At 71.3% G+C, this 53,146-nt stretch carries 64 protein-coding genes, 2 tRNA genes and 1 other RNA gene (2 of these 67 running past the window's edge); 32 read left to right on the top strand and 35 right to left on the bottom strand.

What is annotated here, in order from left to right; translation table 11 throughout:
• Together FHY05_RS05995 and FHY05_RS05990 are read left to right on the top strand one after the other, a co-directional pair.
• Positions 1–2,262, top strand: partial view of a glycoside hydrolase family 3 protein gene (locus tag FHY05_RS05995; RefSeq protein ID WP_183943452.1) — the 3' portion only. 138 nt of this gene lie to the left of the window's left edge; 2,262 of the gene's 2,400 nt are visible here — the last part of the coding sequence; its start codon lies off the left edge, out of view; the stop codon is at positions 2,260–2,262.
• Positions 2,259–3,251, top strand: a complete 993-nt coding sequence (locus tag FHY05_RS05990; protein WP_409321599.1) for an alpha/beta hydrolase — start codon at positions 2,259–2,261, stop codon at positions 3,249–3,251. Before FHY05_RS05995 ends, FHY05_RS05990 begins: the two co-directional genes overlap by 4 nt.
• A gap of 235 nt (positions 3,252–3,486) precedes the next feature.
• Here FHY05_RS05990 and mltG read toward each other — a convergent pair whose 3' ends face one another.
• The 6 genes from mltG to fabD form a co-directional block, all read right to left on the bottom strand.
• Positions 3,487–4,455, bottom strand: a complete 969-nt coding sequence (gene mltG, locus FHY05_RS05985; RefSeq protein ID WP_183943451.1) for an endolytic transglycosylase MltG — start codon at positions 4,453–4,455, stop codon at positions 3,487–3,489.
• A gap of 11 nt (positions 4,456–4,466) precedes the next feature.
• Positions 4,467–5,726, bottom strand: a complete 1,260-nt coding sequence (gene fabF, locus FHY05_RS05980) for a beta-ketoacyl-ACP synthase II (RefSeq protein ID WP_183943450.1) — start codon at positions 5,724–5,726, stop codon at positions 4,467–4,469.
• A gap of 137 nt (positions 5,727–5,863) precedes the next feature.
• Positions 5,864–6,100, bottom strand: coding sequence for an acyl carrier protein (locus tag FHY05_RS05975; protein WP_028056834.1), 237 nt, complete (start codon positions 6,098–6,100; stop codon positions 5,864–5,866).
• 131 nt (positions 6,101–6,231) lie between these two features.
• A complete protein-coding gene (fabG, locus tag FHY05_RS05970; RefSeq protein WP_183943449.1) occupies positions 6,232–6,969 on the bottom strand; it encodes a 3-oxoacyl-[acyl-carrier-protein] reductase in 738 nt (245 codons plus the stop codon).
• Between the two features lie 3 nt (positions 6,970–6,972).
• Entirely contained in the window at positions 6,973–7,398 is a 426-nt protein-coding gene (locus FHY05_RS05965) for a GxxExxY protein (RefSeq protein WP_183943448.1), read from the bottom strand.
• 33 nt (positions 7,399–7,431) lie between these two features.
• Positions 7,432–8,391: an ACP S-malonyltransferase gene (gene fabD, locus FHY05_RS05960; protein WP_183943447.1), complete on the bottom strand. Its 960-nt coding sequence runs from the start codon at positions 8,389–8,391 to the stop codon at positions 7,432–7,434.
• Positions 8,392–8,603: 212 nt separating this feature from the next.
• On the opposite strand from fabD, the gene rpsF reads away from it, so the two are divergent.
• The 4 genes from rpsF to FHY05_RS05940 all read left to right on the top strand — a co-directional run bounded on the left by rpsF (position 8,604) and on the right by FHY05_RS05940 (position 10,434).
• Positions 8,604–9,023, top strand: coding sequence for a 30S ribosomal protein S6 (gene rpsF / locus FHY05_RS05955; protein ID WP_183943446.1), 420 nt, complete (start codon positions 8,604–8,606; stop codon positions 9,021–9,023).
• The gene (gene rpsR, locus FHY05_RS05950; RefSeq protein WP_007403456.1) at positions 9,023–9,247 is read left to right on the top strand and encodes a 30S ribosomal protein S18; all 225 of its coding nucleotides are present in this window, start codon (positions 9,023–9,025) and stop codon (positions 9,245–9,247) included. Before rpsF ends, rpsR begins: the two co-directional genes overlap by 1 nt.
• A gap of 12 nt (positions 9,248–9,259) precedes the next feature.
• A complete protein-coding gene (gene rplI, locus FHY05_RS05945) occupies positions 9,260–9,853 on the top strand; it encodes a 50S ribosomal protein L9 (RefSeq protein WP_183943445.1) in 594 nt (197 codons plus the stop codon).
• Between the two features lie 389 nt (positions 9,854–10,242).
• Positions 10,243–10,434 (top strand): hypothetical protein, encoded by a 192-nt coding sequence (locus FHY05_RS05940; protein ID WP_183943584.1) that lies wholly within the window; start codon positions 10,243–10,245, stop codon positions 10,432–10,434.
• A gap of 37 nt (positions 10,435–10,471) precedes the next feature.
• On the opposite strand, the gene mutL is transcribed toward FHY05_RS05940, so the two are convergent.
• Positions 10,472–12,250 (bottom strand): DNA mismatch repair endonuclease MutL, encoded by a 1,779-nt coding sequence (gene mutL, locus FHY05_RS05935; protein WP_183943444.1) that lies wholly within the window; start codon positions 12,248–12,250, stop codon positions 10,472–10,474.
• A 147-nt stretch (positions 12,251–12,397) separates the two neighbouring features.
• Here mutL and FHY05_RS05930 point away from each other — a divergent pair, with 147 nt between their 5' ends.
• The 9 genes from FHY05_RS05930 (at position 12,398) to FHY05_RS05890 (ending at position 19,749) form a co-directional block, all read left to right on the top strand.
• The gene (locus FHY05_RS05930; RefSeq protein WP_260181235.1) at positions 12,398–13,438 is read left to right on the top strand and encodes a rod shape-determining protein; all 1,041 of its coding nucleotides are present in this window, start codon (positions 12,398–12,400) and stop codon (positions 13,436–13,438) included.
• A 24-nt stretch (positions 13,439–13,462) separates the two neighbouring features.
• Positions 13,463–14,365, top strand: a complete 903-nt coding sequence (mreC, locus tag FHY05_RS05925; RefSeq protein WP_183943443.1) for a rod shape-determining protein MreC — start codon at positions 13,463–13,465, stop codon at positions 14,363–14,365.
• Positions 14,362–14,871, top strand: coding sequence for a rod shape-determining protein MreD (gene mreD / locus FHY05_RS05920; protein ID WP_183920259.1), 510 nt, complete (start codon positions 14,362–14,364; stop codon positions 14,869–14,871). The genes mreC and mreD overlap by 4 nt, the downstream gene beginning before the upstream one ends.
• A complete protein-coding gene (gene mrdA / locus FHY05_RS05915) occupies positions 14,871–16,982 on the top strand; it encodes a penicillin-binding protein 2 (RefSeq protein WP_183943572.1) in 2,112 nt (703 codons plus the stop codon). Before mreD ends, mrdA begins: the two co-directional genes overlap by 1 nt.
• Positions 16,979–18,085 (top strand): rod shape-determining protein RodA, encoded by a 1,107-nt coding sequence (rodA, locus tag FHY05_RS05910; RefSeq protein WP_183943442.1) that lies wholly within the window; start codon positions 16,979–16,981, stop codon positions 18,083–18,085. The genes mrdA and rodA overlap by 4 nt, the downstream gene beginning before the upstream one ends.
• 113 nt (positions 18,086–18,198) lie before the next feature.
• Positions 18,199–18,274 (top strand) — tRNA-Lys (locus FHY05_RS05905).
• An 87-nt stretch (positions 18,275–18,361) separates the two neighbouring features.
• The gene (locus FHY05_RS05900; protein WP_183943441.1) at positions 18,362–18,730 is read left to right on the top strand and encodes a DUF6481 family protein; all 369 of its coding nucleotides are present in this window, start codon (positions 18,362–18,364) and stop codon (positions 18,728–18,730) included.
• Positions 18,727–19,392, top strand: coding sequence for a spermidine synthase (locus FHY05_RS05895; protein WP_183943440.1), 666 nt, complete (start codon positions 18,727–18,729; stop codon positions 19,390–19,392). Before FHY05_RS05900 ends, FHY05_RS05895 begins: the two co-directional genes overlap by 4 nt.
• A gap of 84 nt (positions 19,393–19,476) precedes the next feature.
• Positions 19,477–19,749 carry a DUF1488 family protein gene (locus FHY05_RS05890; protein WP_183943439.1) on the top strand — a complete coding sequence of 91 codons (273 nt, stop codon included), beginning with the start codon at positions 19,477–19,479 and terminating at the stop codon, positions 19,747–19,749.
• A gap of 538 nt (positions 19,750–20,287) precedes the next feature.
• Here FHY05_RS05890 and FHY05_RS05885 read toward each other — a convergent pair.
• Positions 20,288–20,902 (bottom strand): superoxide dismutase, encoded by a 615-nt coding sequence (locus FHY05_RS05885; RefSeq protein WP_183943438.1) that lies wholly within the window; start codon positions 20,900–20,902, stop codon positions 20,288–20,290.
• 63 nt (positions 20,903–20,965) lie between these two features.
• Positions 20,966–22,027 (bottom strand): phage shock protein operon transcriptional activator, encoded by a 1,062-nt coding sequence (gene pspF / locus FHY05_RS05880; protein WP_183943437.1) that lies wholly within the window; start codon positions 22,025–22,027, stop codon positions 20,966–20,968.
• 175 nt (positions 22,028–22,202) lie between these two features.
• Here pspF and FHY05_RS22420 point away from each other — a divergent pair, with 175 nt between their 5' ends.
• The 9 genes from FHY05_RS22420 (at position 22,203) to FHY05_RS05840 (ending at position 25,429) form a co-directional block, all read left to right on the top strand.
• Positions 22,203–22,334, top strand: coding sequence for a hypothetical protein (locus tag FHY05_RS22420; RefSeq protein WP_260181234.1), 132 nt, complete (start codon positions 22,203–22,205; stop codon positions 22,332–22,334).
• 80 nt (positions 22,335–22,414) lie between these two features.
• Positions 22,415–23,077: a phage shock protein PspA gene (gene pspA, locus FHY05_RS05875; protein ID WP_183943436.1), complete on the top strand. Its 663-nt coding sequence runs from the start codon at positions 22,415–22,417 to the stop codon at positions 23,075–23,077.
• Position 23,078: 1 nt separating this feature from the next.
• Positions 23,079–23,375, top strand: coding sequence for an envelope stress response membrane protein PspB (gene pspB, locus FHY05_RS05870; protein WP_183943435.1), 297 nt, complete (start codon positions 23,079–23,081; stop codon positions 23,373–23,375).
• Complete coding sequence (pspC, locus tag FHY05_RS05865) at positions 23,375–23,755, top strand: envelope stress response membrane protein PspC (protein ID WP_183943434.1); 381 nt, start codon at positions 23,375–23,377, stop codon at positions 23,753–23,755. Before pspB ends, pspC begins: the two co-directional genes overlap by 1 nt.
• A gap of 31 nt (positions 23,756–23,786) precedes the next feature.
• Positions 23,787–24,095 (top strand): hypothetical protein, encoded by a 309-nt coding sequence (locus FHY05_RS05860; protein ID WP_183943571.1) that lies wholly within the window; start codon positions 23,787–23,789, stop codon positions 24,093–24,095.
• A 114-nt stretch (positions 24,096–24,209) separates the two neighbouring features.
• Positions 24,210–24,407 (top strand): hypothetical protein, encoded by a 198-nt coding sequence (locus FHY05_RS05855; protein ID WP_409321614.1) that lies wholly within the window; start codon positions 24,210–24,212, stop codon positions 24,405–24,407.
• Positions 24,408–24,435: 28 nt separating this feature from the next.
• Positions 24,436–24,687 (top strand): hypothetical protein, encoded by a 252-nt coding sequence (locus FHY05_RS05850; protein ID WP_183943433.1) that lies wholly within the window; start codon positions 24,436–24,438, stop codon positions 24,685–24,687.
• 27 nt (positions 24,688–24,714) lie between these two features.
• Positions 24,715–24,954 carry a hypothetical protein gene (locus FHY05_RS05845; RefSeq protein WP_183943432.1) on the top strand — a complete coding sequence of 80 codons (240 nt, stop codon included), beginning with the start codon at positions 24,715–24,717 and terminating at the stop codon, positions 24,952–24,954.
• A 55-nt stretch (positions 24,955–25,009) separates the two neighbouring features.
• Complete coding sequence (locus FHY05_RS05840; protein ID WP_183943431.1) at positions 25,010–25,429, top strand: SufE family protein; 420 nt, start codon at positions 25,010–25,012, stop codon at positions 25,427–25,429.
• Positions 25,430–25,618: 189 nt separating this feature from the next.
• Here FHY05_RS05840 and FHY05_RS05835 read toward each other — a convergent pair whose 3' ends face one another.
• The 13 genes from FHY05_RS05835 to FHY05_RS05775 form a co-directional block, all read right to left on the bottom strand.
• On the bottom strand, positions 25,619–25,921 hold the full coding sequence (locus tag FHY05_RS05835; RefSeq protein WP_183943430.1) for a (2Fe-2S) ferredoxin domain-containing protein: 303 nt from the start codon (positions 25,919–25,921) through the stop codon (positions 25,619–25,621).
• On the bottom strand, positions 25,918–26,466 hold the full coding sequence (locus FHY05_RS05830; protein ID WP_183943429.1) for a J domain-containing protein: 549 nt from the start codon (positions 26,464–26,466) through the stop codon (positions 25,918–25,920). The genes FHY05_RS05835 and FHY05_RS05830 overlap by 4 nt, the downstream gene beginning before the upstream one ends.
• Positions 26,467–26,521: 55 nt before the next feature.
• Positions 26,522–26,914, bottom strand: an RNA gene (rnpB, locus tag FHY05_RS05825) — RNase P RNA component class A.
• A gap of 39 nt (positions 26,915–26,953) precedes the next feature.
• The gene (locus tag FHY05_RS05820; RefSeq protein WP_183943428.1) at positions 26,954–27,643 is read right to left on the bottom strand and encodes an N-acetylmuramoyl-L-alanine amidase; all 690 of its coding nucleotides are present in this window, start codon (positions 27,641–27,643) and stop codon (positions 26,954–26,956) included.
• Entirely contained in the window at positions 27,640–28,557 is a 918-nt protein-coding gene (locus FHY05_RS05815) for a DMT family transporter (protein WP_311732379.1), read from the bottom strand. The genes FHY05_RS05820 and FHY05_RS05815 overlap by 4 nt, the downstream gene beginning before the upstream one ends.
• Positions 28,558–28,576: 19 nt before the next feature.
• Positions 28,577–29,425, bottom strand: a complete 849-nt coding sequence (locus FHY05_RS05810; RefSeq protein ID WP_183943427.1) for a protein-glutamate O-methyltransferase CheR — start codon at positions 29,423–29,425, stop codon at positions 28,577–28,579.
• Positions 29,422–30,468 (bottom strand): chemotaxis protein CheB, encoded by a 1,047-nt coding sequence (locus FHY05_RS05805; RefSeq protein ID WP_311732378.1) that lies wholly within the window; start codon positions 30,466–30,468, stop codon positions 29,422–29,424. Before FHY05_RS05805 ends, FHY05_RS05810 begins: the two co-directional genes overlap by 4 nt.
• Positions 30,469–30,542: 74 nt before the next feature.
• Entirely contained in the window at positions 30,543–30,908 is a 366-nt protein-coding gene (locus tag FHY05_RS05800; protein WP_183943425.1) for a response regulator, read from the bottom strand.
• A gap of 264 nt (positions 30,909–31,172) precedes the next feature.
• The gene (locus tag FHY05_RS05795) at positions 31,173–31,613 is read right to left on the bottom strand and encodes a chemotaxis protein CheW (protein ID WP_183943424.1); all 441 of its coding nucleotides are present in this window, start codon (positions 31,611–31,613) and stop codon (positions 31,173–31,175) included.
• Positions 31,610–33,901, bottom strand: coding sequence for a chemotaxis protein CheA (locus FHY05_RS05790; RefSeq protein ID WP_183943423.1), 2,292 nt, complete (start codon positions 33,899–33,901; stop codon positions 31,610–31,612). Before FHY05_RS05790 ends, FHY05_RS05795 begins: the two co-directional genes overlap by 4 nt.
• A gap of 117 nt (positions 33,902–34,018) precedes the next feature.
• Complete coding sequence (locus FHY05_RS05785) at positions 34,019–34,420, bottom strand: hypothetical protein (RefSeq protein WP_183943422.1); 402 nt, start codon at positions 34,418–34,420, stop codon at positions 34,019–34,021.
• A gap of 223 nt (positions 34,421–34,643) precedes the next feature.
• Complete coding sequence (locus FHY05_RS05780) at positions 34,644–35,288, bottom strand: histidine phosphotransferase family protein (RefSeq protein ID WP_183943421.1); 645 nt, start codon at positions 35,286–35,288, stop codon at positions 34,644–34,646.
• 9 nt (positions 35,289–35,297) lie between these two features.
• Entirely contained in the window at positions 35,298–35,750 is a 453-nt protein-coding gene (locus FHY05_RS05775) for a M67 family metallopeptidase (RefSeq protein WP_183943420.1), read from the bottom strand.
• A gap of 22 nt (positions 35,751–35,772) precedes the next feature.
• Between FHY05_RS05775 and FHY05_RS05770 the strand changes: the two genes are divergently transcribed.
• The 4 genes from FHY05_RS05770 to mtgA all read left to right on the top strand — a co-directional run bounded on the left by FHY05_RS05770 (position 35,773) and on the right by mtgA (position 39,866).
• Entirely contained in the window at positions 35,773–36,720 is a 948-nt protein-coding gene (locus FHY05_RS05770) for an RluA family pseudouridine synthase (protein WP_183943419.1), read from the top strand.
• A 73-nt stretch (positions 36,721–36,793) separates the two neighbouring features.
• Positions 36,794–37,696 (top strand): RNA polymerase sigma factor RpoH, encoded by a 903-nt coding sequence (gene rpoH / locus FHY05_RS05765; RefSeq protein WP_183943418.1) that lies wholly within the window; start codon positions 36,794–36,796, stop codon positions 37,694–37,696.
• A 1-nt stretch (position 37,697) separates the two neighbouring features.
• Positions 37,698–38,918, top strand: a complete 1,221-nt coding sequence (locus FHY05_RS05760) for an NAD(P)/FAD-dependent oxidoreductase (RefSeq protein WP_183943417.1) — start codon at positions 37,698–37,700, stop codon at positions 38,916–38,918.
• A gap of 273 nt (positions 38,919–39,191) precedes the next feature.
• On the top strand, positions 39,192–39,866 hold the full coding sequence (gene mtgA / locus FHY05_RS05755) for a monofunctional biosynthetic peptidoglycan transglycosylase (RefSeq protein ID WP_183943416.1): 675 nt from the start codon (positions 39,192–39,194) through the stop codon (positions 39,864–39,866).
• A 132-nt stretch (positions 39,867–39,998) separates the two neighbouring features.
• Here mtgA and FHY05_RS05750 read toward each other — a convergent pair whose 3' ends face one another.
• The 4 genes from FHY05_RS05750 to ald all read right to left on the bottom strand — a co-directional run bounded on the left by FHY05_RS05750 (position 39,999) and on the right by ald (position 43,519).
• Positions 39,999–40,235 carry a hypothetical protein gene (locus FHY05_RS05750; RefSeq protein WP_132907834.1) on the bottom strand — a complete coding sequence of 79 codons (237 nt, stop codon included), beginning with the start codon at positions 40,233–40,235 and terminating at the stop codon, positions 39,999–40,001.
• A gap of 84 nt (positions 40,236–40,319) precedes the next feature.
• The gene (locus tag FHY05_RS05745; RefSeq protein ID WP_132907833.1) at positions 40,320–40,643 is read right to left on the bottom strand and encodes a YbaB/EbfC family nucleoid-associated protein; all 324 of its coding nucleotides are present in this window, start codon (positions 40,641–40,643) and stop codon (positions 40,320–40,322) included.
• A complete protein-coding gene (locus FHY05_RS05740; RefSeq protein ID WP_183943415.1) occupies positions 40,640–42,271 on the bottom strand; it encodes a DNA polymerase III subunit gamma/tau in 1,632 nt (543 codons plus the stop codon). The genes FHY05_RS05745 and FHY05_RS05740 overlap by 4 nt, the downstream gene beginning before the upstream one ends.
• A gap of 162 nt (positions 42,272–42,433) precedes the next feature.
• Positions 42,434–43,519: an alanine dehydrogenase gene (gene ald / locus FHY05_RS05735; protein ID WP_183943414.1), complete on the bottom strand. Its 1,086-nt coding sequence runs from the start codon at positions 43,517–43,519 to the stop codon at positions 42,434–42,436.
• 112 nt (positions 43,520–43,631) lie between these two features.
• Between ald and FHY05_RS05730 the strand changes: the two genes are divergently transcribed.
• Positions 43,632–44,114 carry an Lrp/AsnC family transcriptional regulator gene (locus FHY05_RS05730; protein ID WP_183943413.1) on the top strand — a complete coding sequence of 161 codons (483 nt, stop codon included), beginning with the start codon at positions 43,632–43,634 and terminating at the stop codon, positions 44,112–44,114.
• Positions 44,115–44,335: 221 nt separating this feature from the next.
• On the opposite strand, the gene FHY05_RS05725 is transcribed toward FHY05_RS05730, so the two are convergent.
• The 9 genes from FHY05_RS05725 to FHY05_RS05690 form a co-directional block, all read right to left on the bottom strand.
• A complete protein-coding gene (locus FHY05_RS05725) occupies positions 44,336–45,862 on the bottom strand; it encodes a tryptophan halogenase family protein (RefSeq protein WP_183943568.1) in 1,527 nt (508 codons plus the stop codon).
• Positions 45,863–46,022: 160 nt separating this feature from the next.
• The gene (locus tag FHY05_RS05720) at positions 46,023–46,166 is read right to left on the bottom strand and encodes an entericidin A/B family lipoprotein (RefSeq protein WP_183943412.1); all 144 of its coding nucleotides are present in this window, start codon (positions 46,164–46,166) and stop codon (positions 46,023–46,025) included.
• A gap of 60 nt (positions 46,167–46,226) precedes the next feature.
• On the bottom strand, positions 46,227–47,108 hold the full coding sequence (locus FHY05_RS05715) for a hypothetical protein (protein ID WP_183943411.1): 882 nt from the start codon (positions 47,106–47,108) through the stop codon (positions 46,227–46,229).
• A gap of 2 nt (positions 47,109–47,110) precedes the next feature.
• Complete coding sequence (locus tag FHY05_RS05710; RefSeq protein WP_183943410.1) at positions 47,111–47,287, bottom strand: hypothetical protein; 177 nt, start codon at positions 47,285–47,287, stop codon at positions 47,111–47,113.
• Positions 47,284–48,795 (bottom strand): PAS domain S-box protein, encoded by a 1,512-nt coding sequence (locus FHY05_RS05705; protein WP_311732377.1) that lies wholly within the window; start codon positions 48,793–48,795, stop codon positions 47,284–47,286. The genes FHY05_RS05710 and FHY05_RS05705 overlap by 4 nt, the downstream gene beginning before the upstream one ends.
• A gap of 13 nt (positions 48,796–48,808) precedes the next feature.
• On the bottom strand, positions 48,809–49,180 hold the full coding sequence (locus tag FHY05_RS22245) for a CsbD family protein (RefSeq protein ID WP_221191014.1): 372 nt from the start codon (positions 49,178–49,180) through the stop codon (positions 48,809–48,811).
• A gap of 375 nt (positions 49,181–49,555) precedes the next feature.
• Positions 49,556–49,738 (bottom strand): hypothetical protein, encoded by a 183-nt coding sequence (locus FHY05_RS05700; RefSeq protein ID WP_183943408.1) that lies wholly within the window; start codon positions 49,736–49,738, stop codon positions 49,556–49,558.
• A 175-nt stretch (positions 49,739–49,913) separates the two neighbouring features.
• Positions 49,914–49,989: transfer RNA gene (locus FHY05_RS05695), tRNA-Ala, on the bottom strand.
• An 84-nt stretch (positions 49,990–50,073) separates the two neighbouring features.
• The gene (locus FHY05_RS05690) at positions 50,074–50,394 is read right to left on the bottom strand and encodes a TIGR02300 family protein (protein ID WP_183943407.1); all 321 of its coding nucleotides are present in this window, start codon (positions 50,392–50,394) and stop codon (positions 50,074–50,076) included.
• 100 nt (positions 50,395–50,494) lie between these two features.
• On the opposite strand from FHY05_RS05690, the gene aroA reads away from it, so the two are divergent.
• The 3 genes from aroA to rpsA form a co-directional block, all read left to right on the top strand.
• A complete protein-coding gene (gene aroA, locus FHY05_RS05685) occupies positions 50,495–51,838 on the top strand; it encodes a 3-phosphoshikimate 1-carboxyvinyltransferase (RefSeq protein ID WP_183943406.1) in 1,344 nt (447 codons plus the stop codon).
• Positions 51,835–52,485, top strand: a complete 651-nt coding sequence (locus tag FHY05_RS05680) for a d(CMP) kinase (protein ID WP_183943405.1) — start codon at positions 51,835–51,837, stop codon at positions 52,483–52,485. Before aroA ends, FHY05_RS05680 begins: the two co-directional genes overlap by 4 nt.
• A gap of 422 nt (positions 52,486–52,907) precedes the next feature.
• Positions 52,908–53,146 carry the 5' portion of a 30S ribosomal protein S1 gene (rpsA, locus tag FHY05_RS05675; protein WP_183943404.1) on the top strand. 1,468 nt of this gene lie beyond the right edge of the window, so only the first 239 of its 1,707 coding nucleotides appear in the window; it begins with the start codon at positions 52,908–52,910; its stop codon lies beyond the right edge, outside the window.

Here is a 53,146-nt window from a genome sequence, read left to right as displayed (position 1 = left end):
GTCACCGCGCTGATGAAGCAGATGACGCTCGAGGAGAAGATCGGGCAGATGATCCAGGCCGACATCGGCTCGATCAAGCCCGAGGACCTGCGCCGCTACCCGCTCGGCTCGATCCTGGCGGGCGGCAGCTCGCCGCCGCTCGGTAGCCCCGACCGCTCGCCCGCTGCCGCCTGGGTCGCCACCTCGCGCGCGTTCAACGCGGTGGCGCTCGAGAAGCGCGCCGGCCACGTCGCCATCCCGCTGATGTTCGGCGTCGACGCGGTGCACGGCGACAACAACGTCGTCGGCGCGACGCTCTTCCCGCACAACAGCGCGCTCGGCGCGATGCGCGATCCCGCGCTGATCCGCCGCATCGGCGCGGTCACCGCGGAGGAGACCGCCGCGGCGGGGATCGACTGGGCGTTCGGGCCGACGCTGGCGGTGCCGCAGGACGATCGCTGGGGCCGCGCCTACGAGGGCTATTCGGAGGATCCGGCGGTGGTCGCCTCCTACGCCGGCGCGATGATCGAGGGCTTGCAGGGCGTGCCCGGCCAGCAGGGGATCCAGCGCGGCCACGTCGCCGCCAGCCCCAAGCACTTCCTCGGCGACGGCGGCACCAAGGACGGCGTCGACCAGGGCGACACCCAGGTCGACGAGGACACGTTGGTGAAGGTGCACGGCGCCGGCTACCCGCCCGCGATCAAGGCCGGCGCGATGACGGTCATGGCCAGCTTCTCGAGCTGGAACGGCCAGAAGATGCACGGCAACCACTCGCTGCTGACCGACGTGCTCAAGGGCCGCATGGGCTTCGAGGGCTTCGTCGTCGGCGACTGGAACGGCCATGGCCAGGTGCCGGGCTGCACCAACACCGACTGCCCCGCCACCTTCGCCGCCGGGCTCGACATGGCGATGGCGCCGGACAGCTGGAAGGGCATGTTCGACACCACGCTCGCGGCGGTGAAGGCGGGCAAGCTGCCGATGACGCGCGTCGACGATGCGGTGCGCCGCATCCTGCGCGTCAAGATGAAGCTCGGCCTGTTCGACCCTGCGCGGCCCTGGGAAGCGCGCGGCGCCACCGTCGGCTCGGCCGAGCATCGCGCTGTGGCCCGCGAGGCGGTCGCCAAGAGCCTCGTGCTGCTCAAGAACAACGGCGTGCTGCCGGTCAAGGCGAGCGCCAACATCCTGGTCGCGGGCGACGCGGCCGACGATATCGGCCGGCAGGCGGGCGGCTGGACGCTGTCGTGGCAGGGCGACGGCAACACCAACGCCGACTTCCCCGGCGCGACCTCAATCTACGCCGGCATCGCCGCTGCGGCCAGGGCGGGCGGCGGCACCGCGACGCTGTCGCGCGACGGCAGCTTCACCGCCAGGCCCGACGTCGCGATCGTCGTCTTCGGCGAGCAGCCCTATGCCGAGATGCGCGGCGACGTGCGCACGCTCGAGTTCGAGGCAGGTGACAAACAGTCGCTCGCGCTGCTCAAGAAGCTCAAGGCGGCGGGGGTGCCGACGGTCTCGGTGTTCCTCTCGGGCCGGCCGCTGTGGGTCAACCCCGAGCTCAACCAGTCGGACGCCTTCGTCGCGGCCTGGTTCCCGGGGTCCGAGGGCGCGGGCGTCGCCGACGTGCTGGTCGGCGGCAAGCGCGACTTCACCGGCAAGCTCTCCTTCAGCTGGCCCAAGAACGCCGGCCAGTTCACGCTCAACAAGGGCGCCCCGGGCTACGACCCCTTGTTCCCGTTCGGCTACGGGCTGAGCTATGCCAGCCGCGGCAGCGTGCCGGCGCTGAGCGAAGAGGCCCGGGTCGACGCCAGCCTGGCCAACACCAGCCTGTTCTTCGCGCGCGGGCGCGTGCCGGCGCCGTTCCAGCTCGCGCTCGACGCGACGGTCGCGCGCACGGCGGTGGACAGCGCCACCGCGCAGGAAGGGGCGGTGCAGCTGAGCTGGCGCGGTGCGGGGAGCGCGCGGATCAGCGGGCCGGCGCTGTCGCTGGTGCGCGAGACCAACGCCGACCTCAACCTCCAGATCAGCTACCGGGTCGACCGGGCCGCGACCGGGCCGGTCTCGCTCGCGCTGGGCGGCGGCAAGGTCGATGTCGCGCGCGCGCTCGATCCGGGCGCCGGCTGGCACGTGCTGCGCGTGCCGCTGAAATGCTTCCGCGCCGCCGGCGCGACGATGGAGTCGGTCGACACGCCGATGGCGCTGACCGCGACCGCACCGTTCACGGTCGCGATCTCGGATATCCGTCTCGCCACCGACCCCGCCGGTGCGGTATGTCCGGGCGCATGACGATGGACCTGCCCAGCCGCCGCGCCGTGGTCGCCGCGCTCGCCGCCGCGCCGCTCGGCGCGCCCCTCGCCGCCGCCGCCGCGCCGGCCGCCCCGGACGACATTCCCGGCGCGACGATCCTGCTCTGGCCCGACGCGGCGCCGGGCGCGCCCGCGACGTTGCCGACGCCCAAGATCGAGCAGCGCTCGAAGGACTCGGGGTTCAACGATCGCTGGGTCACCGGCGTCGCCCGGCCGGGGCTGACGGTGCGGCGCCCGGCGCGCGCCAACGGCGCCGCGGTGCTGCTGATCCCAGGCGGCGGCTATGGCTTCATCGCCTGGGATAACGAGGGCGAGGAGCAGGCGCGCTGGCTCAACAAGCTGGGCGTCACCTGCTTCATCCTCTCGTACCGGCTGCCCGCGGAGGGCTGGGGCAACCGCGCGCTGGTGCCGCTGCAGGACGCGCAGCGCGCGATGCGCGTGATCCGCGCGCGCGCGGGCGAGTTCGGTATCGATCCGAAGCGAGTGGCGGTACTCGGCTTCTCCGCCGGCGGGCATCTGGCCGGCAGTCTCGCCGCGCGCCACGCCGAGCCGGTCTACGCGCCGGTCGACGCTGCCGACGAACAGCCGGCGCGACCCGACCTCGCCGGCCTGATCTATCCGGTCGTGACGCTCGCCGAATCGTTCACGCACGAGGGTTCGCGCGACAACCTGCTGGGCGCGCCGTCGAGCGACGCGCAGCGCCGCGACGCCTCGGTCGAGCGCCGCGTCACCGCGGACACGCCGCCGGTCTTCCTCGTGCACGCCAGCGACGACAACACCGTGCCGATCGCCAACAGCCTGGTGCTGTACCAAGCGCTGCTGGCGGCCAAGCGCCCGGCCGAGCTCCACGCCTTCGATCTCGGTGGCCACGGCTTCGGCACGCGCCTGCCCGACAGCGCGCCCGCGTCGGCATGGCCCAAGCTGTTCGCGGCGTACGCGGCGCGCCAGCGCGTGTTTCCGGCGACGTAAGTCGCCGCTGGGCGAGAAATGGGCGGTCGAGAACGACCGCCACCTCGCCTCCCTGCGTCATCCCTGCGGAGGCGAGCAACGGGACACGCCGAGCTTGCGGATAGAAGCGAGAGGTTCGCGCGACCGGATCCTCGCCGCCGCGGGGACGACGAAGTTCGGCGGCCGGAGGTTGCGCCCGCGGCGTCACCCGGGGATCCGCCCATCCGCTACACTTGTCGCCGCGGCGACATCCCCCTCACATCTCCCCGCGCGCACGCCGGATGGCGTACCAGCGCTGCACGTTGGCGTTATGCTGCTCGAGCGTGTCGGCGAAGACGTGCCCGCCGGTGCCGTCCGCGACGAAATACAGCGCGCGCGAGGGCGCCGGGTCGAGCACCGCGTCGATCGAGCGCCGCCCCGGGTTGGCGATCGGCCCGACCGGCAGCCCCGTCGAGGCATAGGTGTTGTAGCCGTTCTTGGCGCGGAGTTCGCTCTGCCGGATGCGCCGGCCGAGCGGCCGCCCCTTGGTGATCGGGTAGATCACCGTCGGATCGGCCTGGAGCGGCATGCCGAGTCGTAGCCGGTTGGAATAGACCGCCGCCACCATGCGCCGCTCGGCGGGCTTGCCGGTCTCCTTCTCGACGATCGAGGCGAGCACCAGCGCCTGCTGCGGCGTCGTCACCGCCGCAGTCGGCTTGCGCCGCGCCCAGGCGGCGGCGAGATAGGTGCGCATCGCGCCCTGCATCCGCGCCAGCACCGCGGCGCGCGCCTCGCCGCGCTCGAAGGCGTAGCCGTCCGGCAGCACCGAGCCCTCCGCGGGCACGGTGACATCGCCGCTCAGCGCGTCGGCCCGCAGCAGCGCGTCACGCACCATCACCGCGGGGAGTCCCTCGGGGATCACCACCAGCCGCTGCACCACCTTCCCGCTCTGGAGCAGCGCGAGCACCTGCGACGCGCTGGCGCGCGCGGGGATGGCGTATTCGCCGGCGCGGATCGGCGTATCGCTGCCGAACAGCCGCGCTTGCAGGCGGAAGCGATGCGCCGAGGCGATCACCCCGGCGCGCTCGAGTGCCGCGGCGGCGCCCGCGAGCGAGCTGCCCGGCGCGACGGTGACGGTCGCGTCGCGCCGCAGCGGGCCCGCGCCCTTCCACCCCTGCGCCACCCACACGCCCGCGCCGAACAGCAGCAGCGCGACGATCAGTCCCAGGCAGCCGAGCCGGCGCATGGCAGCCTACCTCAGATCGACGTCATCACCAGCGAGGCGTTCGTCCCGCCGAAGCCGAAGCTGTTGTTGAGCACGGCGCGCACCTGGCGCTTCTTGGCGGTATGCGGGACCAGGTCGACCCCGGCGCAGCTCTCGCTCGGGTTATCGAGGTTGAGCGTCGGCGGCACGATCTGGTCGCGCAGCGCGAGGATGCAGAAGATGCTCTCCACCGCGCCGGCGCCGCCCAGCAGGTGGCCGATCGCGGACTTGGTCGAGCTCATCGACAGGCCGGCGATGTCGTCGCCGAACAGCCGCCGCACCGCGCCGAGCTCGAGCTCGTCGCCGAGCGGGGTCGAGGTGCCGTGCGCGTTGATATAGTCGATGTCGGCGAGGCTCAGTCCCGACTTGCGCAGCGCCATCTCCATCGAGCGGTAGGCGCCCGATCCCTCCGGGTGCGGCGCGGTGACGTGGTAGGCGTCGCCCGACAGGCCGTAGCCGATCACCTCGGCATAGATCTTGGCGCCCCGCGCCTTCGCCCGTTCGTACTCCTCGAGCACGACGACGCCGGCGCCCTCGCCCATGACGAAGCCGTCGCGGTCGCGGTCATAGGGGCGGCTCGCCTTCTCGGGCGTGTCGTTGAAATTGGTCGACAGAGCACGCGCCTGCGCGAAGCCGGCGATGCCGAGCGGGCAGATCGCACCCTCGGCGCCGCCCGCGAGCATGACGTCCGCGTCGTCGAGCGCGATCATCCGCGCCGCGTCGCCGATCGAGTGCGCTCCGGTCGAACAGGCGGTCACCACCGCGTGATTGGGGCCCATGAGGCCGTATTTGATCGTGACCTGCCCGGTGATCAGGTTGATCAGCCGGCCATGGACGAAGTGCGGCGAGACGCGGCTCGGTCCCTTGTCGCGACACACCAGCGACTCGCTCTCGATTCCCGGCAGGCCACCGATGCCAGCGCCGATCGAGGCACCGGCGCGGAAGCGCTCGGCCTCGCTCATCTCGGTCAGCCCGGCGTCCTCGAGCGCCTGGCCGGCGGCGTCGATGCCGTAGACGATGAAGGGATCGACCTGGCGCTGGATCTTGTGGTCGACGCGCTGGGACGCGTCGAAGCCATAGGCATGGCCGGCCGGCTTCACCTCGCACGCGATGCGGCACTTCTGGTCCGACGCGTCGAAGCGCGTGATCGGGCCGGCGCCCGACTTGCCCGCGATCAGATTGGCCCAGACGGTCTCCACGTCGGCCCCGAGCGGGGTGACGAGGCCGAGACCAGTGACGACGACACGGCGCATAGACGTTCCTTCTTGCCCGGCGCTGCGCCACGCATCGCGCCGCCGGTCCTTCCAAACGAAACGGCTCCCCACCCCCTGGCCGAGGACGGAGAGCCGCTCAGATCAGCTCGCTAGAGCGGGAGGACTCCCCCCGTTCCTCAGCCCTTGTGCTCGTCGATATAGGTGATCGCGTCCTTGACGGTCGAGATCTTCTCGGCCGCATCGTCGGGGATCTCGACGCCGAACTCTTCCTCGAACGCCATCACCAGCTCGACGATGTCGAGGCTGTCCGCGCCCAGATCGTCGATGAAGCTGGCGTCCTCGGTGACCTTGTCGGCCTCGACGCCGAGATGCTCGACGACGATCTTCTTCACGCGGTCGGCGGTCTCGCTCATAGCTTTCCCTCTTTCAATTGGGGGGTAGGTTTCGAATTGCTGAACGCAGGTAGAACGGGCTCGGGCCCGTGGCAAGGGTGCGAATGGCTCGCGCCACCCCCCTGCCCGTCGCGGTTCGCCGCCCCAGCGGCTCAGACCATCGCCATCCCGCCGTTGACGTGCAGCGTCTGGCCGGTGACGTAACCGGCCTCGCGCGATGCCAGGTAGACGACCGCGGCCGCGATATCCTCGCCGCTGCCCAGGTCACCCGCGGGGATGCGGCCGAGCAGCGCGCTCTTCTGCGCGTCGGGCAGCACCTCGGTCATCGCCGAGCGGATGAAGCCCGGCGCGACGCAGTTGACCGTGATGTTGCGGCTGGCGAGCTCCTGCGCCAGCGCCTTCGACATGCCGACCAGCCCGGCCTTGGACGCCGCGTAGTTGGCCTGGCCGGGATTGCCGGTCTGGCCGACCACCGAGGTGATCGACACGACGCGGCCGAACCGCGCCTTCATCATCGGCTTGGCGGCGGCGCGGATCAGGCGGAAGGCCGCCTCCAGGTTGACCCGGATGACCTGGTCCCACTCGTCGTCCTTCATGCGCATCGCGAGATTGTCGCGCGTCACGCCGGCGTTGTTGACCAGGATGTCGAGTTTGCCGAGCGACTCGATCGCGCGCGGCACCAGCGCGTCGACCGCGGCGGCGTCGGACAGGTCGCAGGCGAGCGCGACATGCTCGCCGCCGAGCTCGTCACGGAAGCGCGCGAGCTTGTCGGCGTTCGAGCCCGAGAGCGCGAGCCGCGCGCCCTGCGCCGCGAGCCCGCGCGCGATGGCGGAGCCGATCCCGCCGGAGGCGCCGGTGACCAGCGCGGTCATGCCTGTGAGGTCGAACATGCTTCACTCCGTGTTTTCGTTCGCGCGGGGGCGTGGAGACGCGGAGGGGCGGTGGCGGTTGACGATCCGTCTCGCCCCTTCCTTCATCGTCTCACCCCCGAAGTTGATGAGCAGCCCGACGGGCTGCTCGATGAGCCTCAGATATGTCAGTAGCTGATCGCCGTGCACCGGCACCAGCTTCTCGACCGATTCCACCTCGACCACCGATCGGTTGTCGACCAGCAGGTCGATCCGAAAGGCTGCCGGAAAGACCTGCCCTTCGAAGCCGATGTCGACCGGATGCTGGCGGGAGACAAGGTAGCCGAGCGCCGCCGGACGCGCCGCGAGCACCGTCTCATCAACGCTTTCGAGCAGGCCCGGTCCGAGCCCACGGCGCAGACGAAGCGCGAGGTCGAGAACGTCACCGCGGAACGCGTCGACATCCCTCACTTCTTCTCCGCGTCTCCGCGCCTCCGCGTGATCTCACATCCTTTTCAGCAGCGCCTCGACGTCGTCCATCGACACCACGCTGACCGCCTCGGCGTCGGGCGCGATGCGCTTGACCATCGGGGCGAGCACCTTGCCCCCGAACTCGACGAACTCGGTCACCCCTGCCTCCACCATCGCCAGCACCGACTCGCGCCAGCGCACGCGCCCGGTCACCTGCTCGACCAGCAGTCGCCGGATCGCGCCGGGATCGGCCACGGCGGCGGCGTCGACGTTGGCGTAGACCGGCACGAGCGGCGCACGCAGCTCGGCCTCGGCCAGCGCGGCCTCCATCGCGCGCGCAGCGTCCTCCATCAGCGAACAGTGGAACGGCGCCGATACCGGGAGCAGCACCGCGCGCTTGGCGCCGAGCTCCTTGGCCAGCGCGACCGCGCGCTCGACCGCGGCGCGGTGTCCCGAGATCACCACCTGGGCCGGGTCATTGTCGTTGGCGACGGTGCAGACCAGCGGCTCGCCGCCCTCGGCCAGGATCGAGTCGACCGCCGCACCCGCGATCGTCTCGGCCTTGGCGACGTCGGCGCCGAGCAGCGCCGCCATCGCCCCCTCGCCCACCGGCACCGCCGCCTGCATCGCGCGGCCGCGTCGCTTGAGCAGTCGCGCCGTGGTCGCGAGATCGAAGCTCTCGGCCGCGCAGAGCGCGGTGTATTCGCCCAGCGAGTGGCCAGCGACATAATCGGCCTTGTCGGCGAGCCCGACCCCGCCCTCGCGCGTCAGCACCCGGAGCGTCGCGATCGCGTTGGCCATGATGGCCGGCTGCGCGTTCTCGGTCAGCGTGAGCTCGTCGGCGGGGCCCTCCGCCATCAGCCGCCGCAGGTTCTGCCCGAGCGCCTCGTCGATCTCGCCGAACACCTCGCGCGCGGCCACGGAAGCGTCGGCCAGCGCGGCGCCCATGCCGACCGCCTGGCTGCCCTGACCGGGGAAGATGAACGCGCGCATCGTGCCTCTCCTTGGAAAGGCTGCGCTGCTAGGGCGGTGCCCGGGAGCGGTCAACCGGCCAGGGACTTGCGCGCGCGGCGGCTTTGCGCCATAGCACACTCACTCGGGGCGGGAAGCTTGTGGCTTCTTCCGCCCCTTGTTGTTGCACGACAGCCGGAGGGGCGTGGCGCATGGGGTGCCCGTCAGCGATCGGCCAACATAGAGGTACATGCATGGCTCTGTACGAGCACGTGTTCCTTGCGCGCCAGGATCTGGCACAGGCGCAAGTGGACGCGCTGGCGGAAGCCGCGACCAAGGTGGTCACCGACCACGGCGGCACGGTCGTCAAGACCGAGACCTGGGGGCTGCGCAGCCTCGCCTATCGCATCGCGAAGAACCGCAAGGCGCATTACGTGATGCTCGAGATCGACGCGCCGGGCGACACCGTCGCCGAGCTGGAGCGTCAGACCAGCATCAACGAGGACGTGATCCGTTACATGACCGTGCGCGTCGACGAGCACGAGCAGGGTCCGACCGTGATGATGCGCAAGCAGGAGCGCGATCGCGAGCGCCGCGGTGAGCGCGGCGATCGTGGGGACCGCGGTGATCGCGGCGACCGTCCGCGTCGTGATCGCGAAGAGGAGATGGCATAATGGCGCGCCCGTTTTTCCGCCGCCGCAAGTCGTGCCCGTTCAGCGCGAAGGACGCGCCGCGGATCGACTATAAGGACGTCCGCCTGCTGCAGGGCTTCGTGTCCGAGCGCGGCAAGATCGTCCCGTCGCGCATCACCTCGGTGAGCGCCAAGAAGCAGCGCGAGCTGGCGCAGGCGATCAAGCGCGCCCGCCACCTGGGCCTGCTGCCCTACGTCGTGAAGTAAGGAGAAGAGCAGATGGACGTCATTCTGCTTGAGCGCGTCGAGAAGCTCGGCGGCATCGGCGACGTGGTGAAGGTGAAGGACGGGTTCGCCCGCAACTTCCTGCTGCCGCGCAAGAAGGCGCTGCGCGCCAACGAGGCCAACCGCAAGGTGTTCGAGGCCAATCGCGCGCGCATCGAGGCCGAGAACGCGTCGCGGCGCTCGGACGCGGAGAAGGAGGCCGGCTCGTTCAAGGACGCGCAGGTCACGCTGATCCGCCAGTCGTCGAACACCGGCCAGCTGTACGGCTCGGTCGCGGTGCGCGACCTGGTCGAGGCGCTCGAGGCCGACGGTCACAAGGTGACGAAGAGCCAGATCGTGCTCGACCGCCCGATCAAGGCGATCGGCCTCTACGAGGTACGCGTGCAGCTCCACCCCGAGGTGGCGGTGACCGTGAAGGTCAATGTCGCTCGCTCGCCGGAGGAGGCCGACATGCAGGCGCAGGGCGTCGACGTCATGGCGCAGGTCTTCGAGGAAGGCCGCGACCAGGGCGGCTTCACCGAGGATTACGATCCCAACGCCGAGCCGGGCGCGACCGCCGAGGCGCAGGACGAGCCGGCGCAGGGCTGAGCCCCGCGCCACCGTCCCGCGACGACAGAAAGGCCCGCCCGGAGCGATCCGGGCGGGCCTTTCCGTTTGGGCGCCGTGGGGGGGGGGGAGGGGAACGACGCCCGGGGGCTCTGGTTCAGGGCACCGTGACGACCGCGCCGACGACCGCGGCGAGCGGGACAAGTGCTAGAACTAGCGGCATAATCTTGCTCATGGCGCGACCTGTTGTGCTGGATTGTCGGTGAGAATGCGTGCCGCGCGCAAAGGTTGCCGCGGGCTGGACGAAAAGGCGCTGCGACAAAGCGTTTCCCGGTGCGACGAGCGACGCGCCCGAGCGGAACGCGCGCGATCCGGGCGGGTTGATCCGGCAGTAACGGCGACCGTGCACCGAGTGAGGTGCCGCGGGAGTCTTGTATAAGCGTAAGGACAATCGGGTCGTGACGGCGGCGGACAGAGACAGGAGAGAGCGCCTCACCGCGCTGGGCAAGGTGCTGCGCACGAGCGTGACGGTGCCGACCGACACCTACATCACCCACGACATCCCGCTGTTGCTGACGCGGCTGTCGCAGGTGCCGGCGAGCGGGACGAAGCGCGAGAAGTAGGTCCCGCGCCGCGACCGTGACGGGCGCGCCCCCGCGCTCACCGCCGCGCGAACAGCTTCTCGATGTCGGCGAAGTCGAGCTTCACCCAGGTCGGGCGCCCGTGATTGCACTGGCCGGAATGCGGCGTCGCCTCCATCTCGCGCAGCAGCGCGTTCATCTCCGCCAGCGAGAGCACGCGCCCGGCGCGGACCGAGCCGTGGCACGCCATCGTCCCCGCCACCGCGTCGAGCCGCTCGCGCAGCGACAGCGCCTCGTCGTAGGCGGCGAGCTCGTCGGCCAGGTCGGTGACCAGCGCGCTCGGGTCGCCGCTGCCGAGCAGCGCGGGGGTGGCGCGCACCAGCATCGCGCGCGCGCCGAACCGCTCGAGCTCGAGCCCGAACTCCGCCAGCTCGGTCGCACGCGCCTCGAGCCGGTCGCAGGCGGGCTCGTCGAGCTCGACCACCTCGGGGATCAGCAAAGCCTGGCTCGCGACACGCCCGCCGGCGAGCGCGGCGCGCATCCGCTCCAGCACCAGCCGCTCGTGCGCGGCATGCTGGTCGACCAGCACCAGGCCGTCCTGCGCCTCGGCGACGATATAGGTCTTGTTGACCTGCCCGCGCGCGGCGCCGAGCGGGAAATCGTCGCGCTCGGGCGGCGGCGCCCAGCTCGCCTCAGCGCGCGCCTGCGGCGGCGGCGCCAGGAAGGTGGTGCGGTGCTCGCGCAGGAGCGTTCCGCCGGGCGGCGGCGCAGGCATCGGCGCGGCATCGAAGCCGAACGCCGGCGACGCGACGGCAGCGACCGGCTCGGGCCGCCACAAAGCGCCGATGTCCGCCGGCGCCGAGTGCGCGACGCGGTGGCCGGCGGCGTCGAGCGCGCGGCGCAGCCCCGAGACGATCAGGCCGCGCACCAGCGCCGGATCGCGGAAGCGCACCTCGGTCTTGGCCGGGTGAACGTTGACGTCGACCTCGCTCGCGGGGACGTCGAGGAACAAGGCGACCACGGCGTGGCGATCGCGCGGCATCATCTCGGCATAGGCGCCGCGGATCGCGCCGATCAGTAGCCGGTCGCGCACCGGCCGCCCGTTGACGAAGAGATATTGGTGATCGGCCACGCCGCGGTGGAAGGTCGGCAGCCCCGCCACCCCGCCGAGCACGTGCCCGTCGCGTTCCAGGTCGACCGCGACCGAATTGTCGGCGAGCGCGCGGTCGGTCAGCGCGGCGACCCGCGCCGGCCGCCCCTCCGCCGCGGACACCGCCAGCACGCGCCGGCCGTCATGCTCGACCGCGAAGGCGATGTCGGGGCGGGCCATCGCGAGCCGTCTGACCACGTCGAGGCAGCTGGCATATTCGGAACGCGGCGAGCGCAGGAACTTGCGCCGCGCCGGCACGCGCGCGAACAGCCCCTCCACCACCACGCGGGTGCCCGGCGGCAGCGCGGCGGGCCCGTCGCGCTCGACCGTGCCGTTGTCGACGGTGCGCGCCCAGCCCTCGGCGCCGCGCGGGCGGCTCTCGATCGTCAGGCGCGCCACCGATGCGATCGAGGGCAAGGCCTCGCCGCGGAAGCCCAGCGTCCGCACCGCCTCAATCGCGTCGTCGGGCAGCTTGGAGGTGGCGTGTCGCTCGAGTGCGAGCGCGATCTCGTCCGGCGTCATGCCGCAGCCGTCGTCGGCCACCTCGATGCGCTCGACACCCCCCGCGGCGAGCACCACCGCGACCCGCGTCGCGCCGGAGTCGATCGCGTTCTCGACCAGCTCCTTCAACGCGCTGGCCGGTCTTTCCACCACTTCGCCCGCGGCGATGCGATTGACCAGATGCGAGGGGAGCCGGCGTATTGACACAGCGCAGCACCTAGCCCAAGCCGCCGCTTCCCGCGACCCCGCAGATAGAATTGCACGCATGATTCACGGCGGCGGCGTGCGGATCGGATATAGACGAACATGGCCGGTCGTCCCGCCCGGCGCGCACAGCAACGGACCCCAACGTCAATGGTATTCTCGCGCTTGTTCAAGATGACCTCGCACGACATGGCGATCGATCTCGGCACCGCGAACACGGTGGTGTACGTGCGCGGGCGCGGCATCGTGCTGAACGAGCCGTCGGTGGTCGCGGTCGAGACGGTCAACGGCCAGAAGCGGGTCAAGGCCGTCGGCGAGGACGCCAAGCTGATGATGGGCAAGACGCCCGGCTCGATCGAGGCGATCCGCCCCTTACGCGACGGCGTCATCGCCGACATCGACGTCGCCGAGCAGATGATCAAATATTTCATCGAGAAGGTGCACGGGCGTCGGCGCTTCATGCGCTGGCCCGAGATCGTGATCTGCGTGCCGTCGGGCTCGACCAAGGTGGAGCGCCGCGCGATCCGCGACGCCGCGCAGAACGCCGGCGCGAGCGCGGTCTATCTGATCGAGGAGCCGATGGCGGCGGCGATCGGCGCCGACATGCCCGTCACCGAGCCGGTCGGCTCGATGGTGGTCGACATCGGCGGCGGCACCACCGAGGTCGCGGTGCTGTCGCTGCGCGGCCTGGCCTATACCACCTCGGTGCGCGTCGGCGGCGACAAGATGGACGACGCGATCGTCAGCTACGTTCGCCGCAACCACAACCTGCTGATCGGCGAGGCCACCGCCGAGCGGATCAAGCAGGAGCTGGGCTGCGCCAAGCCGCCGATCGACGGCATCGGCAAGACGGTCCACATCAAGGGCCGCGACCTGGTCAACGGAGTCCCCAAGGAGATCCAGATCAACCAGGCGCAGATCGCCGAGGCGGTGAGCGAGCCGGTCGCCGCGATCGTCGACGGCGTCCGCATCGCGCTGGAGAATACCGCGCCCGAGCTCGCCGCCGATATCGTCGACCAGGGCATCGTCCTCACCGGCGGCGGCGCGCTGCTCCAGGGGCTCGACGAGGTGCTGCGCGACGAGACCGGGCTGCCGGTGACGGTCGCGGACGAGCCGCTGATCTGCGTGGCGATCGGCACGGGCCGCGCGCTCGAAGACCCGATGTTCCGCGCTGTTCTCCAGAACGGGTAAGCTCGAGGCGAGGAGATGGCGGCAATGGCGCCGTCACGGGATCGGCGTCCGGGCTTCTCGCGGCGCGCACAATATAGCCTGTTCCTCACCTACATCCTCGGCATCGCCGGGGCGGTGGTCGGCGGGGTGCTGCTCGCGCTGTCGACCTTCCATCCGGTCGCGTTCAACGCGGTGCGCGCGGCGGTGGCGGAGCTGACCGCGCCGCCCGCCGCGCTGCTCGCCGGCGCGGGCAGCCAACTCGCGTCGGTACCCGACGCGATCGCCAGCCATTTCCAAGTGCGCAGCGAGAACCAGCAGCTGCGCGAGCGGCTCAACCAGGCGCGCGGCGCGTTGCTCGCCGGACGCCAGGCGCAGATCGAGAACGTGCGGCTGCGGCGCCTTCTCGTGCTACGCGACCGGCTGCCCGAGACGATCGCGGCGGCGCGGATCGTCAGCACCAGCGCGTCGAGCACCCGCCGTTTCGGCCTGCTCAACGCGGGCAGCTTCCAGGGCGTGGCGGACGGCCAGCCGGTGACGGGGCCGGAAGGGCTGATCGGGCGCGTGCTGTACGTCGGCCCGGATACCGCGCGCGTGCTGCTCATCACCGACCCGGAGAGCGTCGTTCCCGTGCGGCGTACCCGCGACGGCCGCCCCGCGCTGGCGGCGGGACGCGGCGACGGGCTCGTCGACGTGCGCACGATCGACACCGCGGACGGGCGCTTCCGCCCCGGCGACCTGTTCGTCACCTCGGGCACGGGCGGCATCTTCGTCCCCGGCGTGCCGGTCGCGCGGGTGCTGCGCGCCGGCACCGACAGCGCGCCGGCGCGGCCGTTCGCGCGCCCCGACTCGCTCGACGTCGCGCTGGTGCACCGCGCCTTCATGCCGCCGCCACCCGCCCCGCCCGCTCCCGCGCCCAAGCCCTCGCCCTCCCCCACGCCCGAGCCGTGACGCTCCCAGCGCGCCCGCTGTTCAAGGAGCCGCTGCCGCCCGGCCGCGCGCGCCTGCTCCCCTGGGCGAGCGTGCTCGCCGGCTCGCTGGCGACGACGCTGCCGTGGAACGCCTCGCTCGGGCTGCTGCCGCCGCTGGGGCTGCTGATGATGCTGTCGTGGCGCCTGCTCGCGCCGCTGTCGCTGCGCGTCTGGGCACCGGCGCTGCTCGGGCTGTTCGACGATCTCGTCTCGGGCCAGCCGCTCGGCAGTGCGATGTTGTTGTGGACCTTGGCCTTCTTCCTGGTCGAGGCGCTCGAGGCGCGCTCGGGCGTGCGCGACTTCGCGCAGAGCTGGGCGATCGCGGCGGTGGCGATCGCGCTCGCGCTGGCGGGGGGACGGCTGTTCGCGAGCCCGCTCTCGGCCTATGTCGACGGCGTGCTCGTGATCCAGATCATCCTCTCCGTCCTGCTCTTCCCCGCCGCCGCCCGGCTGGTGGCGTGGATCGACCTCAAGCGGGCACGCTGATGGCGCGGCCGCCGCGCGTCATGACCGAGGCCGCGCAGGCCTACAGCTTCTCGCGCCGCGCCTGGCTGCTCGGCGCGGGCCAGATCGGGCTGGGCGGGCTGCTGATCGGGCGGATGGGCTATCTCGCGATCACGCAGAACGAGCACTACAACCTGCTGTCCGAGCGCAACCGCGTGAGCATGACGATGATACCGCCGCGGCGCGGCTGGATCGTCGACCGCAACGGCCAGCCGATCGCGAGCAACCGCACCGACTTCCGGGTCGACGTCATCCCCGATCGGCTCGAGGACAAGGACCGGACCCTCGCCCGGCTGCGCGCGCTGCTCGGGCTCGACGACGAGGAGGTGGCGCAGATCGAGGCCGAGCTGAAGCACTCGCCCGGTTTCCGCCCGGTCGAGATCGCCGAGAACATCGACTGGGACCGCTTCGCCGCGGTGCAGGTGCGCCAGCCCGAGCTGCCCGGCGTGGCGCCGTCGCGCGGGTTCGCGCGCCACTATCCGCAGGGTGCCGCGGTCGCGCACCTGATCGGCTATGTCGGCGCCGCGACCGCGGAACAGTATAAGAAGGTGCGCGACCCGCTCTATCTCACGCCCGGGTTCAAGCTCGGCAAGGACGGGCTGGAGAAGACGATGGAGCCGCTGCTGCGCGGCACCGCCGGCGCCAAGCGGGTCGAGGTCACCGCGCGCGGCAAGCTGGTCAAGGAGCTCGCCACCCGCGCCGACGTGCCCGGGCGCACGCTGCGGCTGACGATCGACGCCGGGCTGCAGGAATATGCCGCGCGGCGGCTCGGCACCAACTCGGGCTCGTGCGTGGTGTTCGACTGCACCAACGGCGAGATGCTCGCGATGGTGTCGATGCCCGCCTATGATCCCAACAGCTTCTCCGAGGGCATCAGCCAGCTCGAGTGGAAGATGCTCAGCGAGAACGACCACGTCCCGCTGATGAACAAGGTGACGCAGGGGCTGTACCCGCCGGGCTCGACGGTGAAGCCGATGAACGGGCTGGCGCTGCTCGCCGCGGGCGTCGATCCGAACGACCGGGTCTTCTGCTCGGGCGCGTTCCAGGTCGGCAACGGCGTGTGGCACTGCCACAAGCGCCACGGCCACGGCCCGCTCGACCTCAAGAACGCGATCATGCAGAGCTGCGACATCTACTTCTATGAGATGGCGCGGCGCGTCGGCTACGACAAGATCGCGCCGGTCGCGCGCGCGCTCGGGCTCGGGCAGAAGTTCGACCTGCCGTTCGCGACGCAGCGCTACGGCACCGTGCCCGACAGCGAGTGGAAACGGCGCAAGTACAAGACCGAGTGGAAGGTCGCCGACGCGATCAACGCCTCGATCGGCCAGGGCTACGTGCTCGCCAACCCGCTCCAGCTCGCGGTGATGGCGAGCCGGCTCGGCTCGGGGCTCCAGCTCCAGCCGACGCTGCTCCGCGATCCGTTCAAGCCCCGCGCCGAGCCGATGGCGATCGACCCGGAGCATTTCCGCCTCATCCGCGAGGCGATGTACGGCGTGGTCAACGCCGGCGGCACCGGCGGCGCGGCGCGGATGCAGGTGCCCGGCGTCGCGATCGCGGCCAAGACCGGCACCGCGCAGGTGCGCCGCATCACCATGGCGGAGCGACGTGGCGGCGTGCTCAAGAACGGGCAGCTGCCGTTCAAGCTGCGCGACCATGCCTTGTTCGTCTGCTTCGCGCCCTTTGACAATCCGCGCTACGCCGCGGCGGTGGTGCTGGAGCATAACGGCCACACCGTGCGCAACCTCGACACGCCGATGATCGGCCGCGACATCATGACCTATCTGTTCGATCGTGAGCGCGCGCTGAAGAGCCTCGCCGAGGTCGAGCCGACCTGGGGCGGTGACATCCGCACGCGCATGGCGGCGGAGGAAGCCGCCTACCGCGCCGCGCACGCCCCGCCCCCGCCTCGCCCCGACGTGGACGACGTTGCGGCGAGCGGCTCGGATTCGGTCGCGGCGGCGACCGATGCCTCCAACGCCACCGCCGAGGCACAGGCGGCCGACACCGCGCGCGGCGACGGCCCGGCGCGCACCGGCTCGCCCGAGCCCGACAGCGAGGGTGGTCGCGGCGACGGCGGGACCGGACGCGAGTGAGCGGCTTCGTCCCCGCCCCGCTCGCGGCGCTGCCGTGGCGCGTGCTGCTGCTGGTCGCCGGCATCGGTGGCTTCGGGCTGGTCGTGCTCTACTCGGCCGCCGGCGGCAGCCTGACGCCGTGGGTGGTACCGCAGGGCCTGCGCTTCGTCGTCTTCCTCGCCGGCGCCGTGGTGCTGTCGCGCGTGCCGCTCGACTGGTGGAAGCGATCGGCCTTCTGGATCTACGCGGTCATGCTGCTGCTGCTGGTGCTGGTCGAGCTGCTCGGCGCCGTCCGCGGGGGCAGCCAGCGCTGGCTCGGCTTCGGGCCGCTCAGGATCCAGCCCTCCGAGCTGATGAAGCTGGCGATCGTGCTGGCCTGCGCCCGCTTCTACGCGCTGCTCCCCGCGACCGAGACGCGGCGCTTCGCCGCGCTATGGCCGGCCGGCGTGCTGATCGGCCTGCCCGCGCTGATCGTGATGGCGCAGCCCGATCTCGGCACCGGGCTGATGATCTGCGCCGGCGGCGCGACGGTGATGTTCCTCGCCGGGATCCCGCTGCGGCTGTTCGTCGGCGGTGCGCTGGCGGCCGCGGTGGCGATCCCGCTCGCCTTCGAGTACGTGCTCCACGATTATCAGCGTCACCGCGTGCTGATCTTCCTCGATCCCGAGAGCGACCCGCTCGGCACCGGCTATCACATCAGCCAGTCCAAGATCGCGATCGGGTCGGGCGGGATCTTCGGCAAGGGCTTCCTCAACGGAACGCAGAGCCACCTCGACTATCTGCCCGAGGGCCACACCGACTTCGTCTTCGCCACCATGGCGGAGGAATGGGGGCTGGCGGGGGGCGCCTTCCTGATCATCGCCTTCCTGCTGGTGATCCGATGGGGCATCAACGTCGGCGTGCGCGCCGAGGACCGCTTCGCCAAGCTGGCCGCGGCGGGGCTCGCGACGACCATGTTCTTCTACATGGCGATCAACCTGATGATGGTGATGGGGCTCGCCCCGGTGGTCGGCATCCCGCTGCCGCTGGTGAGCTTCGGCGGCTCGGCGCAGATGACGGTGCTGATCTCGCTGGGCATCCTGATGGGGATCGATCGCTCATCGAAACTGCGCCAGCGCTGGTGAGCGGCTTTTCTCGCCGCACCGCGAAAAAAGGGGTTTGCAAAGGCGGAGCGCGTTGCTAGAGGCGCGCTTCCCGATCGCGGGGCGGCACCAACCGCTTCCTTCCCGCCGGTCACGGACGCATAGCTCAGTTGGTAGAGCAGCTGACTCTTAATCAGCGGGTCCTTGGTTCGAGCCCAAGTGCGTCCACCAGTTTTTTCAACGGCTCCGCAGCGATGCGGGGCCGTTGTGCTATGGGCCGGGACATCACCGGCCCCTTCGAACGGAGACGACTCAGGCATGGCAGGCTTCAAGGCCCCCGATTTCAACGACCGCGCGCAGGCGGCGCGCGAGGCCAAGCAGAAGGCGCTCGAGCTGCTCAAGAATCGACCCGCGCCCGATCCCGAGCAGGTGGCGGCGCGCGCCGCCGCGCGCGCGGCCAAGGAAGCGGCCGAGGAGGAGAAGCGCGCCGCGCACCGCGCCGCGATCGAGGCCAAGAAGGCCGCCAAGGAAGAGGCCCGCGCGCAGGCCGAGGCCGACGCCGCCGCGGCCGAGCAGGCGGCGGCCGAGGCCGCCGCCAAGCGCGCGGTGTCGCTGCCGACCGCGGCCGAGCTCAAGGCGGCGCGCGACGCGCGCTACGCCGCCCGCAAGGCGCGTCAGCGCAAGTGATCCAGCGCGAGCTGGTCGGGGTCGTCGAGGTCCCGGGCGGCGCGCCGCTGCGCCTGTTCCGGCGCGGCGCCGATCACATGATCGTGCTCGACCGCAACGAGCTGATGAGCACGCGCATGAGCGGCTCGGAAGAGGCGCTCGGCACGATGACCTGCGACCGGCTCGGCGATCGTCCCGCGCCCCGGCTGCTGGTCGGCGGTTACGGCATGGGCTTCACGCTCCGCGCGCTGCTCGCCCGGCTCGGCGCCGACGCCGAGATCCTCGTCGCCGAGCTGGTGCCGGGGATCATCGACTGGGCGCGCGGGCCGATGGCCGAGCTCACCGCGGGGTGCCTCGACGATCCCCGCGTGTCGCTCGAGATCGGTGATGTCGGCGCGGCGATCCGGCGCGCGAAGCGCCGCTACGACGCGATCCTGCTCGACGTCGACAACGGACCGGACGGGCTGACGCGCGAGGCGAACGACTCGCTCTACCACGCGCGCGGGCTCGAGGAGGCGCGCGCGGCGCTGGCACCGGGCGGCGTGCTCGCGATCTGGTCGGCCGCGCCCGACGCCGCCTTCGCGCGCCGGCTGGCACGCACCGGCTTCGCGGTGGACGAGGTGAAGGTCCGCGCGCGCTCCAACGGCAAGGGCGCCACGCACGTCATCTGGTTCGCGCGCTGACCCGATCACGCGGGTCGCACGGAACACCCGCGCCCGCCGCGGCTTTACCGCTCTTCTGTAGCCGTCGCATCAAAGGGAGACGTTATGGCCGCGAACGAGCTGGAGATCGACAACAACTCGCTGCTCGACAACATCGACGAGCGCCAGGTGGAGTTCACCGGTGAAGTCGACGGCGACGAATATGAGTTCGCGGTCCAATATGACGTCCTCGAGGCGCTGAGCGGCGACGCGCCGGACGGCGACGCGATCGACATGTTCAATCGCTTCGTCGACGCGATCAGCGAGGCGTCGCTCGCCGCATTGTCGCGCGGGAACGGCACCGGCGCCATCGTCGTCAGCGAGAACGACTTGGAATAATCTGGAAAGTTCTAGGGTCGGTCGGCGCAACAACACCGTTGCGCGGCCCGCCGACTCGCGTCACTCTCCTGTCACAACGATAGCCGCACGACGGCGAGGAGAGGATCATGGACGTACCTAGCGCGCTGGTGGTGGCGGTCGGTGGGATCGGGGCGGTGGCCACGCTCGGCATGGTGGTGGTGCTCGCGCGCCGTGCGCCGGATACGCCGCGCCGCTGAGGGATTCGGTATCGGCACGAGCGTTCAATCGGTCAGGCTGAACCTCTGCGATGATGGCGTTCGGCTCCGCGGGCGCGGACACGCGTCCGGCTTAGATCGGGCGCTCCGACCGATCTGAGAGCGCGCCTCGTCGATCCGCCTGTGATGTGCCCCTGCGCACGCAGGGGCCTGGAGTCACGATCGACTGTTCCCGTGGCCCCCGGCTCCGGCGATCGCCGGAGCACCGGCCCGGTTCCTGCCGGTTGCACTGGCCCGACCTATCGACCCCGTCGCGAGGGCGCCGCGCCGGTCTCCCGGCGCGGCGCCCTCACCCGTTCACCTCACGCGGTCGCGGCGTCGAAGCGGCGGCCCACCTCGTCCCAGTTCACGACGTCCCACCACGCCTTGAGATAGCCCGGCCGGTCGTTCTTGTAGGTGAGGTAATATGCGTGCTCCCACACGTCGTTCCCGAGGATCGGCGTGCCGCGGTCGCTGACCATGTCCATCAGCGGATTGTCCTGGTTGGGCGTCGAGGTCACCTTGAGCTGACCGTTCTGGTCGACGATCACCCAGGCCCAGCCCGAGCCGAACTGGCCAGCACCCTTGGTGTTGAAATCCTCCTTGAGCTTGTCGAGCCCGCCATATGCGTCGATCGCCTCGGCCAGCTTGCCGCTCGGCCCGCTGGTGGAGCCGGGCTTGCCCATGATCTTCCAGAAGAAATCGTGGTTCCAATAGCCGCCGCCGTTGTTGCGCAGCAAAGGTGGCAGTGACGAGATCTGGCCGAGGATCTGCTCGATCGACTGGCCCTCCAGCTTCGAGTCCGCCGCGACGCCCTCGTTGAGCTTGTCGGTGTAAGCCTTGTGGTGCTTGTCGTGATGGAAGGTCATCGTCTCCTTGGAGATGACCGGCTCCAGCGCATCATAATCGTACGGCAGCGGCGGGAGTTCGAAAGCCATGGAATCCTCCTGTGGGTTCGCGTGCGCAACGCGACGCTCGCCCAAATGGCTCCCGCGCGATCGTTACGCAACCGCCCCGATCAGGTCGTGGCGGCGCAGCGCGTGGCGCAGCTGATCGTAGCTGAGCCCCAGCGCCTCGGCGGTGGCGCGCTGGTTGAAGCGGTTGTCGGCGAGTGCCGTGGCGAGCAGCTCGCGCTCGAACCGGGCGACCCGGCTCTTGAAGTCGGACGGACCGACCTCGCAGGCGGCGACCTCCTCGTCGTCCGGCTCCGCTGCCGCCGCGCGCGGCGGCTCACCGGCTGGCGCGGTTGCCGGCGGGGGGCTCGACGCGGTCGGCCGCGGCGTGCCCGGACGGTAGGGCGAGGCGAAGGGATCGAACTCGATCTCGCCGATCGCGCCGCCGCGCTCCCAGCGATAGACCGCGCGCTCGACGACGTTGCGCAGCTCGCGCACGTTGCCGGGCCAGCGGTAGGAGCGCATCAGCTCCATCGCCTCGTCGGTGAACCCGTCCCACTCGTCGCGGCCGAGCTCGGCGGCCATGCGGCGGCCGAAGAAGTCGGCGAGCACGGCGATGTCGCTGCGCCGCGCGCGCAGCGGCGGCAGCGTCACCACCTCGAACGAGAGCCGGTCGAGCAGGTCGGCGCGGAAGGTGCCGGCGTCGACACGATCGGGCAGATGCTCGTTGGTGGCGGCGACGATGCGGACGTCGACCCGGCGCGGGCGCGAGGCGCCGATGCGAGTCACCTCGCCGTACTCGACCGCGCGGAGCAGCCGCTCCTGCGCGCCCATCGACAGGGTGCCGAGCTCGTCGAGGAAGAGTGTGCCGCCGTCGGCCTCCTCGAAGCGGCCGACGCGCGCCTTGGTCGCGCCGGTGAACGAACCCGCCTCATGGCCGAACAGCTCGGCCTCGATCAGAGTCTCGGGCAAGGCCGCGCAGTTCATCGTCACCAGCGGATGGTCCCAGCGCTGGCTGAGATGATGGAGCCGCTCGGCGACCAGCTCCTTGCCGGTGCCGCGCTCGCCGATCACCAGCACCGGGCGATCGAGCGCGGCGGCGCGGCTCGCGCGCTCGAGCGCGTCGAGAAAGACTCCGGACTGGCCGATGACCTGGGTCGTTCGCTCCATGCGCCAACTTCTGGCGCAGATTGCCAAGCGCTGGCAACCGTCGAAATCTTCCAAGTCGCTGGGTGATGGTACGACATGACCGAAAACGGCGGAAAAGCTGGAGTTATGAGCGGGTGCGGGTAATTGGCACGCCCCATGCAAAGCCATGGGCAACTCAGGACCAAGGAGACACACCATGACCCGCACCGATCGCACCAGCAAGCTCGCCGCGCTCGCCCTCACCCTCGTCGTCAGCGCCACGATGGTGCTCGGCGCCGTCGGCCCGGCCACCGCGCTCGGCGGCGCACCGATCCACCGCGTGGCGTGACACCCCGCGCGGCACGGCACCCTCCCCGCCGCCCGCGCGATCCGCTACAAGGGACCGACTACGCAGGAGTCCTTATCGAGATGGGCATTTTCTCCCGCACCCGCGACATCGTCGCCGCCAACATGGCCGAGCTGCTCGAGCGAGCGGACGACCCGGCGAAGATGGTCCGCATGATCATCCTCGAGATGGAGGAGACGCTGGTCGAGGTGCGCGCCTCAGCCGCCCGCACCATCGCCGATCAGAAGGAGATGCGGCGGCACATCCAGAAGCTCGCCGAGATCGAGGCGAGCTGGACCGAGAAGGCGGAACTGGCGCTGTCCAAAGACCGCGAGGATCTCGCCAAGGCGGCGCTGGTGGAGCGCGGCAAGGCGGCCGAGATGGGCGCGCAGCTTCGCGACGAAGTCGCCACGCTCGACGAGGCGCTGCGCTCGTCCGAGGAGGACATCGCCAAGCTGCAGAACAAGCTGCGCGAGGCGCGCGCCAAGCAGAACGCGATCGCGACCCGGCTGGAGAGCGCCAACACCAAGGCCAAGCTGCGCGAGATGTGGAACGGCCCCAAGACGCACGAGGCGTTCAGCCGCTTCGAGGTGCTGGAGCGCCGCGCCGACGAGGCCGAGGGCCGCGCCGAGGCGATGGGGCTCACCCCGCGCACGCTCGAGGACGAGTTCAACGCGCTGCGCTCGAGCGACAAGATCGACGCCGAGCTGGCGGCGCTCAAGGCCAAGCTGAACCGGGAGAATTGAGGTGGAAGACGTGTTTGTCCCGTTGATCGCGATCACCTCGCTCTTCATCGGTCTGCCCTGGCTGATCCTCCATTACGTCACCCGCTGGAAGACCGCGCCGCGAATGACCGACGAGGACGAGCGGCTGCTCGACGAGATGTACAATCTCGCGCGCCGACTGGAGGATCGCGTCAACACCGTCGAGCGGATCGTCGCCGCCGACAACCCCGATTTCCGCCCGGGCATGGCCGATTACCGGAGCCAGCCCGACTATCGCCTCGACCAGCCGGCGGCGCGCTCGATCGATCGGAGGAACTGATGTCCGACAGTCGCACGAAATTCTACCTCGACCGGCAACACAGCCAGTGGAAGGGCGTCTGCGCCGGTATCGCGGATTACACCGGGATCGAGGTGATCTGGGTCCGCGTCGCCATGGTCCTGCTCACCCTGGCGGGCGGCTTCCCCTGGACGCTCATCGCTTACGGCCTGATCGCCTGGATGGCGGAGCCCAAGCCGGCCGGCCTCTACCAGGACCGCGAGGACCAGAAATTCTGGCAGGGCGTCCGCTCCAATCCGACGCGGTCCACCGCCGAGGTGCGCGCCAAGTTCCGCGAGCTCGACCGGCGGCTCGCCGACATCGAGCTTCATTACACCAGTCGCAACAGCGCGCTCGCGCGCGAGATCGACAGCCTGCGCTGACGCCGCGCGAGAGGGAGGCACGGACATGGATATGGGTTGGATGGTGCCGGTGGGGATCGTCACCGCGGTGAGCGCCTCGCACGCCTTCCGCACCTGGGTGCGGGCGCGGCACGGCTACCCGCTCGACGAGGACCGGCGCGGGCGTCGACGTCACGGCGCGCACGCGCTGGCCGGCGACGCGATCGGCCCCGCCCGCAGCGTCGCGCTGCTCGAGGCCGAGAACGAGCGGCTCACCGGGCAGGTCGGCCGGCTGGAGGAGCGGATCGCGGTGCTCGAGCGCATCGCGACCGACCCCGCGGTGCGCACCGCGCGCGAGATCGAGGCGCTGCGCGACCGCTGACGCCATAACCGGAGGAGACACGCCATGTCGTTCGAACAGCTCAACGGCTTCACGCTCTTCATGATCACCTTCGTGGTGATCGGGCTGCCGGTGATCCTGGGGGTCGGCGGTGAGATGTTCCGGCGCTGGCTGGTCCACAAGGAGCGGATGGCCCAGGTGCTGACCGAGGCCACCGCCGAGAAGGCCGCGCAATATGCGGCACACACCGAGCGGCTCGAGGCGCGCGTCCGCGTGCTCGAGCGGATCGCCACCGACCGCGGCGCCGATGTCGCCGCCGAGATCGAGCAATTGCGCGACGACCGGCTCAACTGAGCGGCGTCGCTTTCAAGGGAGAGAGTAGATGGGTCCGTTCTCGATGGTGGTCGCCATCATCTTCATCCTGATGGTCGGGCGCGTGCTGCAGGAGCGCTACCGTGCGATCGGCCGGACGCGCGACGCGGACGGCGCCGGCTACCCCAGCGTCGACGCCGGCCGCGCGCAGGACGAGGTGCGCCAGCTCAAGGAGCGCGTCGCGGTGCTCGAGCGCCTCATCACCGACAGCCACGGCCGCGCCGATCTGGAACGCCAGATCGAGCAGCTGCGCGACCGCTGACATCAACCCGCCACGGAGACGACAGCCATGTCAGATCCCACCTTCTACCTCAGCATGGCCGCGACCGGCCTCGCCGGACTGGCGATGCTGATCTACGCCGCGCTCAACGGCTGGCGCGGCTGGCTCCAGCTCCAGCATGAGCAGCTCGGGCTCGACCGCCCGGAGCACGCCGCAGCAGCACCCAGCGCGGGCGCGCGGATCGAGATCGCCGACCTCAAGGAACGCATCCGCAAGCTCGAGGCGATCGCGGCGGGAGTGGACCTCTGAGCGGTGGAGCTCTGGGCGGTTGCGGCGCGCGCGCGCGGCGGCTAGCCCGCGCGCGATGACCGACACCACTCCCACGCTCGACGCGATCCGCGAGGAATATGAGTTCGTCGAGGGTGACGATCGCTATCGCCTGCTGGTCGAGCTGGGCCGGACGCTCGAACCGATGCCCGCGGCGCTCAAGACCGAGGCGACGTTGGTCCGGGGCTGCTCCGCCTCGGTATGGGTCTACCCGACGCGGGCGGAGAACGGCGCCCTCCACTTCCTCGCCGACAGCAACGCCGCGATCACCAAGGGCATCATCGCGCTGGTGCTGCTCACGGTGCAAGACCGCGCGCCGGGCGAGATCCTGGCGACCGATATCGAGGGCGCGCTGGCGCCGTTCGAGCTCAAGGCGCAGCTGAGCTCGAATCGGACGCAGGGTATCCCGAACATGATCGCGCTGATCCGCGAGACCGCGCGGCGGTACGCGAACTAAGCTGGTGCGCGTTCCGTCGATCGGATCACCGCTCTCCCGCTCCCTTCGTCATCCCCGCGCCGGCGGGATCCAGACACGCTGACGACAGCGAAGGGCCCGCGCGGTAGCGCCTCTGGTGCCACGCCTTCGCGGGAACGACGGAGGGAGTGGCGGCGATCGTGCATGCCACACCGTCTCATCCGGCCGCCCTCACCCCTCGCGGCGCAGCCCCGCCGCGAGCGCCGCGACGTCGGCGCCCGCCTCGACCAGCCGCCACCGATCGGGCACGCGCGTGTCGACCAGGGTCACCGCACCACGCGGACACACGCCGAGGCAGCGCACCTCGACCACGCCGAGCGCGGCCTTGCGCCCCCTGCCCAGCCCCGGCTCGTCGCGCAGCGCCTTGGCGAGCGACGTCTTGCCCTTGCGGCCGAAGCCGCCGTCGAGCTTCTTCGAGCATTTGCCGCACACCAGCAGCGCGCCGCCCCAGCGCGCGCGGAGCTCGCCTCTCACGCCTCCGCCCGCGGCTTCCAGGTCCGCGCGTCCTCGGCCGCGCGCAGCACTTCATAGGCCGCCTGGATCGCCTGGAAGCGCTTGGCCGCCTCGGCGTCGCCGGGTCGCACGTCGGGGTGGTTCGACTTGGCGAGCCGGCGCCACGCCAGCCGCACGTCCTCGAACGAGGCGTCGACCTCGAGCTCCAGCACCTCGAGCGCGCGCATCTCGTCGCGCGATCGCGTGCCGTCGCCCGGTCCGGCCCAGGCCTGGTGGCGCGACTGCTGGTAGCCGCCGGCATCGCGGCGCTCGTCGGCCTCGCGCGCCGCCGCCTCCTCGGCGGAGAGGCCCTCGAAATAGTTCCAACCGCGATTGTACTCGGCCGCGTGCGTCTGACAGAAATACCAGCGGTCGGGGCTGTTGGGCGACTTGGGCGCGGGGCAGTCGCCCGGCTCCTCGCAGCCGTGGCGATCGCACAGCCGCACGTTCGCCGCCTCGCGACCCGCGCCATAGCCGCGCCAGCGCGGGAAACCCCAGTCGTTCGAGCGGGTGGGAATACGTGCCATGCGCCCCGGCACATAGGGTCCGCCGCCGCGCCCGCCAAGCGAGCGCGGCGGCGAAAATGCCAGGGGGCCTGTAAGCCGGGTTCTGTCCATCCCTCTCGGGACTGGGCGACCATTCCTCTCGGCGCGCCGTCGCCGACGCGCTCCAGCAACCAACCCGGGCGGCGAGCGGGAACACGCCCCGGGCGCGCGAACGCGCCCCTGCCGCCCCTATTCGGTCTTGCTCCCGGTGGGGTTTACCGTGCCACGACCGTTGCCGGCCGCGCGGTGCGCTCTTACCGCACCCTTTCACCTTGGCCCGGCCGAAGCCGTGGCCGTCTGCTCTCTGTTGCACTGTCCCTGACCGCGGGCTCGCGCCCTTGGCCGGCGGGCGTTACCCGCCACCGTCGTTCCGTGGAGCCCGGACTTTCCTCGGCACGCTGACGCGTGACGCGGCCGCCCGGCCCCCTGGCGCGGCCGCCCTAGCGGCTGCGGCGCCGCGTGGGAAGCGTCAGTCGTCGCCCTGCGGCCGCGGCAGGAGCAGCGCGAGCAGGATCATGCGGCACTCGGCGTCGATCTCGCCGTCGATCAGCTCGGGGCGGAAGCGCCGCTGGAACGCCATGATCGCGGCCATGCGGTCGGTGACGTCATAGCCGAAGCGCTCGAGCGCGAGGCAGAAGGCAGGCTCGCTCCAGAACGGGTCGACCAGGTTCTTGGTCGGCCGCGGCAGCGCCAGCCGCAGCCGCGCCAGCCGGTGCCACGGGAACAGCTCGCCCGGGTCGCGCTTGCGCGCGGGTGCGACGTCGGAATGGCCGACGATGTTGCCGCGCGTGATCTCGTAGCGGTCCTTCAGGTGCGCGACGAGCCGGATCACCGCGTCGACCTGCGGCTCGGGGAAGGCGCGGTAGCCGAACTCGTGCCCGGGGTTGACGATCTCGATCCCGATCGCGGCCGAGTTGACGTCGTCGACGTCGCGCCAGTGCGACGCGCCGGCGTGCCAGGCGCGCTTGTCGTCGTCGACCAGCCGCAGCAACGTGCCGTCCTCGTCGACGACATAGTGGCTCGACACCTCGGCCGCGGGGTCGCGCAGCCGCGCGATCGCCTCCTCGGCGCCGCGCATCCCCGTGTAGTGAAGCACGATCATCGAGATCGGCAGCTTGCGCTCGTTGAAATTGGGCGACGGCGCCTCGACACATCTCATGCTCGTCGCTCACCCTTCGCCGCCGTCCGGATCGTCACGATCGCCACCCCCAGCATCGCCACCGCGCCCCCGGCCACCATCGGCCAGGTCAGCGGCGTGTCGAACCAATAGGATGCGGCGGCGACGCTGACCACCGGCGCGGCGAGCGTCAGCGGCGTGACGGTCGAGACCGGGTGGCGCTGCAGCAGCCACATCATCGAGCCGTGGCCGAGTACGGTCGAGCCGATGCCGGAGAAAGCGATCGGCAGCAGCGCCGCGACGGGCGCTTGCGGCAGCCGCGCGATCGCGCCGGGCTCGAAGCACCACGACGCCGCGGCCAGGGTCAGCGTCCCGAGAAGACCGATCCAGGCGTAGATCGTCAGCACCGGCACCCCGATCAGCCGGCGCTGGATCAGCGAGCAGACCGCCCACACCAGGCTGCTGGCCGCGGTCAGGGCGAGCCCCACCCCCTCGCGCGCCGCGGCGGGGTCGAACACCAACAGCCCGACGCCGGCGAAGGCGAGCAGGATGCCGATCACGCGCGGCGCGTGGATCCGCTCGCGCAGCACCGCGATCGCGAGCAGCAGCGAGAAGGGCACGCCGAGCTGCCCCGCGATCGCCAGCGCTCCGACATTGTCCGACACCGCCAGGCTGAGATTGATGAAGACGTAGAAAAGACCGCCCGAGAGCACGCCCAGCGCGAGCAGCGGCACCATCCTGCCCGGCACGACCCGCAGCGCGCTGGCGCAGACCAGGAGCACGATCAGCTGGCGCAACATGCCCGCGGTGATCGGCGGGACGAGCGCGACCGCCTCCTTCACCGCGACGATGTTGAGGCCCCAGAGCAGGTTCATCATGACCACCACGGCGAGGTCGCGCGCGCCGAAGACGGTGACCGACGGCAGGGCGGTGATGGTCGGGGCGGCGCTGCTCACGCCTCGCCGGATCGCGGACTTAGCGCGCGGTGTAAAGCCGCTCCGGCGTGTCGGGCGCGCCGACCCGCTCGTAGAAGCCGCGGGCGCGCCGGCACGGGCGCAGCCGCTCGGACTGGCCGATCACGGTCTCGCCCGCGCCGAGCAACAGCACGCCGCTGGGCTTGAGCGCGCCGGCGAGTCGCTCCAGCACTTGCTCGCGCAGGTGCGAGGCCAGGTAGAAGAGCACGTTGCGACAGAGGATCAGGTCGAACGTGCCGGCCGGCGGCTGATCCGTCACGAGGTTGTGGCGGCGGTAGGCGATGGTCGCGAGCAGCTTGGGCTGTGCCACCCAGTGATCGTTCGGCGCGCTCTCGAACCATCGCATCATGCGCCGGATCGGCAGCCCACGCTGGATCTCGAACTGGCTGTAGCTGCCCGCCCGCGCGCGCGCGATCGCGGCCGCCGAGACGTCGGTCGCGACGATCTCAGGCATCGGCCCGCCCGCCTCGGCGAACAGCATCGCGAGCGACAGCGGCTCCTGCCCCGTGGCACAGGCGGCGCACCACACGCGCGCGGGCGCGGGCTGCTCCTGCACCAGCTTGGCGGCGGCCTCGATCACCCCCGCATCGCGGTAGAAGCTGGTCTCCTGGTTGAGCAGCGAGTCGACGATCCGGTCGGCGAGTGCGGTGTCGTGACGTTCCATCAGCCTCGCCGTGAGTTGTTCGACTCGATCGAGCCCGAGCGACTGGAGCAACGGCTTCAGCGCCGCGTCGAATTTCCAACTGCGGCCGGCCGCGATGCGCTGGCCCGTGCGCGCCTCGAGCAGCGCGGCGAAGACCTGTGCCGAGCCGGCGTCGATCGTCGACGGTCCCTGCGGCGCCGCGCTCATCGGCTGCCCCCCGCGGCGATCGTCGCGCCGAGCTCGGCGGGCGACATCACGCCCTGCGCCAGCCCGGCCTTGGCGATCGCACCGGGCATGCCCCAGACCACCGAGCTGCGGCGGTCCTGCACCAGCACGGTGCCGCCGGCGTCGCGCACCGCGCGCGCGCCCTCGAGTCCGTCGCGGCCCATGCCGCTCAGCACGATCGCGAGCAGCCGTGGGCCGTAGACCGCGGCGAGGCTGGTGAACATCGGGTCGACCGAGGGCAGGTTGCCGGTCGGCGCCGGCGCCTGCGACAGGCGCGTCGCGGCACCGCCGTCGTGCAGCGCGTGGGCGACGAGATGGGCGTTGCCCGGCGCGATCACCACCTCGCCGGCGCGAACGCGGCCATGATCCTGCGCGATCACGCTCGGGCGCTTCGCCGAGACGCCGAGCTGCGCGGCGAAATAGGGCGAGAAGGACGGTGGCAGGTGCTGGGTGACCAGGATCGGCTGGGTCACCGCCGCGGGCACCTCCGCGAGCAGCGACGCGAGCGCGTGGATGCCGCCGGTCGAGGCGCCGATCGCGATCGCGTCGAACGCGGGCGCAGCGGCGACGAGCGGCGTGGGCGCGCGCCCGCGGCGTGCCGGCTCGGCGGCAACCCCCAGGCCCGCCGGTGTGGCCGGCGCGGCGAGCACGTCCAGCCGTGCCAGCAACGTGTCCCCGAAGCGGCTGGCGAAGGCACCGGCGACCGGCTTGACCAGCGTGTCCGCCGCGCCGAGCGCGAGCGCGCGCATGGTCACCTCGGCACCCTCCGCCGCGGCGCTCGAGACGATCAGCACGCGCGCTCCCGCGCCGGCGACGAGCAGCTGCGGCAGCGCGTCGATCCCGCTCTGTCGCGGCATCTCGAGATCGAGCAGGATCACGTCGACCCGCTGCGTCGAGAGGAAGGCGAGCGCCCGCGAGGCGTCGCCGACCGCACCGGCCAGCTCGAACCGGCCGCTCGCCTCGATATAGCGACCCAGCGCGGCGCGCGCGACCGCCGAATCGTCGACGATCAGGACGCGCGGCACGCCACGTGTCGGAGCCAGGGAGGACGCGAACTGCGGCATGGCAGCGGTCGGCCGGGGCGCGGCGGGCGCTGGCGTCAGGCCACGCCGACGATCTGGAGCTTGCTCTGCAGCGTCTCGCGATCGAACGGCTTCATGACATATTCGTCCGCGCCGGCCTCGATCGCCGCGCGAATGTGCGCCATGCCGTTCTCGGTGGTGCAGAACACCACCTTCGGGCGCGCCGGCAGCGACTCGTCGCCGAGCGCGCGCAGGAACTCCATCCCGCTCATCACGGGCATGTTCCAGTCGAGCAGGATGACGTCGGGGCAGGACGCGCGGCAGGCGGTGAGCGCCTCGCGACCGTCACCCGCCTCCGAAACGGTGAAGTCGAGCGTCTCCAGGATATGCCGGGCGACCTTGCGGATCACCTTGGAGTCATCGACGATCAGGCAAGTCTTCATGGGGCGGTCCTGCGATACCAAGCGTGGCCTGCTTGTGCCGCGCGAGGGGTAAGTTTGGCGTTAACGGCGACACGAACTTGTCGCGGTCGTGCTGTCACGGTGCGTGCGCAGGGATCTCCATCACGCCGTCGTTCCGGACGTGAGTCGGGATCCCCGTGTCCGCTCGAGCAGTGGCTGACGTGGCGCGTGCCGACGCGGACGCCGGGCCCGTCGCGGCACGATGGAGAAGAGGGCGCGCGCCGCCGCAGCTCGCTCGCCGACGTCTCAGGCCAGGGCGCTGGCGCGCGCCACCAGACGGTCGACGTCGAGTGCCAGCAGCGTCTCCTGCTCTCCCTCGCCGATGCCGGTGACGAAGTCCCACTCGCCCGCCGTATCGAGCCCCGCGGGGGCGGCGCCGAGCTGGAAGGTCGAGACGTCCTCGAGCGAGTCGACCGCGATGGCATAGAGGTGCCCGTCGACGATCGTTGCCACCGCGCGGCCGCCCTCGCGCCGCTTCTCCTCGGGACAGCGCGGGACGCCGAGCAGCGTGCGCACGTCCAGCACGGTAGCGACGCGGCTCCGCATCGCGGCCAGGCCGATCACCGCGGCGGACGCGCCCGGCGCCGGCACGACCGTACCGACCTCGACCACCGAATCAACCCGCTCGGCGTCGAACAGCACGCCGCAGCCGCCGATCCGCGCCACCAGTTGCAGCGACCCGATCATGCGCGATGCTCCTTCAGCGCGGCGACCAGCGCGCCGCGGTCATAACGGTAGAGCGGCTGGCCGCGCGTGCGGCTGAGCCGCAGCGCGGGCATCGGCGCGCTGTCCGCCTCCTCGTCGATCGCCAGCGCGATCGCGGGGCGCTCGCCCGGCTTCACCGACCGCACGACACGATAACCCGCCTGCACGATCGTCGGCTTGAGGAAGGCCTCCATCCATGCTCCCTCGCTGCCGTGGAGCAGGCAGAGCGGTCGCTCGGCGACGACCGGCAGCGCGGCGAACATCGCGAGCGGGTCGACCAGCTCGATCGGCTCGCCCGCGATCACCGCCAGCCCGGCGATGATGCCGTGCGGATCGGCAGCGGGCGCGAGCTCGCCGGGCAGCGGCACGATCTCGATCGCCTCCTCGACCGGATACGCGAGCTCGAGACCGTCGGCCTGGAGCCGCAGCACGGTGCGGACCGCCTCGGCGTGGGCGCCCTGTCCCGACCAGACCGGCACCGAGCGGCCATCGATCGTCAGCCAGGTCCCGCGCGCGAGCGAGCGCACCGCCCCGGCCGCGACCTTCTCGATCCGGTCGACCGCGTCGGACACGATCAGCCGGCGCTCGCCGTCCACGTCGAGGAACAGCAGCGCGCGCACCGGCTCGACCGCGGCGACAGCGCTGGCCTGCGCCTGGATCTGCTCGAAGGTCAGCCCCGCGCGGGCAGCGATCCCGGAGCAGTCGAGCAGCAGGATCGGCAACCCGTCGTCGGGCAGCATCTGGCCGGCGTAGATCCCCGCGCGCATCACCGCGGGCGCCGCGGGCTTGACCACCAGCTCCTGCGTGTCGCGCACGCCATCGAGCGCGAGCGCGAAGCGGCCCTCGCGCAGCGACACGATCGCGAGATAGCGCGGTGGCTCCGCGGACGTGCGATCCAGCAGGTCGCCCAGCTCGACCATCGGCAGCCGCTGCCCGCGCAGCAGCACGACCGAGCCGGTGCCCACTCGATCGACCCGCACCGCGCCGCCGTCGACCGCGACGATCTCGTCGACCGACTGGCGCGGCACCGCGAAGCGCGTGCCCGCGGCGTCGACCAGCACCGCGTTGAGGATGGCGAGCGTCAGCGGCACCTCGAGCGAGACGGTGAGCCCCTGCCCCGGCCGGTTGACCAGCGAGATCCGACCGCCGGCCTGCTCGACGTTGGCCTTGACCACGTCCATGCCGACGCCGCGTCCCGACAGAGCGGTGACCTCATCGCGCGACGACAGGCCCGGCTCGAAGATCAGCCGCAGCCGCGCCTCCTCGTCCAATCCGCGCAGCTCGCCGGCGCGCGAGGGCTGGTCGCGCAGGATCTTGGCGACGAGCCGGTCGGTGTCGACGCCGCGACCGTCGTCGACGATGTCGATGATGATCAGGTTGCCGGCCTGGCGCGCGACGACGCGCAGTTCGCCGGTGCCGGGCTTGCCCGCGAGGATGCGGTCGGCGCGGTCCTCGAGCCCGTGATCGACCGCGTTGCGGACGATGTGGACGAGTGGGTCGCGCAGCAGCTCGATCATCTCGCGGTCGAGCTCGACGTCGCCGCCCTCGATCACCAGCGTCACCGACTTGCCGAGCGAGGCGGCGGAGTCGCGCGCCAGCCGCGGCAGCGCCGAGAACAGCGCCTCGACGCGCTGCATGCGGGTGCGCGTGACGGTGTCGCGCAGCTCGTCGACCGAGAGGCTGAGCCGCTCGAGCATCGCCTCGAGCCGAGGGTCCTCGATCTGGCGGAGGTGGCGCGCGAGCTGGTTGCGCGCGAGCACCATGTCCGAGACGCCGCTCATCATCCGGTCGAGCAGGTCGACCGAGAGCCGCACCGAGCGCTTGTGCCCGGCACGCTGCGCCGTGGCGGCGAGCGCGGCGTCGGGCAGCGCGGGCGCGGCGGCGGTGACCGTGGCGACGGCTGGGGCGGCGTCGAGCGCGGCGATCAGCAGCGCCTCGCCGCCGTCGTCGAGCGACTCGCCCGCGTCGATCGCCTCGACCAAGTCGCCGATCCGGTCGATGATGGCGAGGATCGCGCTGACCAGAGCGCTGTCGGGCACGCGGTCACCGCCGCGCACCGCGGCGAGCGCGTCCTCGGCGGCGTGGCTGAGCCGCGCGAGCCGCGGCAGGTCGAGGAAGCCGCAGCTACCCTTGATCGTGTGGACGAATCGGAAGATCGAGTCGAGCCGTGCGCGGTCGCTCGGATCGGCCTCCCAGCCGACGATCTCGCCCGAGAGCGCCTCGAGCGTCTCGCGCGTCTCGGCGATGAATTCCTGCAGCAGATCGTCCATGCGGCCCCGTCGCGTCCTGTCGGCGAGCGCGGCAATGGCACGGCGGCGGTTAAAAGGGTGTTTACTGAGGCAGGTGCGGCGCCGCCTGGAGGAGTGGCGCCGCCGCGGGTGCACCGCTTACTGGAGCTTGCCGGTGAGCAGATCCACCTCATACGTGCCGTCAGGGAACTTCAAGGTGGCAATCAGCGCGATCTCCTTGCCGCCCGGGCCGAGAAGTCGACCGCGGAACTCGCCGGTGATCTTGCCGTCCTTACTCTTCAGCGAGCCGGTGAGGTGCTTAGCCCCGTCGATGGTGCCGAGAAGATCATAGTCGGCGCCTGCCCGATCGTCGTCGACGAGCGGGATGGTTCCGGCGACGGTGCTCTTCGCGACGTCGAGCGTCAGCGGTGCTGCCTTCACGGCGCCCTTCTCATTCTCGGACTCGGAGATGAGCGCGGCATAGGTGAGGGTCGTGCTCTGGTTGAGCTCGGCCGGGTTCGTGGCAGCGCCGACGAGGAAAACTCGGATCCTCGCCACCATCGCCGCGGGCGCTGAGCATCAGCGTCAGTGTCACCGCGGCTATCGTCCGTCGCATCATCGAGAAGCCCATAGGACGTCGTACATCCGCCGATCGGATGCACGATCATTCGAAGGCGTTTCGGTTCGTTCCGGCGTGGCGACCGGCACGACGGGTCGCCAGTTTCGATGCGATACCTCTATGACTTGACGGTCCGGGCCGCCACCATGAGGCAGCCCGATCGGCTCAACGGTTCGGCAGCGCCGCACCGAACAGCAGCGTCCCGTCGACCGCGTCGCTCACCATCACCGAGCCGCCCGCCTCGGCCGCGATCGTGTTGACCAGGAACGCCGCCGCGGCGCGCGGGGTGATCGCCGCGCCGTTCGCGCCATCCGTCAGCGTCGCGCGCAGCTCGGGGTCGAGCACCAGCCGCGGGCCCTCGGCGCGCAGCACGATCTCGGTGGTCTCGGCGCTCTCCTCCACCCCGATCGTCACCGTGCCGCCGCGCACCAGCGTGTCGCCCGCGATCAGCGCGAGGTTGAGCAGCACCTTCACCGCCGCCTTGGGCAGCTCGGGCTCCTCGATCAGCCATTGCAGCTGGAGCCGCTTGTTGTCACCGAGCAATCCCTCGACCGCCTGGCGCGCCTCGCGCACGTCGACGCGCTCGCCGAAGCCGCCCGCCGCGCCGAACGCCAGGCGGAAGAACTTGAGCTTGTTGGCCGAGACCCGCGCGCTCTCGTTGAGCAGCTCGAGACAGCGCGCGCGCATGTCGGGGTCGGTCTCGTCGTTGAGCAGTTCCAGCCCGTTGTTGAGCGCACCGACCGGGGACAGCAGGTCGTGGCACAGGCGCGAGCACAGCAGGGAAGCGAAGTCGACCGGGCTGATCGTCATGTCGTGGGATTACTCCGCGCGGGGGGCGTCGCCGCCTTGTGGCGGGTCCCCGCCACCTTCGCAACCGCCGTCGCGCATCATCGCCGGGTCGAAGCGGCCGTACAGCGCGCCCTCCTCGACCGCCCGCCACGCCGTGACCGACCGCCCGGCGACGATGAGCCAGAGGCTGCCGTCCGGCGCAGCGTCGGCGGCATCGCGCGGCGATGGATTCGGTTCGCCGCTCGGGTGCGAATGATAGTGGCCGAGCACCGCCGCCCCCCCGGCGCGCGCGGCGCGATGCGCCGCGAGCAGCGCGGCGGGGTCGAGCTCGAAGCGCGTCGCCGGCGTCGCGGCGACGTTGCGGCACGGCACGGCACGCTCGACGCGCTCGCCGCGGCCGAGCAGCAGACCGCAGACCTCGTCCGCGCTAGCCGCCGCGGCGGCGATCAGTTCGTCACGCAGGCGGATTGAAATCTCGACCATCGTCGCCACATAGCATGAAGCAATGGACCGGGGGGTTTCCATCATCTCAGCGACGATCGCGCCGGCCGCCGACGGCTGGCGGCTCGATCGCGCGCTCGCCGACGCCGTGCCGACGCTGTCGCGCGAGCGGCTCAAGGTGCTGATCAACGCCGGCCAGGTGACGCAGGCCGGCGCGGCGGTCCGCGATCCGTCGCGCAAGTCGCGCGCCGGCGACGCTTACGCCGTCACGGTCCCGGCCCCCGCCCCCGCGCACAACGAGGCGCAGGATATCCCGCTGGTCGTCGCCTACGAGGACGATCATCTCATCGTCGTCGACAAGCCCGCCGGGCTGGTCGTGCATCCCGCAGCGGGCAATCTCGACGGCACCTTGGTCAACGCGCTGCTGCATCACTGCGGCGGCTCGCTCTCCGGGATCGGCGGCGTGGCGCGGCCGGGGATCGTCCACCGCATCGACAAGGATACGTCGGGGCTGATGGTCGCGGCCAAGACCGACCGCGCGCACGAGGGGCTGGCCAAGCAGTTCGCCGCGCACACGATCGACCGCCGCTACCGCGCGATCGTCAACGGCCGGCCGATGCCCGCCGCGGGCAGCGTCGACGCGCCGCTCGCGCGCTCGGCGGCCAACCGCAAGAAGGTGGCGATCGTCGCGGGCGGCAAGCGCGCGGTGACTCATTACACGCTGCTTCAGCCGCTGCGCGACGCCGCGCTGGTCGAGTGTCGGCTCGAGACCGGGCGGACCCACCAGGTCCGCGTCCATATGGCGTCACTCGGACACGCCTTGCTGGGCGACCCGGTCTATGGTAGAACGAAACAGGCACACCGCGGCGTGATCGAAACGCTCGGTTTCCGCCGCCAGGCCTTGCACGCCGCCCGCCTCGGGTTCATCCACCCGATCACTGGCGACGCGCTGTCGTTCGACAGTGCGATGCCGCGGGACATGCAGGAACTGTTCAGTCAGCTCGTCGTATAGGTGCGAAGCGCGCACCGTCTGGCACTCGTCCGGGCATCGCCGCGTTTCCCGCCAGGAAGGGAGATCAAGGATCATGGCAGCACGCAGCAACGTCCCGGCGACGATCCCTGCGCTCGGCGGGGAGCAGAGCCTCAACCGCTATCTCGCCGAGATCAAGAAGTTCCCGATCCTGGCGCCCGAGCAGGAATATATGCTCGCCAAGCGTTTCCAGGAACACGGTGACACCGAGGCGGCGGCGCAGCTCGTCACCAGCCACCTCCGCCTCGTGGCCAAGATCGCGATGGGCTATCGCGGCTACGGCCTGCCCGTCAGCGAGCTGATCTCCGAGGGCAACATCGGCCTGATGCAGGGCGTGAAGAAGTTTGAGCCCGATCGCGGCTTCCGCCTCGCCACCTATGCGATGTGGTGGATCCGCGCGTCGATCCAGGAATTCATCCTGCGCTCGTGGAGCCTGGTGAAGATGGGCACCACCGCGGCGCAGAAAAAGTTATTCTTCAACCTGCGCCGCATGAAGGCGCGGCTCGACGCGTTCGAGGACGGCGACCTGCGCCCCGAGGACGTGCAGAAGATCGCGACCGACCTCGGCGTCACCGAGGCCGATGTCGTCAGCATGAACCGGCGCATGGCGATGGGCGGCGACACCTCGCTCAACGTCTCGATGCGCGAGGACGGCGAGGGTCAGTGGCAGGACTGGCTGCAGGACGACGCGCCGCTGCAGGACAAGGTCGTCGCCGACCAGCAGGAGGCGGACGTGCGCCACGACATGCTGGTCAGCGCCATGAGCGACCTCAACGACCGCGAGAAGCATATCCTCACCGAGCGCCGCCTGACCGACGATCCCAAGACGCTCGAGGAGCTGAGCCAGGTCTATGGCGTCAGCCGCGAGCGTGTCCGCCAGATCGAGGTGCGCGCGTTCGAGAAGCTCCAGCGCGCGATGATGCGGCTGGCGGGCGAGAAGCGGCTGCTGACCGCCTGACATGCCGGCCGGCGCGGACGCGGTGATCGTCGGCGGCGGTGCCGCGGGGATCGCGGCGGCGCGCCACCTGCACGACGCGGGCCGCGACGTGCTGCTGCTCGAGGCGGGTGATCGGCTCGGCGGCCGCGCGCACAGCATCGCCATCGATAAAGCGATGGTGGATCTGGGCTGCGGCTGGCTTCACTCCGCCGGGCGCAACCCCTGGACCGGGATCGCGCGCGCGCGCGGCTTCACCGTCGCCACCGATACCGCGCGGTGGGGCGAGCAGTGGCGTGATCTCGGCTTCCCGCGCGACCATCATCGGGCTGCCAACGCCGCGCGCGAGCGGATGACGGCGGCCGCGCACGCGTTGGCGGCAGCACCCGACCGAGCGCTCGGCGCGGCGGTACCGCGCGACGAGCGCTGGCGACCGCTGCTCGACGCCATCTCGCGCTTCGCCAACGGCGCCGCGATCGACCAAGTCTCGCTCCACGACTGGCTGGCCTATGAGGATGCCGCGACCGACGACAATTGGGCGGTGCGCGAGGGCTATGGCACGCTGGTCGCGGATCACGCGCGCGGGCTGCCGGTGCGGCTCGGCTGCGCGGTGACGCGGGTCGACCATCGCGGCGCGCGCGTGCGCGTCGAGAGCGCGGCCGGGACGATCGAGACCGACGCGGTCGTGATCGCTGTGCCGACGCCCGTGCTGGCACGCGGCGCGATCGCCTTCGACCCGCCGCTGCCAGAGAAGATCGACGCCGCGGCCGGGCTGCCGCTCGGCGTCGCGGACAAGGTGATGCTGCGGGTCGACCGACCCGAGTGGCCGGCTGATTCGCATCTGATGGGCAACCCTTACTCGGCCGACACCGCGAGCCACCGCCTGTCGCCGTTCGGCTACCCGCTGATCGAGAGCTTCCTGGGTGGCCCTACCGCCGACGCGCTGGAGGACTCGGACGCCGCCGCCGCCTTCGCGGTCGACGAACTGGTCGCGCTGCTCGGCGGCGCGTGGCGCGCGCGGCTGCATCCGGTCACCGCGACGCGCTGGCGCCACGCACCGTGGATCGGCGGGAGCTACTCGCACGCCGCGGTCGGCCACGCCGGCGCGCGCGCGGTGCTGGCGGCGCCGGTCGACGCGCGGGTGTACTTCGCCGGGGAGGCCTGCTCCCCGCACGATTTCTCCACGGCGCACGGTGCCTATGCGACCGGCGCGGCGGCGGCGAAGGCGATCCTCGGCGCAGCGTGAGAGAGGCGGGGGCCGTGCTCCTGCGCGAGCGGGAGCACGGGGCGACGTGCGCCACCCTTGCTGCCCAGGAGCTCCGGCGTCCGCCGGAGCACGGACGCGCTCGGTGCGACAAGCTCATCCCCCCGGAGGCTCCATCGCTGGCTCGGCGCGTCCGTTGTCGAACGGGAGGCGGGTAGCAGATCACGCTCTAAGGACAGATCATAAACGCGGGCCGTAGTCGCCCAGCGCCGCCCTCCCTTCTCACCGCCGCCCGCGCCCGCTACCTAGCGTCGCATGTTCCGCCTGCTCCGGTTCCTGCTCAAGCTCGCGATCGGCTTTGTCGTGCTCTCGGTCGCCTGGGTGCTGCTGTACGCTTTCGTGCCGGTGCCGTTCACGCTGACGATGGCGGGCGACCTCGTCGCGGGCCGCGGCGTCACCAAGGAATGGCGCCCGCTCGCCGACATCGATCCCGACATGCCGCGCGCCGCGATCGCGGGCGAGGACAGCGAGTTCTGCACGCACCACGGCTTCGACTGGGGCGCGATCGCGGGCGCGGCGATGCACAACGCGGAGGGCAAGCGCATCCGCGGCGGGTCGACGATCAGCCAGCAGACCGCCAAGAACGTCTTCCTGTTCCAGGGCGGCGGCTATGTCCGCAAGGCGCTGGAAGCGTGGTTCACGCTGCTGATCGAGACGATCTGGGGCAAACGGCGGATCATGGAGGTCTATCTCAACGTCGCCGAGACCGGGATCGGTACCTATGGCGTCGAGGCCGGGTCGATCCGCTACTTCCGCCACTCGGCCGAGCGGCTCAGCCCGATCGAGGCGGGGCGGATCGCCGCGGTGCTGCCGCTGCCCAAGAAGCGCGCGGCGATCGACCCGAGCGGGTTCGTGCGCCGTCACGGGGATCGCCTGGCGCGCTACGTCGGTGTGGTGCGCCGCAACGGGTTGGACGCCTGCCTGCGGTGAGGCGGGAGGCGGCGGCTCAGGCGCACCGCCCTCCCATCCCACCGCCGTCATCCCCGATTGGTCCGGGATCATCGCCCAGGATGACGCGAGCACGTGAGGCCGGCCCGGCGCCCCGACGCGGCAGGCCGTGGCCTACTTCGCGGCGCGATCGACCGCGGCGCCCGCCTTGTCAGCGGTGTCGCCGACGCTCTTCGCCGCCGAGGTGATCGCGTTGTTCTTGGCGACCTCGCTGTCGTTGCGGACGAGCAGCAGATAGGCGCCGACGATCACCGCGAGCAGCACCGCCAGCCCGATCAGCACACCGCCACCGCCGCCGCGGCGCTCGATCACCGTGGTGTGCGGGGTCTGGGTCACGCGGTCGTCACTCATGGCATCCTCCTCTCACAGACGTGAGCCGAGAAATGCCAGCGGCAGGCGCTTGTTCCCGCCGCGCAACGGTCCGGCTGTCCCGTCTCAAAACGGCAGCTTGAACCCCGGCGGCAGCGGGAGGCCACTGGTCATCTTGGACATCTCGGTCGAGGAGACGGCGTCGGCCTTGGTGCGCGCGTCGTTGAACGCCGCGGCGACGAGGTCCTCGAGCATCTGCTTCTCCGAGGGCACGATCAGCGAGTCGTCGATCGCGACGCCGATGATCCGCCCCTTGGCGGAGGCGCGGACCTTGACCAGCCCGCCACCCGCGACGCCCTCCACCTCGATCGTGTCGAGGCTCTCCTGCGCCTTCTGCAACTCGTTCTGGACGTTCTGGGCCATTGCCAGGATGTCGTTGAGATCCTTCACGTGATACTCCGCTTGGCTGGTTTGGGGTCGATGAGTTCGGCCTCGGGAAAGGCCTCGAACGCGGCCGCGACGATCGGATGCGCGCGCGCGGCATCGTGGCGCGCCTGCACCGCATCCTGCTCGGCCTCGAACATCGTCGGCGCGCCCGGCGCGTCCGCGACCGCGATCTTCCATGGCATGCCGGTCGCCTCGCGCAGCACCGCGGCGAGTTCGGTGAGCGTGTCGGTGGAGAGCGGGCGCGCGCCGCTCAGCACGATCTCGGGCGGCGCGTAGCGGACCACGCTGGCGCCGCGCTTGAGCCGGACGAGCAGCTCGAGCTTGTTGAGCTCGTCGAGCAGCGCGAGCACGCCCGCGAACTCGCTCGGCACGCGGTCGGCGGGTGACGGCGGTGCGGGCGGCGGCGCCGGCGCGGCGGCGGCAGGCGCGGGCATGGCGCCGCCCGCGAGCCGGCGCGCCAGCTCGCCGGGATCGGGGAGCGTCGAGGCATGGATCGCGCGTAGCAGCGCCATCTCGGCGGTCTCGATCGGCAGCGCGGCGCGCTGCACCTCCTCGTGGCCCTTGAGGAACAGCTGCCACAGCCGATGCAGCAGCGGGAACGACAGCTTGTCGGCCCAGTCGCGATAGGCGGCGCGCTCCTCGGCGGGCTGCGCCGCGTCGTCGGGTGCGCCGACCTTGACCTGGGTCACGCCGTGCACCGCCTCGAGCAGCGCGCGGATCACGCCGAGCGGGTCGACGCCGAGATCATACTGCCGGCGCAGCGCGGCGAGTGCCCCGGGCGCGTCGCCGGCCAGCACCAGCCCGAGCAGGTCGCGCACCGCGCTGCGGTCGGACAGGCCGAGCATCTCGCGTACTGCCTCGGCGCTCACGCCGCCGCCGGCGAGGTCGGCATGCGCGATCGCCTGGTCGAGGATCGACAGCCCGTCGCGCGCCGAGCCCTCCGCGGCGCGCGCGATCAGCGCCAGCGCCTCGGGCTCGGCCTGCGCCCCCTCGGCCTGGACCACGCGCGCGAAATGCGCGGCGAGCAGGGTCGCAGGGATGCGGCGCAGGTCGAAGCGTTGGCAGCGCGACAGCACGGTGACCGGCACCTTGTTCACCTCGGTGGTGGCGAACAGGAACTTGACGTGCGCGGGCGGCTCCTCGAGCGTCTTGAGCAGCCCGTTGAAGGCCGCCTTCGACAGCATGTGGACCTCGTCGACGATGTAGATCTTGTAGCGCGCCGAGACCGCGGCGTAACGCGACGCCTCGATGATCTCGCGCACGTCGTCGATGCCGGTGTGACTGGCGGCGTCCATCTCGATGACGTCGATGTGACGTCCCTCGGCGATCGCGCGGCACGGCTCGCACACGCCGCAGGGATCGATGGTCGGGCCGCCCTGCCCGTCCGCGCCGACGCAGTTGAGCGCCTTGGCGATCAGCCGCGCGGTCGACGTCTTGCCGACGCCGCGGACCCCGGTGAGCAGGAAGGCGTGCGCGATGCGGTCGCGCTTGATCGCGTTGGCGAGCGTCTGCACCATCGCGTCCTGGCCGATCAGCGCCGTGAACGACTGCGGGCGATATTTGCGCGCGAGCACACGATAGGGCTGCGCGCCCGCCGGCGGCGGCGTCGTGAGATCGAGGGATTCGGCCATCGCCTCAGGATATAGGGCGTGGGCTCGCGCTTGTCGAAGGAAGCTGACGGGCGCGGCTCACGGCGGGGCCTCCGGTTCGCGGCCCAGCCATCGTGGGAGGAAGCGGCGCGCGCACCGCTCCCTCGCTCATGCGGTGGCGGAGGCCATGCCTCGACCGCCGCCTCATCCCTGGCCGAGCGCCTCCGCGACGACGCGGTTGACGATCCGCCCGCCGCGCACGTTGACGCCCTCCATCAGTCCGGCGTCCGCCTCGGCCGCGGCATAGCCCTTGTCGGCCAGAGCCAGGCCGTACGGCAGCGTCGCGTTGTTGAGCGCGTGGCTCGACGTGAGCGGCACCGCGCCCGGCATGTTGGCGACGCAGTAATGGATCACGCCGTCGACCTCATAGGTCGGCTCGGCATGCGTGGTCGCGTGGCTGGTCTCGAAGCAGCCGCCCTGGTCGATCGCGACGTCGACCAGCACCGCGCGCGGCTTCATCAGCGCGAGCATCGGGCGAGTCACCAGCTTGGGCGCCGACGCGCCCGGGATCAGCACCGCGCCGATCACCGCGTCGGCCTCGGCCACCTCATGCTCGATCGCCTCGAGCGTGGACACGCGCGTGCGCACACGCCCGCCGAACAGCTCGTCGAGCTCGCGCAGCCGCGGGATCGAGCGGTCGATCACGGTCACCTCGGCGCCGAGCCCCACCGCCATCCGGGCGGCATGGGTGCCCACCACGCCGCCGCCGAGCACGACGATTCGTGCCGGCTGCACGCCGGGCACCCCGCCGATGAGCACGCCGCGCCCGCCGTTCACCGCCTTGAGCGCGGTGCCGGCCGCCTCGATCGACAGCCGCCCCGCGACCTCGCTCATCGGCGCGAGCAGCGGCAGGTGGCCGCGCTGGTCGGTCACCGTCTCATAGGCCACGGCGGTGACGCCAGAAGCCATCAGCCCCTCGGCCTGCTCGGGATCGGGCGCGAGGTGGAGGTAGGTGAAGAGGATCTGGTCCTCGCGCAGCTGCACCCACTCGCTCGGCTGCGGTTCCTTGACCTTGACGATCATCTGCGCGGCGGCGAACACCTCCTCCGCGGTGTCGACGATCGCGGCGCCGGCGGCACGATAGGCCTGGTCGTCGGCGGCGATGCCCGCCCCGGCGCCGGTCTGCACCATCACCTCGTGACCGCGCGCGACATATTCGCGCACCGCGCCGGGCGTGAGGCCGACGCGATATTCGTGGTTCTTGATCTCCTTGGGTACGCCGACGCGCATGTTCGAGGCTCCTCTATCCTGCGCGCAGGATAGCGCCGGCACGGCGCCGAGTCCGCGCGAAGCGGCGAGCGAGGGCGTGACTTTCCGCCGGGTTCATGCGCTAAGCAGAGCCATGGCGCAGGAATCCACCGCTCTCGACCGAATCGACCGCCGCCTGATCGCGCTGTTACTCGGCAACGCGCGCGCGACCGCCTTCACGCTCGCCGAGGCGATCGGGCGCTCCGCCACCGCGGTCGCGCGGCGTCAGCGCGCGCTGGAGGAGACGGGCGTGATCACCGGCTATGCCGCGCGGCTCGACCTCGCCAAGCTGGGCTGCGCGACGATCGTCCACATCAAGGTCACGCTGGAGAGCCAGCGCAAGGACGTCCTCGACTCGTTCGAGCAGGCGATCGCGACGAGCCCCTCGGTGGTGCGGTGCGACCTGATGTCGGGCAGCTACGACTATCTGGTGACGGTGCGCGCGCGCGACCTCGGCGACTTCGCGCGGATCCACCGCGAGGAACTGTCACGGCTGCCGGGAGTGACCCAGATGGAATCGGGCTTCGTGCTGCGCGAGGTGGTCGCGCCGCGGCTGCCGCTGACGCTGCTCGAGTGAGGGGCGGGCGGCGGGCGGAGCGTCAGGCCGTGTCGCCACCCCCGTCCTGTCGCCACCACCTGCCGTCATCCTGAACGTGTCTCGGGATCTACGGTATCGCGCCCTCGGATCCTCCGGTGGCTGCGGCTGGGTGGCCCCCGCGACAAGTTCACGATGACGCCGCGATGGAGCAGCCGCTATCGCGACAACGCCATGCCGCTCCCCCGGCTCACCCGCCGGCCCTAGCCCGCCGGCGCCATGATCCCCGACCGCCGCAGATAGTCCGCGTGGGTCGGCAGCGTCGCCACCGCCGCGGCACAGGCGGCGTGCATCTGCCGCAGCGCGGCGGCGACCTTGACCTCGTCGAGCGCGTCGACCGCGGGCTCGTAGTCGGCCGGCATCAGCCCCTGGCCGAGCCCGACCGCGACCCAACTCGGCGTGGTGAACAGCTCGGCAGTATCGCGGAACACCCGCCCCTTGCCCGCGAACAGCGCCATGCGCCGCCGCAGCGTCTCGGGCACATTCATCGTGCGCACCGCGTCCCAGAACGGCGTGTCGCCGCGTCGCGTCGCCTTGTAGTGGAGGATGATGAAGTCGCGCACGTCTTCGAACAGGTCGCGCATGTGGCGGTTAAACTCGTCGCGCTCCTCCGGATCGAAGCGCCGGTCCGGGAAGAGCGCGATCAGCTTGGCGATGCCGGCCTGGACGAGGTGGATCGAGGTCGACTCGAGCGGCTCGACGAAGCCGCTCGCCAGCCCCAGCGACACGACATTGGCGTTCCATGCCGACAGTCGCCGCCCCGCCACGAAGGACAAGCGGCGCGGCGCCGCCTGCGGCTCGCCCTCCAGCGTGCTGAGCAGCGCTGCCTCCGCCGCCTCGTCGTCGAGATAGCGGCTGGCGTAGACATAGCCGTTGCCGAGCCGGTGCTGCAGCGGGATGCGCCACTGCCACCCGAAGGGCCGCGCGGTCGCGCGCGTGTACGGCTCAGGGTCGCGCGGCAGCGCGCAGGGCACTGCCAGGGCGCGGTCGCACGGCAGCCAATGCCGCCAGTCCTCGTAGCCGGTGGCGAGCGTCTCCTCGATGAGCAGCCCGCGGAAACCCGAGCAGTCGACGAACAGTTCGCCCGCCACCTCGCGCCCGTCGGCGAGGCGCAATGCGGCGACATGCCCGCTGCCGCCGTCGCGCCGCACCGCGACGACGCGCCCCTCGACCCGCGTCGCGCCCGCCCCCTCGGCATAGCGACGCAGGAAAGCGGCGTAGCGCGCGGCGTCGAAGTGGAAGGCGTAGCGCAGGTCGCGCAACGGGGCGGGTGCGTCCGGCGCGGGGCGCGCGAAGCGGTTGGCCGCGGCGGCGACCGCGCTCACCGCCCAGTCCGCGATAGTGGGGGCGCCGCCGGCCTCGCGCGCGTGCCGTGCCGCACGGAGCCAGAGCTGATGGAAGTGGATACCCTGGAGGTCGCGGCCGTGCGGGCCGAACGGATGGAAGTAGCGCTCGCCGAGCGCACCCCAGTCGACGAACTCGATGCCGAGCTTGAACGTGCCCGCGGTCGCGCGCAGGAACGTGTTCTCGTCGATGCCGAGCATCTGGTTGAAGGTGATCAGCGGCGGGATCGTCGCCTCGCCGACGCCGACGGTACCGATCTCCTCCGACTCCACCAGGGTGACCCGCGTGACGCCGTTGCCGAGGAAGCGCGACAGCGCCGCCGCCGCCATCCAGCCCGCGGTCCCGCCGCCGAGGACGACGACGTCGCGGATGGTATGTTCGTTGATCACCGCTCTCCCCCTGGCGCGCGCGACGACGCGCGGCTCCCGTCTTTGACGCAGCCGCGCGGCGACGGGAAGCGGCCGCTTCGCTCCGCGCGGGATGGAAGCGGCCGGACCGCGCCTCGCGACGCGCTCCGGCCGCCTTCGCCGCGCCGGGCGACGACGATCACTTCTTCTTGTCGGTGCCCGACGCGTCGGAGACGGCATTGCCGGCCGACTTGAGGTCCTTGCCCGCGCCGTTGACGGTGTTGCAGGCGGTCAGCGCGAGCAGCGCGCCGAGGCCGATGCCCAGGCTAAGCGTCTTCGTCATTTCCAGGCTCCTTCCAGAGAGGGGGCGGCGGGTCCGGTACGCTGGCCCGCCGCCGGGTCATCAGCGCGGGCGGCGGCGGGTCGCCGTCGTCGCGCCGAACGCGGCCGCGCCGGCACCGGCGAGCAGTGCGAGCACGAGGATGAACGAGGTGCCGGCGGCAGCACCGGCGGCGGCGTCGGCGGCGGACCTGGCGGTCTGCACCGCGTCGTTCTTCGCGGCGACGAAATCCTGCTTGGCGCGCGTCACCTGCGCCTGCGCCTCGGCGCGGCTGACCTTGCGCTGCGCCGCGACGATCTCGACGATGCGGCTCTCGGCGCGCGCGCCGGCGCTGCCCCCGCGTGCCAGCGCCGGGAGCTGCTTGGCGATCTCCTTCTGCGCCTGCTCGGGCGTCATCTGCGCCGGATCGCTGGGCGCGTCGGCGAGATAGGCCGAGGCCTCGTCGCGCACGTCACCCCCGTCGATACCAGCGATCTGCGCCACCTTCGGCGCCGCCGCGCCGACGGTCGTGCCCGCGGCGCCGGCGACCGCGCCGACGGTGCGGAACGCGCCGCCGATGAGGCCGCCCACCGCGGACGTGAGCAGATACAGGGTCAGCAGCAGCGTCACGCCCCAGACCACCAGCCCGTGGACGAGCGCGTCGAACCGATCGGTCACGCCCGACAGCCGCGCCGCGGCATAGCCGCCGGCGCCGAGCGCGACGACCGTGGTGATCAGCCAGTAGAGCCCGGCGCCGATGCCGAAACCGGTCGCGCCCGGCGTCGTGCCCTCGACCGGGTCGACCATCGACAGGCCGATGCCCGTTCCGAGGATGCCGAGCAGCAGCTGCACCGCCATCGCCAGCACCACGCCAGCGAAGATCGCGCCCCAGGACACGCGCCTGCCGGCGCGCGCGAAGGCCACCTCGTCCAGCGGCGCGTAGCCGCCCGTCACATTCGTCGCCATAGTCACTCCTGTTCGTTCCGGTTGCGGGCAGGGTCGGACGTGCGCCCCGCCTCCTCCTGTTGCGCGCGCCCGTCGCGCACCGCGGCATCGTCGCCGATCAGCTTGCCGATCGCCGCGCGCGCCGCTCCCTTGGCGCGGCGACGGTCCGCCGCCTCGCCCCGCTCGGGATCCTTCGTCATGCTGGCACCTCCCGCGGCCCGACCGCGACCGTCTCGCTCTCGAATCCGCGCGCGCGCGCCCAGGCGGCCGCGGCGGTGCGTCGGTTGACGCCGATCTTGGCGTAGATCCGCGCGACATGGTTGCGGACGGTGTTGCCCGAGACGCCCAGCGCGCGCGCGATCGACTTGTCGTCGAGCCCGCGGCAGATCAGCGCCAGCACCTCGCGCTCGCGCGCGGTGAGGTCGTCGATCCCCGCCCCATCGGCCTCGGCCTGGGGCGCGCGCAGCCGCGCGAGCTTGTCCATGATCGATCGGCTGAACCAGCTCGTGTCCTTCATCACCGCCTCGATCGCCTCGACCAGCTCGAGCTCGGTCGCCTTGCGCTGCGTGATGTCCTGGAAGGCCCAGAGCAGGCACGCGTCGTCGCCGAGCGTGATGGCCTCGGTCGAGACCAGGCAGTCGATCGCGCCGCCGTCCTTGGCGGCGATGCGCGCCTCGTGCGCGCGCAGGTCGCGCCCGTCCTCGATCGCGGCCTCGATGTCGGCGCGCACCGCGTCGCTCGACCACAGGCCCGCGTCGGCGAGCGAACGGCCGATGATCTCGGTCGCGGCATAGCCGGTCAGCGCGGTGAAGCTCGCGTTGACCTCGCACAGCAGGTGGCCGTCACGCGCGCCGATCGCCATCGGCACCGGCGCCATCTGGAAGGTGCGGGTGAAGCGCTCCTCGCTGTGGCGCAGCTGCGACTCCGCCTTTCGCCGCGGCTCGAGATCCGCGAAGGTGAACAGCATGCACGGCTGGTCGCCCATGTCGATCGGCTGGCCGGCGACGATCACCAGCTTGGTGCCGCCGCCCGGCAGCTCGAGCTCGGCCTCCATCTGCGGGATCGTGCGCCCCTCGGCGAGCCGCTCCTTGGCCAGATCGCGCCGCTCGGCGCCGCGCAGCACGTCGATGTCGTAGACGGTCTTGCACAGCACCTGGTCGCGCGCGTGGCCGGTCATCTCGAGGAAGCCTTGATTGACCTTGACGAATCGAAGGTCGGCGAGGCGGCAGATCGCCGCGGGCGCCGGATTGGCGTTGAAGGACTGCTCGAACCGATCCTCGGCCTCGTAGCGCGCGGTGACGTCCTGGATCACCAGCACCACGCAGGATGGCGCATCGTCGTCGCCGTCGTTGAGAACGAGGCTACGAACCTGGTGGACCCAGCGCGGCTCCTTCTCGCCCGCGGCGGTGACCTCAACCACCACCTCGGAGAAGGAGTCGCCTGCCACCACCCGCTCGATCGGATAATCGTCCGCCTCGAGCCGATGGTTGTTGCGGTACCGCAGTTGGAAGCGCGCGCGATACGCGTCGACCGTCGCGCCGAGTTCCTCGAGCCGCTCGACCCCGTGCATCGCCAGGGCCGCCGCGTTGGCCCACAAGAGCGTCTCGTCCGGATCGATCAGGATCACGCCCTCGTCGAGGCCGGCGATGATCTGGCGCAGATGGCGCAGATCGACCGTCTCGCGCAGCGATTTGAGCGACGGTGCCACGCGCGCTCCCGCGTCAGCCGCGCTGGTCGCTGACGAGCCAGCCGAGCGCGAACCCGCCCAGCGCGGCGACCGCCGCCCACAGCAGCCGCCCGTCGCCGCCGCGCACCGCCGCGCGTGCCTCGTGCGCGCCGCGCCTTGCCGCATCCGCCGCGCGCGCGGCGGCGTCGCCCGCCTTCTCGCGCGCCTCCTCGATCAGGCCGGGCGTGGCGTCGGCGACCTCCTCGGCGATCGACTGGGCGCGGCCGAACAGATTCTCGGCGCCGCCGGCCACCTGGTCCTTGACGCCGCTGACCTGCCAGTCGCGGCTGTCGACCGTGTCGCCGATCGCCTTCTCCACTTTGCCGCCGATGTAGCGGGCACCGCCGTGAAGCTCATGCTTGTTCATCTTCGTTCTCCTGTCAGATGACGGGGCGGGTCGGTGCCGCGCGTCCGGACGGCCGCCGGCGCTCACCGGCGCGCGCGACCGTCGCATGATCGACCCCGCCCGAGTCACGCCGATCCCACGGGAGCCGCCCCGCAGCAGCGGAGCGGGCGGGATCGCGACCGCCACGGCGCCACGCTGCCGCGACCGTGCAGAGCGGGCGGCGCGAATGAGGCGACGCGGGACACGCCGATTGTTCGCGGCCGGGAACGCGGTGACGCTGATCCGATCAACCGTCAGGCGCACGATCAACCCTCCGTACCGGGCGCGACATGCAACCGGTTCGGGAGCTAAACCTATCGCAGATTAGCCTGTTCCTGGTAACTTTGCGCTGAGCGGCTAGTCCTGTTGTACCCGGCGTTCTCCGTTGGCACGCTGGCGGTACAAGTCGGCGAAGCGCTGGTGCAGCACGCGCGCGGCATCGTCGCTGGCGCGAGCGGCACGGATCAGATGCTCCTCGGAGCGGCGCAGCAGGTACGCCCGGTCGATCGTCTTGGCCGCCATGCTTGCCTCGCCCCTCATCACGGCCGATCAGGCCGGACCACCGGCCTAGGCGGCAGCGGGAGCCGACGAAATGAGCTTGAAGTACCAGCGACCTAGTAGGCTCGCCTGGTAAGGGTCGCGCGCCGCTCCGGCGCAGCTCTCAGGTCTGAGGGTGCGGCCCGGCGGCATTCGCGCGGGCGGCGGGACGAGGGAATGGTGGAGCCGAGGGGGATCGAACCCCTGACCTTCGCAATGCCATTGCGACGCTCTCCCAGCTGAGCTACGGCCCCATTCCGTCCCGGGAGGCAGCCCCCTAGCCGGGGACTGCTGGCTTGGCAAGCGGCCTGGGCCGCCTGCCATGCAATTTTTCGAACTTAGTTGTTCTCGTCGTCGTCGCTGCTGGTCTCGACGCCGAGATCGTCGTCACCGCCGAGGTCGACCTCGTCGTCGGCCGAGGGCTCCTCGTCCTCGTTGGTGTCGAGATCCTCGTCGTCACCGGCGAGATCGCTGTCGGGCTCCTGCTTGTCGGGCTTGGCCTGCTCGAACGGCAGCGGCTGCTTGGACTTGAGGATCGGCTCGGGCTCCCACGCGTAACCGCAGTTGATGCAGGTGACGGGGTCGTCCTTCTCGAGGTCGTAGAAACGCGTCGCGCATTTCGGGCACGTACGCTTCGTGCCCCATTCCGGCTTGATCATGCCGTGCAAAGCCTTTCGGATGGGTGGATCGACGATGGGTGGCCGTCGAAGTGGGGCGCGCCTTGCCATAGCACAAGCCGGCTGGCAAGCACCGCGCACAATGGCGCATTTCCCCCACTCCCCCGCTTCCCCGCGCGTGATCCGCGCACCCGCACGGCTCTCCGGCCGCATCCGCGTCCCCGGCGACAAGTCGATCAGCCATCGCTCGCTCATGCTCTCCGCGCTGGCGATCGGCGAGAGCCGGATCGAAGGACTGCTCGAAGGCGAGGACGTGCTCGCGACCGCCGCGGCGATGCGCGCGATGGGCGCCACGATCGACCGCGGCGACGATGCCGTGTGGCGCGTCCAGGGCGTAGGGGTCGGCGGCCTGCTCCAGCCCGCGCAGGCGTTGGACATGGGCAATTCGGGCACGTCGACGCGGCTGCTCATGGGTCTGGTCGCCAGCCATGCGATCAGCGCGACCTTCGTCGGCGACGCCTCGCTGTCCGGCCGGCCGATGGGGCGGGTCATCACGCCGCTCGCGCAGATGGGCGCTGACATCGCGGCGGCGCCGGGCGGGCGGTTGCCGCTGACGGTGCGCGGTCTCGTCCCCGCGGTGCCGATCGCCTACGAACTGCCGGTCGCCTCGGCGCAGGTGAAGTCGGCGGTGCTGCTCGCCGGGCTGAACACGCCGGGAGTCACCCGCGTGATCGAACCGGTGCCGACGCGCGACCACAGCGAGCGCATGCTCGCCGGGTTCGGCGCGCGGCTGACGGTCGAGCAGGGCTCGCGCGGTCGCGTCATCGCGCTGGAGGGTGAGGCCGAGCTGCGCGCCCAGGCGATCACGGTGCCGGGCGACCCGTCGTCGGCTGCCTTCTGGATGGTCGCCGCCACGGTGGTGCCGGGCAGCGACGTGGTGATCGAGAATGTCGGGCTCAACCCGACCCGCGCCGGGCTGGTCACCGCGCTGCGGATGATGGGCGCGGACATCACGGAGCTCGATCCGCGCACCGTCGGGGGCGAGCCGGTCGCCGACCTGCGCGTGCGCCATGCCGCGCTGAGCGGGATCGCCGTCCCGCCCGACCTGGCGCCGTCGATGATCGACGAATATCCGGTGCTCTTCGTCGCCGCCGCTTTCGCGTCGGGTGCCACCGTCGCCCGCGGCGCCGAGGAGCTGCGCGTCAAGGAGAGCGACCGTATCGCCGCGATGCGCGCCGCGCTGGAAGCGAACGGCGTGGCGACCGAGGAACACGAGGACGGGCTCACCGTCCACGGCAGCGGCGGCGAGACGATCGCGGGCGGTGGCACGGTGGCGACGCGGCTCGACCATCGCGTCGCGATGAGCATGACAGTGGCGGCGCTGCACGCGCGGGATCCCATCACGCTGGACGACGCGAGCCCGGTTTCCACGAGCTATCCAGCCTTTTATCAACAACTTGCCGAGCTTTCCGGAGAGGCGGCATGATTATCGCGGTGGACGGTCCCGCGGCATCGGGCAAAGGCACGATCGCGCGGGCGCTGGCCCGCCACTATCATCTGCCGCACCTCGATACCGGGCTGCTGTACCGCGCGGTGGCGCTCACCGTGATCCGGCTCGAGCTCGACCCGGCGATCGAGGCCGACGCGGTCGCCGCCTGCGGCTTCGACGAGACGCTGCTCGCCGACCCGGCGCTGCGCGACGACTCGACCGGCCAGACCGCCTCGATCGTCTCGGCCCACCCGCTGGTGCGCGCCGCGCTGCTGCAGCGGCAGAAGAGGTTCGCGCACCAGCCCGGCGGCGCGGTGCTCGACGGGCGCGACATCGGCACCGTGATCGCGCCCGACGCCGACGCCAAGCTCTTCATCCGCGCGACGCCGATGATCCGCGCGCAGCGCCGCCACGCCGAGCTGCGCGCGCGCGGCGACGACACCAGCTACGATCAGGTACTCGCCGACATCCGCTCGCGCGACGATCGCGACAGCTCGCGTGCGACGGCGCCGCTGGTGCCCGCGATCGATGCGGCACAGCTCGACACGAGCTTCCTGTCGATCGAGGCGGCAGTGGCCAAGGCGATCGCGCTGGTCGAGGCGCGGCTGACCCGGGCCGCCGCCACGGCGGCGCCCCTGGCGTAAGCGGGAGGCGCCGACTTGGGGAGCTTCACCATGCGCCTAGTCCCCAGCGTCATCCTGAACCTGTATCGGGATCCACCGTGCCGCGCCCTCGACGGCTGGGGCACGGGCGGCCCGCGCGGATACTGAGACGAGTTCAGGACGATGCCCGTGGTGGGGACGCCGGAAGCACCCCGATCGCGGCTGTGTCGCCCGCTTGTCCCGCCTTCGCTAATCCGCTATAGAGAAACGGTCCGGTGGGCTGGGGCTCGCGGAGGCACGGCGCGACAGGCAGGTCCTCTCGCGCCTTTTCGCTTATGGGCGGCGTCTCCTCGCACCTCGTGCCGACACGGATGTCGCGCGCGGCATGCGGCCGCCGCGACGGTGATGGCCAAGACCAGCGGACCCAACCGCTTGGCCGGAAACACGACTAGGACGAAGCATTTATGGCCTCTACGGCAACTCCCTCGCGCGACGAATTCGCGGCGCTGCTCGATGACATGTTCGGCGGTGCCGACAGCTTCGAGGGCCGCGTGGTGCTCGGCACCGTGACCGGCATCGAGAACGACCTGGCGGTGATCGACGTCGGTCTGAAGAGCGAGGGCCGCGTGCCGCTGCGCGAGTTCGCGCCGGCGCCGGGACAGAAGGCCGAGCTCAAGGTCGGCGACGAGGTCGAGGTCTATGT

The organism is Sphingomonas sp. BK580, assembly GCF_014194975.1.
GTDB lineage: Bacteria > Pseudomonadota > Alphaproteobacteria > Sphingomonadales > Sphingomonadaceae > Sphingomonas.
This window is presented reverse-complemented; position numbering and strand designations above follow the sequence as displayed.

What these genes read in the sequence shown, in the direction of transcription:
- FHY05_RS05990 (WP_409321599.1), top strand. Translation starts at nt 2,259, where the DNA reads ATGACGATGGACCTGCCCAGCCGCCGCGCCGTGGTCGCCGCGCTCGCC.
- mltG (WP_183943451.1), bottom strand. Translation starts at nt 4,455, where the DNA reads ATGCGCCGGCTCGGCTGCCTGGGACTGATCGTCGCGCTGCTGCTGTTC.
- fabF (WP_183943450.1), bottom strand. Translation starts at nt 5,726, where the DNA reads ATGCGCCGTGTCGTCGTCACTGGTCTCGGCCTCGTCACCCCGCTCGGG.
- FHY05_RS05975 (WP_028056834.1), bottom strand. Translation starts at nt 6,100, where the DNA reads ATGAGCGAGACCGCCGACCGCGTGAAGAAGATCGTCGTCGAGCATCTC.
- fabG (WP_183943449.1), bottom strand. Translation starts at nt 6,969, where the DNA reads ATGTTCGACCTCACAGGCATGACCGCGCTGGTCACCGGCGCCTCCGGC.
- fabD (WP_183943447.1), bottom strand. Translation starts at nt 8,391, where the DNA reads ATGCGCGCGTTCATCTTCCCCGGTCAGGGCAGCCAGGCGGTCGGCATG.
- rpsF (WP_183943446.1), top strand. Translation starts at nt 8,604, where the DNA reads ATGGCTCTGTACGAGCACGTGTTCCTTGCGCGCCAGGATCTGGCACAG.
- rpsR (WP_007403456.1), top strand. Translation starts at nt 9,023, where the DNA reads ATGGCGCGCCCGTTTTTCCGCCGCCGCAAGTCGTGCCCGTTCAGCGCG.
- rplI (WP_183943445.1), top strand. Translation starts at nt 9,260, where the DNA reads ATGGACGTCATTCTGCTTGAGCGCGTCGAGAAGCTCGGCGGCATCGGC.
- FHY05_RS05930 (WP_260181235.1), top strand. Translation starts at nt 12,398, where the DNA reads ATGGTATTCTCGCGCTTGTTCAAGATGACCTCGCACGACATGGCGATC.
- mreC (WP_183943443.1), top strand. Translation starts at nt 13,463, where the DNA reads ATGGCGCCGTCACGGGATCGGCGTCCGGGCTTCTCGCGGCGCGCACAA.
- mrdA (WP_183943572.1), top strand. Translation starts at nt 14,871, where the DNA reads ATGGCGCGGCCGCCGCGCGTCATGACCGAGGCCGCGCAGGCCTACAGC.
- FHY05_RS05900 (WP_183943441.1), top strand. Translation starts at nt 18,362, where the DNA reads ATGGCAGGCTTCAAGGCCCCCGATTTCAACGACCGCGCGCAGGCGGCG.
- FHY05_RS05890 (WP_183943439.1), top strand. Translation starts at nt 19,477, where the DNA reads ATGGCCGCGAACGAGCTGGAGATCGACAACAACTCGCTGCTCGACAAC.
- FHY05_RS05885 (WP_183943438.1), bottom strand. Translation starts at nt 20,902, where the DNA reads ATGGCTTTCGAACTCCCGCCGCTGCCGTACGATTATGATGCGCTGGAG.
- pspF (WP_183943437.1), bottom strand. Translation starts at nt 22,027, where the DNA reads ATGGAGCGAACGACCCAGGTCATCGGCCAGTCCGGAGTCTTTCTCGAC.
- FHY05_RS22420 (WP_260181234.1), top strand. Translation starts at nt 22,203, where the DNA reads ATGACCCGCACCGATCGCACCAGCAAGCTCGCCGCGCTCGCCCTCACC.
- pspA (WP_183943436.1), top strand. Translation starts at nt 22,415, where the DNA reads ATGGGCATTTTCTCCCGCACCCGCGACATCGTCGCCGCCAACATGGCC.
- pspC (WP_183943434.1), top strand. Translation starts at nt 23,375, where the DNA reads ATGTCCGACAGTCGCACGAAATTCTACCTCGACCGGCAACACAGCCAG.
- FHY05_RS05860 (WP_183943571.1), top strand. Translation starts at nt 23,787, where the DNA reads ATGGGTTGGATGGTGCCGGTGGGGATCGTCACCGCGGTGAGCGCCTCG.
- FHY05_RS05855 (WP_409321614.1), top strand. Translation starts at nt 24,210, where the DNA reads ATGTTCCGGCGCTGGCTGGTCCACAAGGAGCGGATGGCCCAGGTGCTG.
- FHY05_RS05850 (WP_183943433.1), top strand. Translation starts at nt 24,436, where the DNA reads ATGGGTCCGTTCTCGATGGTGGTCGCCATCATCTTCATCCTGATGGTC.
- FHY05_RS05845 (WP_183943432.1), top strand. Translation starts at nt 24,715, where the DNA reads ATGTCAGATCCCACCTTCTACCTCAGCATGGCCGCGACCGGCCTCGCC.
- FHY05_RS05840 (WP_183943431.1), top strand. Translation starts at nt 25,010, where the DNA reads ATGACCGACACCACTCCCACGCTCGACGCGATCCGCGAGGAATATGAG.
- FHY05_RS05830 (WP_183943429.1), bottom strand. Translation starts at nt 26,466, where the DNA reads ATGGCACGTATTCCCACCCGCTCGAACGACTGGGGTTTCCCGCGCTGG.
- FHY05_RS05820 (WP_183943428.1), bottom strand. Translation starts at nt 27,643, where the DNA reads ATGAGATGTGTCGAGGCGCCGTCGCCCAATTTCAACGAGCGCAAGCTG.
- FHY05_RS05810 (WP_183943427.1), bottom strand. Translation starts at nt 29,425, where the DNA reads ATGAGCGCGGCGCCGCAGGGACCGTCGACGATCGACGCCGGCTCGGCA.
- FHY05_RS05800 (WP_183943425.1), bottom strand. Translation starts at nt 30,908, where the DNA reads ATGAAGACTTGCCTGATCGTCGATGACTCCAAGGTGATCCGCAAGGTC.
- FHY05_RS05795 (WP_183943424.1), bottom strand. Translation starts at nt 31,613, where the DNA reads ATGATCGGGTCGCTGCAACTGGTGGCGCGGATCGGCGGCTGCGGCGTG.
- FHY05_RS05790 (WP_183943423.1), bottom strand. Translation starts at nt 33,901, where the DNA reads ATGGACGATCTGCTGCAGGAATTCATCGCCGAGACGCGCGAGACGCTC.
- FHY05_RS05785 (WP_183943422.1), bottom strand. Translation starts at nt 34,420, where the DNA reads ATGGTGGCGAGGATCCGAGTTTTCCTCGTCGGCGCTGCCACGAACCCG.
- FHY05_RS05780 (WP_183943421.1), bottom strand. Translation starts at nt 35,288, where the DNA reads ATGACGATCAGCCCGGTCGACTTCGCTTCCCTGCTGTGCTCGCGCCTG.
- FHY05_RS05775 (WP_183943420.1), bottom strand. Translation starts at nt 35,750, where the DNA reads ATGGTCGAGATTTCAATCCGCCTGCGTGACGAACTGATCGCCGCCGCG.
- FHY05_RS05770 (WP_183943419.1), top strand. Translation starts at nt 35,773, where the DNA reads ATGGACCGGGGGGTTTCCATCATCTCAGCGACGATCGCGCCGGCCGCC.
- rpoH (WP_183943418.1), top strand. Translation starts at nt 36,794, where the DNA reads ATGGCAGCACGCAGCAACGTCCCGGCGACGATCCCTGCGCTCGGCGGG.
- FHY05_RS05760 (WP_183943417.1), top strand. Translation starts at nt 37,698, where the DNA reads ATGCCGGCCGGCGCGGACGCGGTGATCGTCGGCGGCGGTGCCGCGGGG.
- mtgA (WP_183943416.1), top strand. Translation starts at nt 39,192, where the DNA reads ATGTTCCGCCTGCTCCGGTTCCTGCTCAAGCTCGCGATCGGCTTTGTC.
- FHY05_RS05750 (WP_132907834.1), bottom strand. Translation starts at nt 40,235, where the DNA reads ATGAGTGACGACCGCGTGACCCAGACCCCGCACACCACGGTGATCGAG.
- FHY05_RS05740 (WP_183943415.1), bottom strand. Translation starts at nt 42,271, where the DNA reads ATGGCCGAATCCCTCGATCTCACGACGCCGCCGCCGGCGGGCGCGCAG.
- ald (WP_183943414.1), bottom strand. Translation starts at nt 43,519, where the DNA reads ATGCGCGTCGGCGTACCCAAGGAGATCAAGAACCACGAATATCGCGTC.
- FHY05_RS05730 (WP_183943413.1), top strand. Translation starts at nt 43,632, where the DNA reads ATGGCGCAGGAATCCACCGCTCTCGACCGAATCGACCGCCGCCTGATC.
- FHY05_RS05720 (WP_183943412.1), bottom strand. Translation starts at nt 46,166, where the DNA reads ATGACGAAGACGCTTAGCCTGGGCATCGGCCTCGGCGCGCTGCTCGCG.
- FHY05_RS05715 (WP_183943411.1), bottom strand. Translation starts at nt 47,108, where the DNA reads ATGGCGACGAATGTGACGGGCGGCTACGCGCCGCTGGACGAGGTGGCC.
- FHY05_RS05710 (WP_183943410.1), bottom strand. Translation starts at nt 47,287, where the DNA reads ATGACGAAGGATCCCGAGCGGGGCGAGGCGGCGGACCGTCGCCGCGCC.
- FHY05_RS22245 (WP_221191014.1), bottom strand. Translation starts at nt 49,180, where the DNA reads ATGAACAAGCATGAGCTTCACGGCGGTGCCCGCTACATCGGCGGCAAA.
- FHY05_RS05700 (WP_183943408.1), bottom strand. Translation starts at nt 49,738, where the DNA reads ATGAGGGGCGAGGCAAGCATGGCGGCCAAGACGATCGACCGGGCGTAC.
- FHY05_RS05690 (WP_183943407.1), bottom strand. Translation starts at nt 50,394, where the DNA reads ATGATCAAGCCGGAATGGGGCACGAAGCGTACGTGCCCGAAATGCGCG.
- aroA (WP_183943406.1), top strand. Translation starts at nt 50,495, where the DNA reads ATGGCGCATTTCCCCCACTCCCCCGCTTCCCCGCGCGTGATCCGCGCA.
- FHY05_RS05680 (WP_183943405.1), top strand. Translation starts at nt 51,835, where the DNA reads ATGATTATCGCGGTGGACGGTCCCGCGGCATCGGGCAAAGGCACGATC.